Here is a 44,159-nt window from a genome sequence, read left to right on the forward strand (position 1 = left end):
ACATAAAACTGCCCATTTTCGGCCGGAGAAGGGCAGTTTTATGTCTGCTCGCGGGGAGAATTGCGGGGCGTGCCCGGGCTCCGGCGATTCGCAGCTTTTTGCCAGGTTGCACGAACGTTGCATGTGACGCACATTACGGTTTGCGTATGTCCGGTTATCGCGCCCTCTTCGACGCCAGCATCAACGACCCGGCCACCTTCTGGGCCGACGCCGCCAAGGCGGTGACCTGGACCCGCGAGCCGCAGCGGATCCTCGACGACTCCAACCCGCCGTTCTACCGCTGGTTCCCCGACGGCGAGCTCAACACCTGCGTCAACGCCCTCGACCGGCATGTCGACGACCGGGGTGAGCAGGCGGCCCTGATCTACGATTCGCCGGTCACCGGGACTCAGCGCAGCTACACCTACCGCGAGCTGCGCGACGCCACCGCCCGGTTCGCCGGGGCGTTGCGCGGGCTCGGGGTCGGCAAGGGCGATCTGGTGGTCATCTACCTGCCGATGGTCCCGGAGGCCGTCATCGCGATGCTGGCCTGCGCCCGGCTGGGCGCGGTCCATTCGGTGGTGTTCGGCGGGTTCGCCGCCCACGAGCTCGCCGCGCGCATCGACGACGCCCGTCCGGTCGTCGTGGTCAGCGCATCCTGCGGGGTCGAGCCGACCCGGGTCGTCGAATACAAACCGATGCTCGACACCGCGCTCGAGCTGGCCGAGCACAAGCCGCGGGCCTGCGTCATCCTGCAGCGTGAGCAGGGGCCGTGTGAGCTGATCGAGGGACGCGACCACGACTGGGCCGAGCTGGTGGCCGGTGCGGCGCCCGCCGACCCGGTGCCGGTCGCCGCGACCGACCCGCTGTATGTGCTCTACACCTCGGGCACCACCGGCAAACCGAAGGGCATCGTCCGCGACAACGGCGGGCATGCGGTGGCCCTGCTGTGGAGCATGCGCTACATCTACGACGTCGAACCCGGCGACGTGTACTGGGCCGCCTCCGACGTCGGATGGGTCGTCGGGCACTCCTACATCGTCTACGCACCGCTGTTGCTCGGTGCGACAACCATTCTCTACGAAGGCAAACCGATCGGCACACCCGACGCCGGGGCGTTCTGGCGGGTTGCCTCCGAGCACAAGGCCAAGGTGCTGTTCACCGCGCCCACCGCGATCCGGGCGATCAAGAAGGAGGATCCCGACGGCACCCACATCGGCCGCTACGACCTGTCCTCGCTCAAGTATCTGTTCCAGGCCGGCGAGCGGCTGGACCCCGACACTTATCACTGGGCGGCCGACCATGTCGGTGTCCCGGTCATCGACCACTGGTGGCAGACCGAGACCGGGTGGGCCATCGCCGCCGACCCGATGGGTGTGCAGGCCATGCCGGTCAAGCCAGGGTCGGCGACCGTGCCGATGCCCGGATACGACGTGCGGGTGCTGCGTCCGGACGGTTCGGTGTGCGATACCGGCGAGGAGGGCGCGATCTGCATCAAGCTGCCGCTGCCGCCGGGCACCCTGCCGACGCTGTGGGGTGCCGACGATCGCTATGTGGCGTCCTATCTTTCGGCGTTTCCGGGCCACTACCTGACCGGTGACGGCGGATACCTGGACTCCGACGGCTACCTGTTCGTGATGGGACGTACCGACGACGTCATCAATGTGGCCGGGCACCGGCTGTCCACCGGGTCCATCGAGGCGGTGCTGGCCGAGCACCCCGCGGTGGCCGAGTGCGCGGTGATCGGGGTCTCCGATGAGGTCAAGGGACAGGTGCCGCGCGGATTCGTGGTGCTCAAGTCCGGCGCGTCGCCCGACGGCCTGTCCGCCGAGCTGGTCGCCGCGGTGCGGGAGAACATCGGTGCGGTAGCGGTTTTCAAGACCGTCGACGTGGTGGCGGCCCTACCCAAGACCCGGTCCGGCAAGATCCTGCGCAAGACCATGCGCGGTATCGCCGACGGCCGTGAGGAGCCGGTGCCCTCCACGATCGAGGATCCGTCGGTGCTCGAGGCGCTCAAGTCCGTGCTGCAGCGCTGATTTCTTCTGCCGAGCAGACATAAAACTGCCCCTTTTCGCGTGAAATGGGTCAGGTTTGTGTCTGCTCGCGGAGAAAGATGCGGGCGCTACGGACGCGAGGCGCGGTGCCAGGCCCGGTTGCCCAGCAGCCGCAGACCGTTGAGCGCCACCAGGATGGTCGACCCCTCATGGCCGGCGACGCCCAGCGGTAATGGCAAGTGCCCGAACAGATCCCAGGCGGCCAGCACCGTGATGACGGTCGCCGCGATCACCAGGTTGGCGATGACCATCCGGCGGGCCCGCCGAGCCAGCGCGAGCACGGCAGGCACGGCGTCGAGCTCATCGCGGATGGTGACGACGTCGGCGGTCTGCACCGTCAGGTCGGCACCCGAGCGGCCCATCGCCACCGAGGTGTGCGCGGCCGCCATGGCCGGTGCGTCGTTGACGCCGTCGCCGACCATCAGCACCCGTCGACCCTCGTCCTCAAGTCCGCGCACCACGGCCGCTTTTCGGTCCGGCAGTAGCCCGGCCCGCACATCGCCGATGCCGATGTTGCGCCCGATCCGGTCGGCGGCGCGTTCGTTGTCACCGGTGAGCAGCACCGGCGGATGCGGGGTGAGTGCGGACAGCCGGGCCACCACCGGCCCGGCGGCGGGGCGGACCCGGTCGGTCAGGCCGAGCACCCCGACCGCCGCACCGGCCACCGTGACGACGACGGCGGTACCGCCGTCCTCTTCGATCTCACGCACGGCCGCGATGTCGGGCCCCCGGTAGGCGGACGGGCTGAGCACCTCGACGATCGCACCGGCCACCGTGGCCCGCACCCCGCGACCGGGCAAGGCGCTGAAGCCGGTGGCCTCCGGCACGGGTATCCCGCGCGCCCCAGCCTCGGCGACGATCGCCCGGCCCACCGGATGCTCACTGAAATACTCCGCCGCAGAGGCTGTTTCGAGTACGTCGCGACCGTCCAGCGGGACCACGCGGCAGACCTGCGGGATGCCCACGGTCAGCGTTCCGGTCTTGTCGAAGGCCACCACGGAGGTGTCGGCCAGCCGTTCCATGGCGACCGCGGACTTCACCAGGACGCCGTGGCGGCCGGCGTTGGCGACGGCCGACAGTAGCGGCGGCATGGTGGCCAGCACCACCGCGCACGGCGAGGCCACGATCATGAACGTCATCGCCCGCAGCAGGGTGGACCGCAGATCAGCGCCCGCCAGCATCGGCACCAGGAACAGCGTCAGGGTGGCCAGCACCACCAGCACCGAGTAGCGCTGTTCGACCTTTTCGATGAACAACTGGGTCGCGGCCTTGGTCGCCGACGCCCGTGCCACCAACGCGACGATGCGGGCGACCACGGTCTGCGACGGATCGCGGGTGACGGCGATCCGCAACGCCCCCGAGCCGTTGAGGGTGCCCGCGAACACCTCGACGCCGACCTGTTTGGCGGCGGGCAACGGTTCCCCGGTGATCGAGGACTGATCGACGTCGGATGCCCCGGCAGTGACGGTGCCGTCGGCCGGGATCCGCTCCCCCGGCCGGACCAGAATGTCGTCGCCAGGCCGCAGATCGGCAGCGGCGACGGCGTGTTCGGCGCCGTCGGCGCCGAGCCGGGTCGCCTCGGCCGGGGCCAGATCGAGCAGGCCGCGCACCGACCGTTCGGTGCGGGTGGTCGCGACGTCCTCCAGCGCGCCCGAGGTCGCGAAGATGACGATCAGCAGGGCCCCGTCGAACACCTGCCCGATGGCCGCGGCACCGATCGCCGCGACGATCATCAACAGATCCACGTCGAGGGTCCGCCCTCGCAGCGCCCGCAGCCCCGCCAACGCGGGTTCCCAGCCACCGACGGCGTAGCAGGCCAGGTACAGCGCCCAGCACACCGGTTCCGGAGCGCCCGCGAGTTGCCCGGTCAGCCCGAGGAGGAACAGCGCCAGCGCGGCGGCCGCCCAGCGTACCGAGCTCACCGACCACAACCAGGCGAGCCTGCGGCCCGATGGCCGCCCGGTGGCCGATGCGGCGACCGGTGAGCTGACCAAGGCGGTCATCGAGGGTCCCTTCGGGCTGCGAGATGTACGAACGCATATCTTTATACATGTAGAGATTGAAATGTATCAATCCCCACTTGCCTCCCATGTTTGAATGGACGGCATGGGTCACGGAGTGGATGGGCGCCCGCCGGCGGCATCCCTCGATGCCACCTCGGCGGCCAAGGTCGCCGAGACCCTGCAGGCCCTCGCCTCCCCCAACCGGTTGCTGATCCTTACCCGGCTGCGGGAATCGCCGTGCTCGGTGACCGACCTGTCCGCGGCCGTCGGAATGGAGCAACCCGCGGTGTCCAACCAGCTACGGTTATTGCGGGCGCTCGGCCTGGTGGCCGGTGACCGGTCCGGACGCAACATCGTCTACCGGCTCTACGACAACCACGTCGCACAACTCCTCGACGAGGCGGTCTACCATATCGAGCATCTCCGGCTCGGCGCCAGGGACACCCCGGCGTAATACCAGAAGCTGTGCTGGGCAAAGAGATTCACCCGTAGTTCACCGACCCGACAATCGTGGCCGACCGCACCGCGCCAATACCCCCACGATTGCCCAACGCCTTTATTTTCGGTGCGAGCCGAACTATTGTGAAATAGTCATATGTTGATATCTCGCCACGTCCGGCAATTTGCTACCGGGTCACCGGTGCCGTTCGGACAGCTAAGGAGTTGAACAACGATGCGCGTAACTCTCCCATTGAAGGGGTCCTGTACCTGCCACTGCAACGCATGCGACGGCGGCCACCATTGCGGTAACCCCCCGAACTGCAACGCACGGCGCTGACGCCGTAGGTGACCTGCCGCCGGGCAACCCGCGGCAGGTCACCATCCCAGACTCCCAGCCCATCGATCACACCGATCGATCGGGCTTTTTCGCGCTTGTCACCCGTATGCTCGGCCTGTGCTCGCTGCACTGTCATGGGGCCTGCTCGCCGCGTCCTCACTGGTTCTCGGCGCTGTCGCAGGCGTGCTGCGCGACTGGAACCGTCGATTCGTCGGCGTGGTTCTCGGTTTCGGCGCCGGTGCGCTGATCTCCAGCATCTCGTTCGAGTTGGCCGAGGAGGGATTCCGGGCCAGCGGTGCGCTGTCGGTGGCCCTCGGCCTGGCCGTCGGCGCCATCGCTTTCTACCTCGCCGATACCGCCGTCGACCGGATGGGTGGCGGGAACGGGGGACGCACGGCGGGCCTGCCACTGTTGCTCGGGGCGCTCCTCGACGGCATTCCCGAACAGGCGGTGCTGGGCATCGGCATCGCCGGCGGCGCCGGGGTGAGCGTGGCGCTGCTGGTGGCGATCTTCGTGTCCAACCTGCCGGAATCGATCGGGTCGGCCAGTGATATGCGGGCCGCCGGACATCCGGTGCGGCACATCCTCGCCGGCTGGACCGCGATCGCGGCGCTCTGCGCACTGGCCACCGTCGGCGGCTTCGCCCTGCAGCAGGTCGCGGGCACCGCGCTGCAGGGCGGCATCAACGGATTCGCCGCGGGCGCACTGCTGGTCATGCTGGTGGGCTCGATGATCCCCGAGGCCACCGACAAGGCCAGGGAGAACGCGGGGCTGGCCGCCGTACTGGGATTCGCCGTGGCGGCGGGGCTTTCGCTGGCCGGCTGAACCCGACGGTATCGATCGGGGCTCGGATGTTGTTGTCAAAGCGAGACCCGGTGAAGCTGGCGCGATGACGATCCGAGAGTCTACGGTCAATATACGTACGTAGTAACTACGTAGCTATGCCGTGGAGGTCAGCTGTGCGTCGCCGGGAAGTCATCCGCATCGGATGTGTCGTCATGACCCAACTGGCGATCGGCATCTCGGCCCCGACCGCGAACGCCGACCCCGATCAATGGGATCCGTTGCTGCCCCGCCGCCCCAGCGCCGGAGCCCCCGGCGATCCGTTGGCGGTCGCGGGCGCCTCACTCAATGCGACCAGGGTCGCCACCGAGACCACACTGGAACTTGGGCGCAAATTCCTTGGCGGCCTTGGCATCATCGACGATCCCTCGGCCAACGCCGGCGCGCTGCGCACGCGCCGGGTCTACGGCCCGCAGGCGATCGAATACGTCATCCGGCGGGCAGGCACCCAGATCGGCGTGCCGTACTCGTGGGGCGGCGGGAGTGTGACCGGGCCGAGCAAGGGCATCGATTCCGGGGCGGGCACCGTCGGCTTCGACTGTTCCGGGTTGACCCGCTTCGCATTCGCCGGCGCCGGGATCCTGCTCCCGCGATGGTCCGGCGACCAGTACAACGCGGGCAGGCATGTCGACCGGACCCGGGCCAGGAGAGGAGACCTGTTGTTCTGGGGTCCCGGCGGCAGCCAGCACGAGGCCATCTACCTCGGGAGCGGCCGGATGATCGAAGCCCAGCAGACCGGGGTACCGGTGAAGGTTTCCCCGGTACGCCTCTCGGGGATGACGCCCTATGTCACCCGGGTGATCGAGACCTGATCGCATCACGCCCCGGCGGCGCGCTACCGCAGCGCGCTGCCGGCCAGCCATTGCTCCCATGGCAGGCCCCAGTCGCCGTTCTGCCAGACCGGCAGCGGTGTGCCACCGGTGTTGCGGACCTCGAACACGTCCCCGGGGCGGGAGAATTCGTAGAACCATCGCCCGTTGTCGGCGTTGATGTTCAGACATCCGTGCGACGTGTTGGTCGTGCCCTGCGCCCAGACCGTGCTGTCGAGCTGGTCGACATAGATCCCGCTGCTGGTCAGGCGCACCGCGTTGCTGACCGTCAGCTTGTAGCCCAGCCGGGAATCGACCGGCAGCCCGTAGGTGGACGAATCCATCACGACCGGGTCGGCCTTGTCCATCACCGTGTAGACGCCAGGTTGAGTCCAGAACGAAATGTTTTTTCCGGCAACAGTTTCCGACCCACCCATACCCATGGAGGTCGGCATGGTCCGGACCAGCTCACCGTTGCGGTAGACGCGGATCTGCTTGGTGGCGTCGTCGGCGACGGATACGTGGGACTCGCCGATGCGGAACGACACCCGGCTGCCCGGGTCGGCGTCGGCGGTCGCGACGACCCTGGTGCCCGGACCGTAGTAGCTCTGCGGCCGCCAATGAGCATGCCGGTTGTCCATCCAATACCAGGAACCGTCAACGGGTGGAACGGTTTTGACCGAGAGCAGCCTTTCCGCGGCGGCCCGGTCGGCGACGGGTTCGCCGAAGCCGGCCACGATCACGGTGCCGACACCGTACGTCGCACCGTCGACGAGTTCGGCACCCGAAGTCGCGGTGAAGCTGACCCGGGGCCGCTCCTGAGTCGAGGTGGCCAGGGTGTAAGTGCGGCCGTGGCCGAGCAGGGCGCCGGCGGCAACGACGGCGACGAGCACCGGCCAGAGCACCGATTGAATTGGGGCCGAGTGTTTCTGGCGTGATCTCACCGATGTCACAGATGCCTCCAACCCTCCGGCGGCGCGGTGTGTTAGAACTGAATACGTACCTACGGCGTAGATACGTAGATCAGGCTAGCATGGAGGCGCACGGTGACCGGACGGCGAGAAAGCGTCAGCAAGGACCTCATCTTCATCGGGGGCCTTGTCGTCATCGCGGCCGCGCTCATCGCCTACCTGGTGACCCACCCCGACCACGACGCCGCCACCGCGGCCCCCGCCGCGGTGCCGTCGGCGGCGGCTCCGGCGCCCGACGGCACCGGTCCGGACCATGCCCGGGCGGAGCACCGACCGCCCGGCGACCCACTGGCGTTGGGTGACCCCGACGCACCCGTGACCCTGGTGGAGTTCTCCGATTACCGATGCCCGTTCTGCGGCAAGTTCAGCCGCGACACCGAGCACGAACTCGTCGAACGCTACGTCGAGGCGGGCCTGCTGCGCATCGAGTGGCGGGATTTCCCGATCTTCGGACCGCAGTCGATGGTGGCCGCCAGGGCCGGACGCGCGGCCGCCGAGCAGGGCAGATTCTGGGAGTTCAACCGCGCCGTGTACGCGGCCGCACCGGAGCGGTCGAAGGCGGAGCTGACCGAAACCGATCTGGTCGAATTCGCCAGGCAGGCCGGTGTCGCCGACATCGACCGATTCACCGCCGGGATGACGGGAACCACCTTCGATGCCGCGATCAATTCCGATCTGGCACAGGGCACCGGCCTCGGCGTGCCCAGCACCCCGGCATTCCTGATCGATGACGTGCCGATGCTCGGTGCGCAGCCGACCGACGAGTTCGTGCGCGCCATCGACCTGGCATTGGCCGGCCGGTGAGCGGCATCGGACTGTTCGGTGCCTTCCTCGGCGGATTGGCCTCGCTGCTCAGCCCGTGTTCGGCACTGCTGTTGCCGTCCTTCTTCGCCTACGCCTTCGACCGGGTCCAGCTCCTGGTCCGCCGCACCGTCGCGTTCTGGCTGGGCCTGTGCATCGTGCTGGTGCCGTTGGGCGCCGGCGTCGGGGCGCTGGGCAGCGTCATCACGCGGTACCGCGGTGAGGTCACCGTGATCGGCGGGCTGATCCTGATCGGCTTCGGCCTGATGACCTTGCTGGGCAAAGGATTCGGCGTGTCCGCCGCACAACGCGCGACGGCCGGGATCACCATCTCCGGCACGGTGTCGGTATTGGCGCTCGGAGCGGTGTACGGGCTTGCCGGGTTCTGCGCCGGGCCGCTGCTCGGCGCGGTCCTGACCATGTCGGCGATGGGGGCCGACCCGGTCTACGGCGGGCTGCTGATGGCGGTCTACGCCATGGGGATGGCCGCGCCACTGTTCCTGCTCGCCTGGCTGTGGGACCGCTTCAACCTCTCCGGGCGGACCTGGTTGCGGGGCAGACCGGTGCGTCTCGGCCCGCTGCAGACCCACACCACCTCGCTACTCACCGGGGCGGTCTTCATCGGCCTCGGCGCGGTCTTCCTGTTCACCGACGGCACCGCGGGCCTGGGCGGCCTGCTCACCGTCGACGCCCAGTACGACCTGCAGGTCTGGCTGGGCCGGCTGTCGTCGGGCATCGGCGACCCCACCGTGATCCTGGCCGTGGTGATCGCGCTGATCGGGTGGCGGTCGACCCGGTTGTGGCGTCGCCGCCGAAAGGAACAGAGAAGCTACTATCGCGCTACATAGGTTGGACTCACGGGATCGACACAACAGTGGATACGCACCTCGGCGGACGGTAACGGGCATGGGCATAAAAGGATTCGGCGATCTCGAAGCCGTGGTGATGGAGGTGCTGTGGTCGCGTTCGGAGCCCTCGACCGTGCGCAGCGTGCACGATGAGCTCGTCGCCAAGCGCCAGATCGCCTACACCACGGTGATGTCGACGATGGACAACCTGTTCCGCAAGGGCTGGCTGCAGCGGGAGAAGGTCGGGCTGGCCTACCACTACCGGCCGGTGATGAGCCGGGAGGAACACTCCGCTCAGCTCATGCGCACGGTGTTCGAATCCGGCGGTGACAGCGAGCTGATCCTCAACTTCTTCCTGGAGCAGATCGCCGACGACGACTCGGCGAAGCTCCGCCAAGCGCTCAACCGATTCACCGAGGGGCGGTCACGATGAACGCGGTCACCTTCCTGCTCGCCTACGCGGTGGCGCTGAGCTGGCTGGCGCCGGCACTGCTCACCGGCCCGATCTCGGCCGGCGTGGCGCCGAGGCTCTCGGTGGCCGGCTGGCTGGCGGCCGTGGCCACCGCGTCGTTCGCCTGGGTGGCGGCGTCGGTGATCCTGATCGTGGGGGCCGCGCACAGCCTGATCACCCACACCGCGTTGACGTTCTGCGTCGAAACGCTGGGGATCGCCGGCGCGGTGACGTTACCGCCGGCCGTCGCCACGGCCTTCGTCGCCGCGCTGCTCGTCCTCACCGCCACGGTGGCGATCCACACCGCCCACCGGGTCATCTCGGCACTTCGCAGCACCAGGGGCCGCAACCACGAACATGCCGAGGCGGTCCGGATCGTCGGCAGGCCCACCGGGCCCGACGGCGTCGTCACCATCACCGCCGATCGGCCTGCGGCATACTGTGTCGCCGGCCGCGGGCGCAGCGCCATCGTCGTCACCACCGGCGCCCTCGACCTGTTGAACCCGGCCGGATTGGCCGCCGTCCTGTCCCACGAACGGGCCCATCTGCGGGGCCGCCATCACCACATCGTCGCGACGCTGAACGCCATGTCGGCGGCCCTGCCGCGGCTGCCCCTGATGCGCGCCGCCGCGCGGTCGGTCCCGCCGCTGCTGGAGATGTGCGCCGACGACGCGGCCGCCCGCACGCACGGTCGTGGACCGCTGCTGGCCGGTCTCGTCACGCTGAGCACCGGGACGCGCCTGCCCGACGGGGCGCTCGCCGCGGCGGGCACCGCGGTGACCGACCGGGTGCTGCGACTCATGTGTCCCCCGCGCCGCGCCCGCTGGGCCCCGCGGGTACTGTCGCTGGCGGCCGTGGTCGTCGGGACTCCCACCGTGGCCGCCCTGGCGTTCACCCTGTGCACTCTGTGAGGGAGCACCACCGCGCAATGGCGTGATTTATGCCCTCTTGTTTCACAGGTTCCTCTTAAACTGCTAACTTCGCATGAAGTGGGCATCCCCACTGTCGGGGGCCTGCCGTCTATCGGACCACTCAGGAGTGAATGCCTTGAAGATCACGAACACCAGCACTGTGCTGGCCGCCGCGGCTGCAGCCGCGGCGGGAATCCTCGCCAGCGCGCCCGTCGCGCTCGGCGATGCGAGCGATGTCACGACGGCAACCGTCGGCAGCCAGGCACGGCTGGACAACGGCAGCTGGACGGTTGCCGACCTCAAGCCCAGCACCGACACCATCGACTACCCGGTGCGCGGCACGCTGTGGGAGCTCACCGCCACCAATGAGGCGATCGACGGTTCGGTCACCCCGGTCGTGTCCAACTTCAACGTCCGCGCGGCCGACGGCCAGAACTACCGGGCCCTGTTCCAGGTCCCCAGCCCGCACGGGGTCAACCCGGCCACCATCCCGCAGGGTGACAAGACCAGCGGCAAGATCTATTTCGATGTCACCGGCCCACAGCCGACGAACGTCGTCTACAACGCCGGCGGTCGCGACCTGCTGGTCTGGGACAAGCCGGCCGCCCCGGCCCCGGCCCCGGCCGGCAGCGGCCAGAGCCGTTCGGCGTCCCCGGCCGCCACGCAGCCGGTCGCCTCGGCCCCGGCCGCCACGACCCCGGCACCCGCCGCGGCCCCCGCAGGCGCGGCACCTGCCGGCACCGAGGCAGTTCCGGCCGCCACCCCGGCCGGTGCGGGTAGCCGCGCCACCGACCTGCCCGCCGCTACCGAGGGCACCCCGGCCGCCACCCCGGTCGGCACCGAGACCACCGAGGTCCCGCCGGCGGGCACCGAGGCCACCCCGGCCCCGGTCGCCCACGGCACCCCGATCGCCGAGGGTGTGCCTGCCGGTGCGCCCGCCGGTGCCGGTAGTGCCGCCACCGCGATCGCGCCCGCCGAGGGGGCACCGGTTCCGGCAGGCACCGAGGCCGTCCCGGCCGGTGCCCCGGCCCCGGCCGCACCAGCCCAGCCGGCCCCGGCCGCTCCGGTCCCGCCTGCTCCGGCAGCTCCGGCTCAGCCGGCCGAACCTGCGCTGATCCCGGCCGGAACCCAGCCGACCACCCCGGTGGTCCCGGCCCCTGCGGCGCCCACCACCGCTCCGGTCAGCAGCCACGGCCCGGCGAACTGACCCGAGACACCACGGCAACGGCCGAACGCGGACTTCCGCGTTCGGCCGTTGTCTTGTCCGTAGTCTCGCGGGCGATCAGTGCGACGCGACCGACAGCGCGATGCCGTCGAGAATGTCGTGTTCGCTGACCACCAGCTCGTCGATGCCGGCCCGCTCACCGAGCACCGCGGCCAGCTCCTCGACGATGATGGCACCACCGCCGATCACATCGGCCCGGCCATGATGCATCGGCCCGAGGGCCAGCCGCTGGGCCTTTGTCATCCCGATCAGCTCGTCACAGACCCGCAGTAGATCACCGAAACCTATGCGGGACAGGTGAATCGCCTCGGCATTGTATTCGGTCATGCCCTGCGCCAGCGCCGAGAGCGTGGTCATGGTGCCGGCCACCCCCACCCAGGTATGCGCCCCGTCCACCGGCACGGCCCGCAGCGCATCGGCGAGCCCGTCCCGGACCACCGCCCTGGCGTCGGCGATCTCGGCGGCGGTCGGCGGATCGGAGTGCAGACACCGTTCGGTCAACCGGACACAGCCGATATCGGCCGAGAAGCTGGCCTGCACACCGCCCGCCCCCAGCACCAGTTCGGTCGAGCCGCCACCCAGGTCGACGACCAGGAAAGGACCTGTGCCGGAGTCGAGTTCGCCAACGGCGCCACGGAAGGACAACTCGGCCTCCTCGGTGCCGGTGATCACCTCCGCCGCGGCCCCGTCACCCACCACCGTGCCCAGAATGCGCGACGTCATCGCGAAGAACTCGTCGCGGTTTCCGGCGTCCCGTGCGGCCGAGGTGGCCACCATCCGGACCGCGGACACCCCGTGCCCGATCATCATCTCCGCGTAGTCCGACAACGCGGATTCGGTGCGGGCCAACGCTTCCGGTGCGAACTCTCCGGTCGCGTCGACGCCCTGCCCGAGCCGGACGATCCGCATCTCGCGGTGCACATCGACCAGTCCGCCGTCGACCACGTCGGCGATCAGCAGCCGGATCGAGTTGGTGCCACAATCAATTGCCCCGACCCTGTTCACAACCACACCTCAGCTTCCAGGATTCCGGCCATCGCGGGTTCGCCGGCCAGGATTGCCAGCGCCTCATCTCCGAAAGGGTTGACCCCCGGGCCTTTTGCCAGCGAATGCGCCATCACCACGTGCAGGCATTTCACCCGGTCCGGCATGCCGCCGCCGCTGAACGTGGTGCCCAGCGACTCGATCGCATCGCGCTCGGCGAGGTAGGACTCGTGTGCGGCCCGATAAGCCGCGGCCAACTCCGGATCCTCCTGCAGCCGTTGCGTCATATCGCGCATCAGACCCGAGGACTCCAGCCGGCTCGCGGCCGCCGTCAGCACCGGATGGGTCAGGTAGTACAACGTGGGAAACGGTGTGCCGTCGGGCAATCGGGGCGCGGTACGCACCACACCGGGTTCACCGTTGGGGCAGCGGTAGGCGATCTCGAGCACCCCGCGCGGCTCACGGCCCAGCTGTCGCGCGACGGCCTCGATGTCGGCGGGGTCAACCACCGGGAGCGGGGGGCGGCGGGCCGCCGGTCGAACCGGGCGCGGGGGGCGGACCACCCGGGGCGGGCAGCGGTGGAATGGTCGGTGTCACCCCGTGCGGCTGATCGGCGATGGTGTGCCACAGCGAGGTGTACCAGGGCTGACCGGCGGGCACCGTCGAGCCGGGCAGGGGTGCGCCCGGATCGGCAGGCACCGCGGCGGTCGGCGGCAGCTGCACCTGATACGGCGTATCGCCGGGCATCACGAAGCCGAGCCGCTCCCTGGCCTGGGCCGCGACGAACACCGGGTCGGCCAGCTTGACCTTCTGCTGCTCGAGCTCGGCGATCTGGCCCCGCAGCAGCTGCTCGCTGGCCCGCAGCTGCTTCATCTCGGTGCGCTGCGCGAAGTAGGTGCGGACCGGCCCGGCGATGGTCAGCGTCAGCACACACACCACCGCGGCCAGGATGGCCGCGCGGCGCGCGGCCGAACCGAACCGCTGCTCGGAGGCCAGCTCGGCCTGTTGCTGGGCCTGGACCGCGATCGCCGTGGTGACGTCCTCGTCGGCGACCGGCTCGGCCTGCGCGGACCGGGCCTCGCTCAGCCGACGCCGCGCCTGCCCGGCCTTCGGCCGGTTCGTCCCGCCACCCTTACCCGGCCTACCGGGTCTGGAGGCCGGGGAACGCCGCTTCGGGTCGGGCATATCGGGTGGGCCGCCTGCCGGCTATTTGGCCTCGAGCCGAGGGAACGCGAGGTCACCGGCGTAGCGGGCGGCATCGCCGAGGGTCTCCTCGATCCGCAGCAGCTGGTTGTATTTGGCCACCCGTTCGCTGCGGGCCGGGGCACCGGTCTTGATCTGGCCGCTGCCCACCGCGACCGCGAGATCGGCGATCGTGGTGTCCTCGGTCTCGCCGCTGCGGTGGCTCATCATGGTGCGGTAGCCGCTGCTGTGCGCCAGCGACACGGCGTCCAGCGTCTCGGTGAGCGTGCCGATCTGGTTCACCTTGACCAGCAGCGCATTGGCGGCGCCCTTCTCGATACCGTCCTCGAGGCGTTCCGGGTTGGTGACGAACAGGTCGTCGCCGACGAGCTGGATCCGGTCGCCGATCGCGGTGGTCAACGCGACCCAGCCGTCCCAATCGTCCTCGGACAGCGGATCTTCGATCGACACCAGCGGGTAGGACTCGATCAGGCCGGCATAGAACTCGGCCATCTGCTCGGCGGTGCGGGTTTCCTTCTCGAAGGCGTAACCGGTGCCCTCGGTGTAGAACTCGGTGGCCGCCACGTCCAGCGCCAGCGCCACATCGGTACCCAACTTGAGACCGGTGGACTCGATGGCCGACGAGATCAGGTCCAGCGCGGCCTTGGTGCCGGCCACATCGGGAGCGAAGCCGCCCTCATCGCCGAGGCCGGTGGCCAGCCCCTGCTCCTTGAGGACCGATTTGAGCGCGTGGTAGACCTCGGCGCCCCAGCGCAGTGCCTCCTTGAACGACGGCGCACCGATCGGGGCGACCATGAACTCCTGCACGTCCACCCCGGTGTCGGCGTGGGCGCCGCCGTTGACGATGTTCATCATCGGCACCGGCAGGATGTGTGCGTTCGGCCCGCCCACATAGCGGAACAGCGGCAGCCCGGCCGATTCCGCGGCGGCCTTCGAAACGGCCAGCGAGACACCGAGGATGGCGTTGGCGCCCAACCGCGACTTGTCCGGTGTACCGTCCAGGTCCAGCAACGCCTGATCGACGAGACGCTGGTCGTCGGCGCTGAATCCGATCACGGTGGGTGCGATCTCGTCGAGCACGGCCTCCACGGCCTTCTGCACGCCCTTGCCGCCGTAGCGGGCACCGCCGTCACGCAGCTCGACCGCCTCATGCTCACCGGTCGACGCACCGGACGGCACCGCGGCCCTGGCGAACGTGCCGTCGGTCAGGGCCACCTCGACCTCGACCGTCGGATTGCCGCGCGAATCGAGGATCTCGCGGGCTCCAACCTGCTCGATGATGGACACTGGCTACTCCTTGTGGCGTTGTATACGACATCGGGCGTGCTTGGCGTTCCTGCATGAGCCTAGAGCCTGACCCTGGCGACGGCGTGTCAGAGGGGGTGGCCGGACGCGTACGCGGTCGCCCAGTCCCGCACCGCGCGCGCGTACTGCTCGGAGTTGTTATAGGCCTTGAGCGCCTTCATCCAGCCCCGCGGGCTGGACAGATCCTTGCCGTACCAGCACAGCAGGCCGGCCGCCGACAGCGCGGCATCGTCGAAATTGTCCGGGTCGACCTTGCCGTCGTTGTTGGCGTCGACCCCGAAATGACCCCAGGTCTCCGGGATGAACTGCATCGGCCCCATCGCGCGGTCCAGGTGGGCGTCCCCGTCCAGGCGGCCGCCGTCGGTATCGGGGATGTGCAGATTGCCCGACGTCCCGTCCAGCTGCACACCCCGGATGGGTGGGGTGACGTCGCCGTCCGGCGTCACCATGGCGCCCCGGTAGGTGCCGTGGTGGCTTTCGACCATCCCGATACCGGCCAGCGTCGGCCATCTGACCGCGCAGCTCGGGTTCTCCACCTCGGCGACCCGGGCGGCGTACGCGTAGGCCTCGAGGGCGTTGACGGGCATGTCCAGCGCGGGCGCCCGGGCCGCCGCCCATTCGTGGAGCTGATCGGCGGGCCTGCCCTTGGCGTAGGTGTCGATCGCGGGTATCTGATCGCCGGCCGGCGGCGGCACGCCCTCGGGAATCGGGGTGCCGAGCTGCCACGAACAGCTGGAAGCCATCAGCAGTGCTGTCGCTGCCACCACCGCGACAGCCCGCAGCCAACGACCTGGCGACACCGGACTCCCTCAACCCCACTCTGATTCGACGCCCATCGTCCCATGCGATCGGATCGTTGCGGCGCCCGACGGCCCCGGGGAGATCGTGACCTTTCGACGACCACCCCCCTGCTAAGGTGAGCCACGCCTTGCTATGGCTAGCCAAGGCTACGATTTTTACCCAGGTCTAGCGAGGACGCGTTGATGACAGCCATCGCAGACGTTCCGACCAGCACGCTGGCCGCATCCAACGTCACATCACAACTGTTCGGCAGCGGTTTGATCGGCCTCAGAGAAGGCCTGGAAGCTGCCATCGTGGTGTCGATTCTGGTCGCGTTCCTGGTCAAATCCGACCGCAGGGATGCGCTCAAATGGGTGTGGCTGGGAGTCGGCGCAGCAATCGCCATGACCGTCACCATCTTCCTGGTGATCCAGTTCGGGGAGAACACCATCAGCGGCCTCGGCGCCGAGGCCATCGCCGGGGTCGCCTCGCTGATCGCCGTCGTCATCGTCACCACCATGGTGCTGTGGATGCGCAAGGCCGCGGCGTCCATATCCGGGGCGCTGCGCAGCGATATGTCCCAGGCCCTGCAGACCGGTGGCCTCGCCGTCGCCCTGCTGGCCTTCCTGGCCGTCGGCCGTGAGGGCGTCGAGACCGCGCTGTTCATGGTCGGCTACGCCGAAGCCGAGACGCTGTGGCCGCTGACCGGGCTGATCATCGGCGTGTTGATCGCCGCCGCGATCGCCTACGGCATGTACGCCGGCGCGGTGCGGATCAACCTCGCGAAATTCTTCAAATACACCGGCATCTTCCTGATCGTGGTCGCGGCCGGGATCCTCGCCTACGGGATCAAGGCGCTGCAGACGGTCGGCTGGCTGCCCGGGCTGGGCACCGTCGCGTTCGATATGAGCGGCGCCTTCGACTGGTCGGCCTGGTACGGCGAGATCATCCAGGGCGTGTTCAACATCGACCCGACGCCGACGGTGCTGCAGTTCGTCGCGTGGCTGGCCTACATCGTCGTCGTGCTGGCGGTATTCCTGAAGCCGGTCCGCCCGGCGACCGACGCCACGCCCGGTGCGCGCGCTTCCTCCGAGCCGAGTGTCGACCCGGAGACCTCCACCGAATCCGAAAGGTCGACCAAGTGAAGATCACCCCTGCCGTGAAGACGGGAGTCGCGGCCACTGCCGCGCTGCTTGCCGGTTTCTCCCTGGCCGGCTGCCAGGCCAAGGAGTCCGCGCCGAGCGGCGATGGCGGCGGCGAGAAGGCCGGCCAGATCACCGTCGACGCCTCCGACAGCGAGTGCAAACTGTCCGGCACCGAGGCCGCGACCGGGCCAAGCACCTTCGTCGTCACCAACAGCGGCAACAAGGTCACCGAGTTCTACGTCTACGGCGAGGGCGAGCGGGTGATGGGCGAGGTGGAGAACATCTCCCCCGGTCTCAAGCGCCAACTCATCGTGCAGCTGACCGAACCCGGCACCTACCAGACCTCGTGCCGGCCCGGCATGGTCGGCGAGGGCATCCGCGGCGACTTCACCGTCACCGGTGAGGCCGTGCAGGTCGACACCGAGGGCAAGTTCAAGGAAGCCGCCGACAGCTACAAGCGGTACGTGAACAGCCAGACCGACGCACTGATCCCGTCCACCGAGGCGTTCGTCGCCGCCGTCAAGGCCAAGGACGTCGACAAGGCCAAATCGCTGTTCCCGACGACCCGCACCTACTACGAGCGCATCGAACCGGTCGCCGAATCGTTCCCCAATGACCTCGACCCGCGCATCGACCTGCGTGAGGCCGACCTGGAGCCGGGCCAGAAGTGGACCGGTTTCCACGCGCTAGAGAAGCAGCTGTGGGTCGGCGGCCTGCAGCCCGACGCCAACGCGCTCGCCGACCAGCTACTGGCCGACGTCAAGGAACTCGACGCGGGCGTGAAGGCACCCGACTGGACGATCGACTCCACCCAGATCGCCGGTGGCGCGCAGGGGCTGCTCGACGAGGTCTCGATCAGCAAGATCAGCGGCGAGGAGGACATCTTCAGCCACACCGACCTGTGGGATTTCAAGGCCAACGTCGAGGGCTCGCAGACCGCCGTGGCCTCGGTGCGCCCGATCCTCGACGAGCGTGACGCCGAGCTGGGCAAGCGCGTCGATCAGCGCTTCAGCGAGGTGGAGGCACTGCTGGAGAAGTATCGTGAAGGCGATGGTTTCGTGTCCTACGACAAGGTGACCGAACCGCAACGCCAGGAGCTCTCGCGGGCCATCGACGCATTGAGCAAAGAGGTGAGCCAGGTGCAGGGTGTCATCGCCCACCAGTGATCCCGCGTCTGATCCTGCGTCGGGTATCTCGCGGCGCAAGCTGTTCGGCGCGGCGGGGGTCACCGCGGCGGTAGTCGGTGCGGCCAGCGCGGGTGCGCTGGCCGGCCGCGCTTCCGCGGCCAGCACCGCGACCGGCCAGCTGCAGGGGCCGGTGCCGTTCCGAGGTGACCGGCAGGCCGGCATCATCACCGAGGCGCAGGACCGGATGCACTTCTGCGCGTTCGACATCACCACCGACAACCGCGAGGACGTCGTGGCCCTGCTCAAGCAGTGGACCGAGATGGCCGAGCGGATGACGCGGGGCGAGGAGACCGAGGACGGCGGTGCGGTGGACGGCAACCCGTACGCGCCGCCCTCGGACACCGGAGAGGCCCTGGGACTGCCCGCCTCACAGCTGACCCTGACCATCGGGTTCGGGCCGACGTTCTTCCTCAAGGACGGCAAGGACCGGTTCGGCGTCGCCGATCGCAAGCCCGCCGAACTGGCCCCGCTGCCCAAGTTTCCCAACGAGACGATGGATCCGGCGAAATGCGGCGGCGATATCTGCGTGCAGGCCTGCGCCAACGATCCCCAGGTCGCCGTGCACGCGATCCGCAACCTGGCCCGGGTCGGATTCGGCACCGTCGCGGTGCGCTACTCGCAGCTCGGGTTCGGCCGTACCTCCTCGACCACGCGGGATCAGGCCACGCCACGAAACCTGTTCGGATTCAAGGACGGGACCGCCAACATCAAGGCCGACGAGACCGACCTGCTCGACAAGAACGTGTGGGTGGCCGACGGCGACGGACCCGAATGGCTGACCGGCGGCAGCTATCTGCTGACCCGGCGCATCCGGATGCGCATCGAGAACTGGGACCGCACCACGCTGCTCGAGCAGGAGCGGGTGATCGGGCGGCAGAAGGGCAGCGGCGCGCCCAACGGCCTTGCGGACGAGTTCGAGGAGCTGAATTTCGACCTGGCCGACGACAAGGGCACTCCGCTGATCGACAAGGACGCCCACGTGCGGCTGGTGTCGCCGGAGAATCTCGGCGGTATCGAAATCCTGCGGCGCGGTTACAACTTCACCGACGGCTCGGACGGATTCGGCCACCTCGACGCGGGGCTGTTCTTCATCGCGTTCGTACGCAGCCCGGAGAAGCAGTTCATCCCGATGCTGGGCGAGATGTCGCGCAAGGATGCGATGAACGAGTACATCACCCATACCGGCACCGCGGTGTTCGCCTGCCCGCCCGGGCTGGCCGAAGGTGATACGTCGGCCTACTGGGGTTCGACGTTGTTCAACAAGAGCTGACTCAGCCTGGTGGTGGTCGCGACACCGTCGTCGTAGCCGCCTTCGCCGTTGAGCCCGTTCATGATCGCCAGGGTGTAGCGCTGCCGGGGCCCGGCGAAACCGACCGAGTTGACCACCCAGCCGCCCTGCTCCTGCGACCAGCCGTTCTTGTTGCCCGGCGCCATCGCCGGGCCGGCACCCCATACGCCCCACTGCTGATCGGGGCCGACCTTCTGCATCTCGGCGACGACGGCGGCGGCATCGGACGGATTCAGTTGGGTGAGAGCATGGTTCATCAGCCGGTCGAGGTCGTTGGTGCTGGACTTCTGGAAACCCCAGTACGGGAACACATCTCCGAATCCGGGCTGTGGGCGCAGGTCGGTCATGCCGTAGCGCGGGAAGTCCGCGTTGAAGGCCGTGTGGTCGGGTCCGCCGTAGCGCTCCCACAACGAATCTGCGGCGGCGTTGTCGGAGTCCCGCAGCATGTTCACCATGAGCTGACGGTCATTGCCCGACAGGCGCAGCGCACCGGCACGTTCGCGGGTCAGCAGATCGACGACCATGGCCAGTTTGATCGTCGACGCGGTCCAGATCATGGCACCGGCATTCGCATTCGCATAGCGCGCACCGGTCGCCCGGTCGCGCAGCACATAGCCGACGGTGCCGGGCCGCGACGCCAGATAGTCGTCGGCCGCGGCGATCCGCGACCGGATGTCGGCGCTGTCGGCGTTGGCCGGTGACGCACCGGTTCCCGCGGCGATGACGAGCAGCGCCGCGATCGCCAGCATCCGCAGGGCCTTCACGGGCACACGCCCTTTCACTCGTCTGATCGGCGTGCGCCACGTTAGGTGTGGGCGAGGGCATCGGGGTCATCCCCCGCGGCCGCAGACCGGACCGAAACCCGGACGAGACAGCCTCGTGATCACCAGCGCCGGTCTCCCAGGTCCGGTCCCGCGGGTCTGTAGTCACAGCAGTCACACCCGCACCCGCCTGGAACGGGGTGCCGACCTGCCCGGCTGTCAGCGACAATTCAGCGACAATCGCCACTTGCGCACTATGGGCCCCGTTCGTCACACGGCCGATCAATACTCACGTCACTGAGGCCTCATCGGCCTCGTACGTCACCGATTTCGGCTTGCCCGGCTATTAGCGACAGTGTCGCTGATAGCGCGGGCACACCCGTTGCCTCAATTGCGAATGCCCGCCTGGGGCATGTCGTTCTGCGATGAGGGCCGGGTTGGCTGCGGCCGGCTCATGTGGTGAGCGGCCTTGACGACGCGGTGTGCCCGGGTTGTCGGGATCGTGACGGTGATGCCGTTCCCGACCTCCACGGCTGCCACGTCGAGCAGAAGAACTGGACGGCCGCGCCGGTCATGCCCAGCCCTCAGCGACACTGTCGCTAATAGCCGGGCATCCCGAAATCTGTTGCGTACGAGGCGGATGAGGTGTCAGTGACGTGAGTAAAGACCGTAGCTGTGGCGAGCGGGGTTCACGGTGCGGATGTGGCGATTGTCGCTGAAAAGTCGCTAACAGCCGGGCAGGTCGGCACCCGTTCCGGTGCGGCTGTCAGTCAGGGGCCGGTTCGGTCGCTCAGGTCGGATCCGGGTTCGTCGGCAAGCTCGTCCTTGTCGGCATGCTCGTCCCCGTCGGTGGGGCCGGACTCGGCGTCCTCGGTGGGCTCGGCGTCATCAACCGGCTCGGGCTCCCCCGCCAGCTCCTCCCCCGGCCAGTACTCCCGCCACTCGTCCTCGGTGATGGTGCCCAGCGGGGCGACGTCGAGTTCCTCTGGCACATCTTCACCGCGCCGCCCGGCTGCCACATCGGACTCCACCCGGCGCACCGTATCCATGAACGCCAAAACGGCTGTGCGCAAATCATTCTCGGTATCGACCTCGGCCGACACGGTCACTTCGGTGAGGGCCGCGGGCACCAGATCCGACGGCAGACCGGCCTGACCGGCCCGGGCCAGAACCTTCTGCGCCAGTGCGAGCGCGGGCTGGCCGGTCGGCACATCATCCATCGACGACCCGCGAGACCGCACCTTGTGTTCCTGCGCCTTGCGCTCCTCCCACTGGGCCAGCTGCTCGTCCAGCGAAATCGACTCCCCGGCAAGGACCGCCGGCACCCGGTTACCCAGTTTGCGCACCAGCGCATCGGCCACATCGTCGATATTGAACGGATGCTGTGGGGCGTCCTCGGCGATCCGCGCGTGGAACAGCACCTGCAGCAGCACGTCCCCGAGCTCCTCGCGGAGTTCATCGGCGTTGCCGCCGCGCACCGCGTCGAACAGCTCGTAGGTCTCTTCCAGCAGATAGCGCCGCAGCGAATCGTGGGTCTGCTCGCTCTCCCACGGCCCGGCGGTACGCAGCTTGTCCATCATCGCCACGGCGTCGAGCAGCCGCTCACCGGACTGCGCCTCGGGTGCGGCGATCAACCGGGCTCCGGCGGCCAGTCGGGCCTTGACCGCCGGATGCTCCGGGTCCGAGGACAGCAGAACCGGAGCATCCTCCCCGTCATAGGCGGGCCGGGCGGCGGGCAGCGACCACGGCACCTTGACCGGCATCTCCTCGGTGTACTGCACATCACCGGTCAGATGTTCGATCGCATCGACGGGAATCAGGGACGGGCGGCGGGGGTCGACCAGGACGACGGTCATCGGGCTGCACCCCCTCCGCTATTCGACGAGACCGCTGATCTTGGTTATACCAACACATTGTCGGATTCACGGGATGGCCGCCCTGCCCGAGGGCAAGGCGGCCATCATGTCATGTTCCGTGGCTCAGGACTCCGGCGGGAACTCGCCCTCCGGAATCGTCCAGTGACCCGGCGTCTGCTCGTAGAACGGGTTGGCGATCCCGTTCACCTCGGCCTGCGTCTTCAGCTGGCCCGGCGGGATCCCGAAGAACGGGTTCTCGACCCCGTTGATGGATGCCTCAGTGGTCAGCTGCCCGGGCGGAATCTGCCCGACCGGCGTCTTGAAGTAGTTGTCTACCTCGGGGAACTGCACGCTGGGCAGGTCGACATCAGGAACGTTGACGCCCGGCACGTTCACGTCGGGAGCGTTCACCGCGGGCACGTTCACATCCGGAACGTTCACACTCGGCACATTCACATCGGGAACGTTCACACTCGGCACGTTCACGTCCGGGGCGTTCACCGCCGGCACGTTCACATCCGGAACGTTCACCGCAGGCACATCCACACCCGGGGTGGGCGGCGGCTGGGGCACGGTCGGATCGGCTTGTGCGAGGCCTGTGCCCAGGCCAAGCGCACCGAGGCCCACTGCACCGGCCATGGTTGTGGTTACTGCAAATTTCTTGAAGTCCATGTCACTCCTTCGCCTTGCGTCACCGCGACGACCTCCGGCCGGCCGGGGGAATGGACCGGCAAGTTCGACGGCAATCGCGTGATGTTCGGTTTGGGAATTGCATGACCGCCCCTATGGCCGGCGATCTTGCCGCCTCACCTCGACGACAACGCAAAACCTCGACCCCCGGCAGGTATGTCGGATCCCGCCCCCCGATGCGTTAACAAGATTTCGCGATTCGCCAGGAGTCTGCGCGCGAAAATGCCGACTACCAGGCGGTCAGGCCGAAAAATTGAGGTTGGCGGTTATGTCGATCTCGGCCGCCGATCTCCCGTTCAGCACCAGCACCAGCCCAGCCACCATCTGCACCAGCTCGAGGTCACGGATGCGCGGGGCGCCCACCCCGTTGCCGGCCCGCGGGATCGGTACCTGCACCGTCGAGGTGGTCGCCCGGTAGTGCCCACCCGGATACATCCGCTTGAGCCGCAGCTGCGCGGAATCGGGCAGGACCAGGGGCGACAGCTTCAGCGTCGACGCCGAAACCGCACCGATCTCGGTGATCCCGTACTCGCGGCACAGCAACCGCAACCGGGCCACCGCGACCAGCCGTTGCGCCTCGACCGGAAGCGGACCGTACCTGTCGACGAGCTCGTCGACCACCAGGTCCACGGCGCCACGATCGGCGGCCGCGGCCAGCCGCCGGTAGCCCTCCAGCCGCAACCGGTCACTGCCGATGTATTCGGGCGGCAGGTGTGCGTCGACCGGCAGGTCGACCCGCACCTCCTTCGGCTCCTCGGGCGCGGACACGGTCTTCCCGTCGGCGGCGGCCCGGTACGCCTCCACCGCCTCACCGACCAGCCGCACGTACAGGTCGAATCCAACACCGGCGACGTGCCCGGACTGCTCGGCGCCGAGCACGTTGCCGGCGCCGCGGATCTCCAGGTCCTTCATCGCCACGGCCATACCCGCGCCGAGCTCGTTGTTCTGCGCGATGGTGGCCAGCCGGTCATAGGCCGTCTCGGTCAGCGGCGCCTCGGGCGGGTACAGGAAATAGGCGTAGCCGCGTTCCCGCGAACGGCCCACCCGGCCGCGCAGCTGGTGCAGCTGCGACAGCCCGAACGTGTCGGCCCGCTCCACGATCAGCGTGTTGGCGTTGGAGATGTCCAGCCCGGTCTCGACGATCGTCGTGCAGACCAGGATGTCGTACTCGCGGTTCCAGAAGCCCTCGACGGTCTTCTCCAGCGTCTCCTCGTTCATCTGACCGTGCGCGACGACGACGCGCGCCTCCGGGACCAGTTGACGCACCCGCGCCGCGGCCTGGTCGATCGAACGCACCCGGTTGTGGATGTAGAACGCCTGCCCGTCGCGCAGCAACTCGCGCCGCAGCGCGGCCGCGACCTGCTTGTCGTCGTGCGGCCCGACATAGGTCAGCACCGGGTAGCGCTCCTCGGGCGGGGTGAGGATCGTCGACATCTCGCGGATCCCGGCCAGGCTCATCTCCAGCGTGCGCGGGATCGGGGTGGCACTCATGGTGAGCACGTCGACGTGGGTGCGCATCGACTTGATGTGCTCCTTGTGCTCGACGCCGAACCGCTGCTCCTCGTCGACGATGATCAGGCCAAGGTCCTTCCAGGTCACCCCGGTCTGCAGCAGCCGATGGGTGCCGATGACGACGTCGACCGAACCGTCCTTCATGCCCTCCATCACGGCGCGGGACTCGGCCGGATCGGTGAACCGGGACAGACCCTTGACCGTCACCGGGAAACCGGCCATCCGGGCGGTGAAAGTCTGCAGATGCTGATCGGCAAGCAGCGTCGTCGGGACCAGCACCGCGACCTGCTTACCGTCCTGCACAGCCTTGAACGCGGCCCGCACCGCGATCTCGGTCTTGCCGTAGCCGACATCGCCGCAGATCACCCGGTCCATCGGGACCGGCTTCTCCATATCGGACTTGACCTCGGTGATCGCGGTCATCTGGTCCATCGTCTCGGTGAACCCGAACGCATCCTCCATCTCGGCCTGCCACGGGGTGTCCGGACCGAACGGATGCCCCGGCGCGGACTGCCGTTTGGCGTACAACGCGACGAGCTCGCTGGCGATCTCGCGCACCGCGCGGCGCGCCTTGGTCTTGGTGTTGGCCCAGTCGCTGCCGCCGAGGCGCGACAGCGACGGCGCCTCGCCGCCGACATAGCGCGACAGCTGATCCAGCGAGTCCATCGGCACATACAGCCGGTCCGAGCCGCCGCCCCGCCGCGCGGTCGCGTACTCAAGCACCAGGTATTCGCGCCGGGCTCCGCCGACCACCCGCTCGGTCATCTCGACGAACTTGCCGATGCCGTGCTGATCGTGCACCACCAGGTCGCCCGCGGTCAGTGCCAGCGGATCGACCACGTTACGGCGTTTGGCCGCAAGCTTTTTGCCCTCCGATGCGGTGACCCGGTTACCGGTCAGGTCCGTCTCGGTGATGATGACCAGGTTCGCCCCCGGCAGGATCACCCCGTCGTGCAGCGGACCCTTCAGGACCCCGACCACACCGGCCTTCGGCGCCGCGCCCGCCTCCAACATCGTTGCGGGGGTGTCGGATTCAGCGAGCTGTTCGACGACGCGATGGGCCGTCCCGGTTCCAGGGGTGACGATGACGGCATACGCGCCGGCGTCTCCCCCCGTTGCCAAATGGGCCCGCAGCATCGCGAAGATCTCCTCGACATTATGCTGCTGACCCCGCGCCGACGGCGCCGGGCGCAGGTCGAGTTCGGTTGCGCTGCCGTCGGATAACTGGCTCAGCGTCCACCACGGATGGCCGCCGGTGCGGGCACCGTCGCGGGCCTCGTCGAACGGCACGAACCCGGACGCGCCCATGGACTCGATGTCGATCGGGACGTCGCCGCCGACCGCGGCCGTCGACCACGACGCCTCCAGGAATTCGCGGCCAGTCTTGATCAGATCGGCGGCGCGGGTGCGCACCTTCTCCGGATCGCAGACCAGCACCGGGGCCCCGTCGGGCAGATGGTGCGTCAGCGTCGTCGGCTCCACCGGATGCAGCAGCGGCAGCAGCGCCTCCATCCCGTCCACCGGGATGCCCTCGGCGAGCTTGGCTAGCATGTCGGGCACGCTGCCGGGCACGCTGTTCTCACTGACCGGATGCTCGGCGGCCAGCACCGCCGCCCGCTCCCGCACATCGGCGGTCATCAACAGCTCACGGCACGGCACCGCGACCACGGTCTCGACCGCGATCTCGGGGATGGAGCGCTGGTCGGCGATCGAGAACATCCGCATCTCCGAGACCTCGTCGCCCCAGAACTCGACCCGCACGGGATGCTCGGCGGTCGGCGGGAACAGGTCGAGGATGCCGCCGCGGACCGCGAACTCGCCGCGCTTGCCGACCATGTCGACGCGGGTGTAGGCGAGATCGACCAGCCGCACGATGACGTCCTCGAAGTCGGCCTCGGTGCCCAGCGACAGCCTGACCGGCTCGACGTTGATCACATCGGGTGACATCGGCTGCAGCAGCGAGCGGGCTGTGGTCACCACGATCCGCAGCGGCGGTCCCAGCGTCGCATCCCCGGGATGGGCCAGCCGGCGCAGCAGCAGCAACCGGGCACCGACGGTCTCGACGCCCGGTGAGAGCCGCTCGTGCGGCAGCGTCTCCCAGGACGGGAACAGCGCGACGGACTCGCCGAACACCCCGCGCAGTTCGGCGGTCAGATCGTCGGCCTCCCGGCCGGTGGCGGTGACCACCAGCAACGGTCCGGTCCGGGCCAGCGCGGAGGCCACCAGGACCCGCGCGCTGGCCGGGCCGACCAGCGTGAGGTCGGTCGGCCGGTCGCCGGCACGCCGGATGACGTCCTGCAGGGACGGATCGGCCAATGCCGATTCGATGAGACCCGCTATCGGGGTCTGGACAGAAGGGTGCCCCGGTGCGGTCATGATGTCCCCATTCTAAGGCGGCCGGACTTTCGTCAGAATCGGCCCCGGCGGCGTAAAGGGACCGTCAAGTCCGATGACGGCATCGGGTCCGCGGCGCACGGTGGGGACATGACACTCCTGGACATCCTGCCGTCCCTGCGCACCGCGACGGTTCCGCGCCTGGATCCGGCGCTCTGGCCGCTGACCACCGGGGTCGACGCCCAAGGCCGGATCACCGTGGGCCGGGTGGCGCTGACCGACATCGCCGACGAGTTCCGCACCCCGGCCTACGTCCTCGACGAGGCCGACTTCCGGTCCAGGGCGCGACGGTATCGCGAAACGCTGCGCGGGGCCGAGGTGGTCTACGCGGGCAAATCGCTGCTGAGCACCGCGGTGGCCCGATGGGCCGCCGAGGAAGGGCTCGGGGTGGACGTCTGCTCGCCCGCGGAGCTGGCGACGGCACTGGCAGGCGGGGTGGCTCCGGATCGAATCGTGCTGCACGGCAATGCCAAAACCTGCGACGAGCTCGGCGCCGCGATCGACGCCGGGGTCGGCCGGATCGTGGTGGACTGCTCGACGGAGATCGCCTACCTGGCCGGTATGGTGCAGCGGCGGCAACGCCTGCTGATCCGGGTGACACCCGATATCGACATCGCGGGCCACCGCGCCGTCACGACCGGGGTGCACGATCAGAAGTTCGGCTTCGCGTTGAGCGGTGGGCACGCCGCGCGGGCGGCGGCCCGGGTGCTGGCCGCGCCGCACCTCGACCTGGTCGGCCTGCACTGCCACCTCGGGTCCCAGATCACCGACCCGGCCCACTACGGGGTGGCGATCCACCGGCTCATCGCGGCGATGGCCGATATCCGGCGCGCCAGCGGCGTGGTGCTGACCGAACTGAACATCGGTGGCGGGCACGGTATCCCGTACACCTCGGGTGACACCGCGCTGGACCTGCCGACCCTGGCCGGGGTGATCGACGAGGCCATGGACGCGGCCTGCGGGGCCGAACGGTTCCCCCGGCCACGGCTCGTGGTCGAGCCCGGCCGGGCGATCGCCGGGCGGGCCGGGGTCACGCTGTACCGGGTGTGCGCGGTCAAGGCCCAGCCGGGTGGCCGCACCTTCGTCGCGGTTGACGGCGGCATGAGCGACAACCCGCGGGTCGCCCTCTACAACGCGAAATACACTGTGGCGCTCGCGAACCGGCACCCGCTCGGGCCGACCATCAAGGCCACGGTGGTGGGCAGGCACTGCGAGGCGGGCGACGAGATCATCCGCGACGCGGCGCTGCCCGCCGACATCCACCCGGGCGATCTGCTGGCCGTGCCGTGCACCGGCGCCTACCACCACAGCATGGCCTCGACCTACAACATGGTGGGCCGGCCGCCGCTGATCGCGGTGCGCGACGGCGCCGCCCGCGCCGTGGTGCACCGCGAAACCGTCGCCGATCTGCTGGCCCGCGATTGCGGCCGGTGAGCCGTCATTCGTCCTGCAGCATCGGGTCGGGCTCCAGATGCTTGAGCCCGTTCCAGGCCAGGTTCACCACGTGCGCCGCGACCACTTCCTTCTTGGGTTCGCGCACGTCGAGCCACCACTGCGCGGTCATCGACACCGATCCGACCAGCGCCTGCGCGTACAGCGGCGCGAGGTCGGGATCGAGCCCGCGACGGGAGAAGTCCCCCGCCAGGATCGAGGACACCTGATTGACCGCGTCGTTGAGCAGCGTCGCGTAGGTGCCCGAGGTGATGGCCGCGGGCGAATCACGGATCAGGATCCGGAACCCGTCGGTGTGTTCCTCGACGTAGGTCAGCAGCGCCAGCGCGACCCGTTCGACCCGCACCCTGGACCGGTTGTTGGTCAGCGACGACGTGATGCCGTCGAGCAACGCCGACATCTCACGGTCCACGACGACCGCGTAAAGCCCTTCCTTACCGCCGAAATGCTCGTACACGACCGGCTTGGACACGTTCGCCCGTTGCGCGATCTCCTCGATCGAGGTGCCCTCGTAGCCACGTTCGGCGAACAGCGACTTGGCGATCTCGATGAGCTGCTGGCGCCGCTCGCTGCCGGTCATCCTGGCGCGAGGCGCACGCACTTCCTTGTCGGGCGCTGCCACGCGTATCAGGCTAGCCGCTTCGACTAGAGTCTCACCCGGACATTCCGTCGTGGTGTAATCGGCAGCACCTCTGATTTTGGTTCAGATAGTTCAGGTTCGAGTCCTGGCGACGGAACAACTGGTCGCGACGAACGTGCACAAAATGCCGACGTGGGACGGTGCGCTGAGCAACAGACACGCACGCTCACGGAGAAAGGGGACCAAGTGCCTACCGAAGCTGCGGTCGTGGTGCTGGCGGCGGGCGCCGGCACCCGGATGCGCTCCGACACCCCCAAGGTGCTGCACACGCTGGCCGGGCGCAGCATGATCGCGCACGTCGTACACACCGCGGCCGAGGTCGCCACCCGGCACCTCGTGGTCGTCCTCGGCCACGACCGCGAACGCGTCGCACCCGCCGTCGAGGCGCTCGCCGACCGCCTGGGCCGCACCATCGACATCGCCATCCAGGATCAGCAACGGGGCACCGGCCACGCCGTGGGCTGTGGTCTGAGCGCGCTGCCCGAGGATTTCACCGGCACCGTCGTCGTCACCTCCGGCGACGTACCGCTGCTGGACGCGGGCACCCTCGCCGACGTGATCACCGGCCACAGCGGCCAGACCGCCGCGGCCACCGTGCTCACCACGACGGTCGCCGATCCGACCGGATACGGCCGCGTCCTGCGGACCCAGGACGACGAGGTCATCGGCATCGTCGAACAGGCCGACGCCACCGAATCGCAACGCTCGATCCGCGAGATCAACGCCGGGGTGTACGCATTCGACATCGCCGCCCTGCGCTCGGCGCTGAGCCGGCTGCGTTCCGACAACGCCCAGCAGGAGCTGTACCTGACCGACGTGGTGGCGATCCTGCGCCAAGACGGCCGCACCGTGCGGGCCCGCCACGTCGACGACAGCGCCCTGGTCGCGGGGATCAACGACCGGGTGCAGCTGTCCGATCTCAGCGCCGAGCTGAATCGCCGCATCGTGGCCGACCATCAGCGGGCCGGCGTCACGGTCGTCGACCCGGCCAGCACCTGGATCGACGTCGACGTCACCATCGGTCGCGACACCGTCATCCGGCCCGGCACCCAGCTGCTCGGTACCACCGAGATCGGCGCGGGCTGTGAGATCGGCCCGGACACCACCCTGACCGACGTCGAGGTGGGTGACGACGCGTCGGTGGTGCGCACGCACGGCCAGCTCGCGGTCATCGGCCCCGGCGCCACCGTGGGCCCGTTCACCTATCTGCGGCCCGGCACCCAGCTCGGCGCCGACGGCAAGCTCGGCGCATTCGTCGAAACCAAGAACTCGACGATCGGCGCGGGCACCAAGGTGCCGCACCTGACCTACGTCGGCGACGCCGATATCGGCGAGAACAGCAACATCGGCGCATCGAGCGTGTTCGTCAACTACGACGGCGAGAACAAGAACCGCACCACCGTGGGCTCGCATGTGAAAACCGGGTCGGACAACATGTTCGTGGCGCCGGTCACCGTCGGCGACGGGGCCTACACCGGCGCCGGAACCGTGGTGCGCGAGGACGTGCCGCCCGGTGCGCTGGCCGTGTCGGCGGGGCGGCAACGCAATATCGAGGGCTGGGTGGCCGAGAAACGCCCGGGCTCCGCGGCCGATCAGGCCGCCCGCAAAGCGCAGGGCGAACACGATTGACCCGACGCTTTCTGTTGGCAATCTGGTAACCCGGCTACGAGCATCAGGAAACGCTACGTACGATTGCCCCGTATCGATCCCCGACCGCGAAGGCAGCACACTGTGGCCACGGACTGGACCGACAACCGCAAAAGCCTGATGCTGTTCTCCGGACGAGCTCATCCGGAGTTGGCCGATCAGGTCGCCAAGGAGCTCGACGTCCACGTGACGGCGCAGACCGCGCGCGATTTCGCCAACGGCGAGATCTTCGTGCGGTTCGACGAGTCGGTGCGCGGCAGCGACGCCTTCGTCCTGCAGAGCCATCCGGCGCCGCTCAACCAGTGGCTGATGGAACAGCTGATCATGATCGACGCGCTCAAGCGCGGCAGCGCCAAGCGGATCACCGCGATCCTGCCGTTCTATCCGTACGCGCGTCAGGACAAGAAGCACCGCGGCCGCGAGCCCATCTCGGCCCGCCTGGTCGCCGACCTGCTCAAGACCGCCGGTGCCGACCGGATCGTCTCGGTCGACCTGCACACCGATCAGATCCAGGGCTTCTTCGACGGCCCGGTCGACCATATGCGCGGGCAGTCGCTGCTGTGCGGCTACATCGCCGACCACTACTCGGGTCGCGACATGGTCGTGGTGTCCCCCGATTCCGGCCGGGTCCGGGTCGCCGAGAAATGGGCCGACGCGCTGGGCGGCGTTCCGCTGGCCTTCATCCACAAGACCCGCGACCCGCTGGTACCCAACCAGGTGAAGTCGAACCGGGTGGTCGGCGACGTCAAGGGCAAGACCTGCATCCTGACCGACGACATGATCGACACCGGCGGGACCATCGCGGGCGCGGTCAAGCTGCTGCACGAGGACGGCGCCAAGGATGTGGTGATCGCCGCGACGCACGGTGTGCTGAGCGATCCGGCCCCGCAGCGGCTGGCCGAATGCGGTGCCCGCGAGGTGATCGTCACCAACACCCTGCCGATCACCGAGGACAAGGTGTTCCCGCAGCTGACGGTGTTGTCGATCGCGCCGCTGCTGGCCTCGACCATCCGTGCGGTGTTCGAGAATGGTTCGGTGACCGGGCTGTTCGACGGGTCCGCCTAGATGGCCGCCGACGAGCGCTTGCGCGAGGAACCATGAGCAGTGTCATCTACCACAACCCGCGCTGCTCGACCTCTCGCAAGACCTTGGAGCTGCTGCGGAAGAGCGGGATCGAACCCGAGGTCGTGCAGTATCTCAAGACGCCGCCGACCCGTGCGGAGTTGAAGAAGATGATCGCCGACGCCGGTATCGATGTGCGGACAGCGGTGCGCAAACGCGAATCACTGTACGGTGAGCTGGGTTTGGCCGATGCCACCGATGAGCAGCTGCTCGACGCGATGGCCGAGCACCCGATCCTGATCGAGCGGCCGTTCGTCGTCACCGCCAAGGGCACCCGGCTGGCCCGGCCGATCGAGTCGGTGCACGAGATTCTGTGAAACGTCTGCCGGTCGTCGCGGGCGCGCTGTTCGCCGTGACGATGCTGCTCGCCGGGTGCGGCGCGAAAACCCCTGACTACCAGTCGGTTTGGACAACGAGTTCAACCCCGGCCAGCACCACCGGCGCGCCGCCGGTACCGATGTGGCAGTACCTGGAGAACGCGGGCGTCGTCGGCGAGACCATCGCGCCGGAGCAGGTGCAGGACCTGACCGTCTCGATGCCCACGCCGCCGGGCTGGCACGAGTACTCCAATCCCAACCTGGCCCCCGGCACCCGGATGATCGCCAGGGGGGACACCTACCCGACCGCGATGCTGCTGGCCTTCAAACTGCACGGCGACTTCGACGTGGCCAAGGCGCTCAAGGACAGTGGCTACGCCGACGCTCAGCTGTCGGAGAACTTCAAGCAGCTCAACGCATCCACCGAGGATTGGCGCGGCTACCCGTCGGCGATGATCGAGGGCAGCTACGACCTCAACGGCAGGCGCATGCAGAGCTACAACCGCATCGTCATCCCGACCACCGGCCCGGCCCCGCCGCAGCGGTACCTGATCCAGCTGACCATCACCACCTACGCCGACCAGGCCGAGGCCCAGGGCAAGGACATCGAGGCGATCATCTCGGGGTTCACCGTCGCCAAGAAGTGAGCCGTAAGGTGACGGGCATGGACTGGACCGCCGCCGATCTGCCCGATTTCACCGGCCGCAGCGTCATCGTCACCGGCGCCAACAGCGGGCTGGGTCTGATCACCGCACGCGAACTGGCCAGGGTGGGTGCCACCGTGATCGTGGCCGTCCGCAACCTGGACAAGGGCACCGCGGCCGCGGCCACCATGCCCGGCACCGTCGAGGTACGCGAGCTCGACCTGCAGAGCCTGGACTCGGTGCGCCGGTTCGCCTCCGGTATCGACACCGTCGACGTGCTGGTGAACAACGCGGGCATCATGGCGGTGCCGCTGTCGCGGACCGCCGAGGGGTTCGAAAGCCAGATCGGCACCAACCACCTCGGCCACTTCGCGCTCACCAACCTGCTGCTGCCCAGGATCTCCGATCGGGTGGTCACGGTGTCGTCGGGCATGCACCTGATCGGGGCGATCAGCCTGCGGGACCTGAACTGGAAGGCCCGGCCGTACTCGGCGTGGCTGGCCTACGGGCAGTCCAAACTGGCCAACCTGCTGTTCACCTCCGAGTTGCAGCGCCGGCTGACGGCGTCGGGTTCCGCGGTGCGCGCCGTGGCCGCCCACCCCGGCTACTCGGCCACCAACCTGCAGGGACACGCGGCCGGCGGGATCAGCAACGCGCTGATGAGGCAGGGCAACAAGCTCGCCACCTCCGCGGACTTCGGGGCCCGCCAGACCCTGTATGCGGCGTCGCAGGACCTACCAGGCGACAGCTTCATCGGCCCGCGGTTCGGGATGCGCGGCCCCACCGGGCCGAGCCCGCGCAGCCCGCTGGCCCGCCGCACCGACACCCAGCGGGCCCTCTGGGAGCTGTCCGAGCAGCTCACCCACACCGGGTACCCGCTGTAGCCGGAGGCATCGATTTTTGGCCTGCGCCGGTTTTTGCTACCCTGACCAGGCGTCACGGCGAGGGTGGTCCCGATGGGCCACCGTTATCGGCGGGAACCTCTTCTAGATGTTGCGCCTCTGGCCGTGCTGACGATCCGATCGCCGGACCCGAAAGAGGAGCAACAATGGCCAAGCATTCGGCCCCCAACAAGCTGACCGCATCGGTGCGGACCCGCACCGGCAAGGGCGCATCGCGCCAGGCCCGCCGCGACGGCAGGGTCCCCACCGTTCTCTACGGCCACGGCGCCGACCCGCAGCATCTGGAGATCAACGCACACGAGTTCGCCGCGGTGCTGCGTAACTCCGGCACCAACGCGGTGCTGACCCTCGACATCGAGGGCACCGAGCAGCTCGCGCTGACCAAGTCCCTGGACATCCACCCGATCCGGCGCAACATCCAGCACGCCGACCTGCTCGTGGTGCGTCGCGGCGAGAAGGTGAACGTCGAGGTCAGCGTCCTCATCGAGGGCGACGCGGCGCCCGGCACGCTGGTCACCCAGGACGCCAACGCCATCGAGATCGAGGCCGAGGCCCTGTCCATCCCCGAGCAACTGACCGTGTCGGTCGAGGGCGCCGAGGCGGGCACCCAGTTCACCGCGGGCCAGATCGAGCTGCCCAAGGGCGTCAGCCTGGTCTCGGATCCCGAACTGCTGGTCGTCAACGTCGTCGAGGCCCCCTCCGAAGAGGACCTCGAGGCCGAGGGTGGCGGCGAGGCCGGCGCGGCCGAGGGTGGCGCCGAGGAGGGTGGCGCCGACGAGGCCGCCGCAGAGTCCGCCGAGTAATCGGCGGTGGCCGAGCCGCTGCTGGTGGTGGGCCTGGGAAATCCCGGGCCCGGCTACGCCAAGACCCGGCACAACGTCGGTTTCATGGTGGCCGACCTGCTGGCCGCCAGGATCGGCTCGGCCTTCAAGCTGCACAAGAAATCCGGCGCCGACGTGGTGACCGGCCGGCTGGCCGGGGCACCCGTGGTGCTGGCCAAACCGCGCTGCTACATGAACGAGTCGGGCCGCCAGGTCGGACCGCTGGCCAAGTTCTATTCGGTGCCCGCCGAGCGGCTGGTGCTGATCCACGACGAGTTGGACATCGAGTTCGGCCGGATCCGGCTCAAACGCGGCGGCGGTGAGGGCGGCCACAACGGCCTGCGTTCGGTCGCCTCGGCGTTGGGCACCAAGGATTTTCAGCGGGTGCGGATCGGCGTCGGGCGCCCGCCGGGCCGCAAGGATCCGGCCGCGTTCGTGCTGGAGCCGTTCAACTCGGTCGAACGGCCGGAGGTTCCGACCATCTGCGAGCAGGCCGCCGACGCCACCGAGCTGCTGATCGCCCAGGGTCTCGAGCCGGCCCAGAACACCGTGCACGCCTGGTAGCTCTCTCCCGTTCTCCCGCGAGCAGACGCGCGGGTACCCCTTTTCGCTCATTTTCGGGTACCCACGTGTCTGTTCGCGGGATTGGCGGCCCGCCGGGAAGGCGGCGCGCGCCGGGAATAGCGCCGCACGCTTAACTGGTTGACACGTCACGTAAACACTTGCGTGACAGATCACGTAATGCGGCAAGCGACGAGGAGTTCCCATGTCCGACATCCCAGCCCTGATGAACGCCAACCTGTTCGAGGTGTTCAACCAACGCGATGCCGGCCTGCGCCGCACCGCCGTCGAGCGCACCTATGCCCACGATGTCCGATGGACCGACGCCGAGGGCGCCGTCGACGGGCGGGCCGCCCTCGACGTCAAAGCCGCTGCGCTACAAGCGACATTGGGCCCGCTGCAGTTCGTCGCGGCCGGCCCGGCCCGTCATGTTCCCGGACTCGGGTTCCTGGCCTGGCATCTGGTCGCACCCGGCGACGAGACGCCGAAGGCATCGGGATTCGATGTGGCGATCATCCGCGACGACGTGATCGCCGAGCTCTACACCGTGCTCACCTGACCCCGCGAGCAGACGCCGCGGTACCCGGGAATGCGCATTCCGGGGTACCGCCGCGTCTGCTCGGCGAAGAACAGTCAGCGGCCGCGCACGCCGCTGTCGACCACCTTGACCGTCTTGTGGGGATACCGTTTCTCGGCGTGCGCCTTGGCGGCCGAGTTGGGCAGCACGTAGAGCGTTTCGCGCTTCTGCTGCAGGGGTTTGAGCACGGTGTCCATGAACGCCTTACGGTCATCGAGGTAGGGCTCGATCACGTCCTCCCCTGCCGGGCACACCGCCAGACAGTAGGCGGCCTTGTAGTTGGGCTTGAACGACAGGCTCTGCCACATCGACGCATTCTCCGAATCGCTGACCCTGGAACGGAAATCGGCCGCGTCGGAGCTGTCGGCGACGGTCTGCACCCAATCGGTGAAGCCGCCCATGAACTCGCGGTAGTTGTGCACCGAGCAGGCCTGGAAGTCGAACTCGCCGTCCTTGCCGATCGCCCCGACCGGGCAGGCCGCCACACACAGCTTGCACTCCAGGCACGGCGAATAGTCCAGCGGCTCACCGTAACTGCTTATCGGTGCCGCGACAAGGACGGTGGCCAGCAGGATGAAGTTGCCGAACCGCGGGTGGATCACGTTGCGGTGGATGCCCATGACGCCGAGCCCTGATGCCACCGCGACCGGCTTGTGCGCCACCACCCAGATCCGCCCGGGGTAATCGTCCATCTCCATCGGGAAGGTCGCCGACGGGTTCACCGCGCGCACGCCGGCATCCTCCAGTGCCCGGGTGACACGATGCGCGGCCTCGTTGATGATCTCACCGGTGCGGTGGAACTCCTGGTTGGCGACGCTGCGCTTGGTGGAGCGGACGTTGTCGCGGTTCATCTTCACCACCAGCGAGATGTAGCTGCACACCCCCGGCAGGGCGGTGTCGGCGTACTCGCGTTCGGCGGCCAGATCCGGGTTGTCGACGGCGGCGAATGCGACGTCGTCCACTCCCGCGTCCAGACACAGTTGCCGCAGCCGGTCCGCGTCGAGCACCTCGGGCGGGGTGGGTGCGTGGCGGGCACGCACCGCCCGCACGGTCGGATGGTCGTCGAGTCGGATCTTGGCCGTCATTCGTCTGAGTATATCTATCTATACTCAGACCGACAAGATCGGTCGTCGCCGCGTAAAGAATTCGTTCGGGACGGTGTTCAGCGCGTTCCCACGCGGGTACACCGGAGTTATGGACACCGACCACCGCGCGCACCTGAGCCCGTTGCGCCGCTGCGGGGAGCGGATGCTCGACGGTCCGCACTCATGGGGATCGGTCGAGGTGCGCCCCGGCAGGTTCGGCATCGTCCACCACCGGTTCGTGGTCTACCCGCCCGGCCTCAGCCGGGCCGAACGACGCTGGGTGCGCCTGGCCAGGGGCTGGCCGGCGTGGGGTGGGCTGGCGTGGCTGCTGTGCCAGATCTGGCTCAACGGCACCATGCCGCACTGGGCGGCCCTCGGATGTGCGACGGCCGTGCTGCTCGGCACCGGTGCGGTCACCCTGGCCCTCGCCGGGGAGGCCCGCACCCGCGTCCGCAGCCTCACCGTGACCACCATGGTCGGCTACGACGACGCCGCGGTGCAGGCCGCGGTCGACCGGCTCGCCACCCTGTCGGCCGTGCTGATCGACGCCGACGACCGGCTGGCCCGTGGCCAGATCACCGTCGTCGACCACGAGCTGATCTGGTGGCGGGTCTACGAGCGCCTGCAGGACTCCGCGACACCCTCGGATCGCGCCGCCTGAGATCCCTGCTGCGCGCCGGTTCACAATGGTCGGGTGGGCAAGGCGACGAATTTGCGCGATTTCCTGACGTCGCGTCGCGCCGCGATCGACCCATCTGAAGCCGGGTTGGTCCGCACGTCGGCAGCCCGGCGCAAGCCGGGCCTCAGCCGCGAAGAGGTCGCGGTGCTGGCGGGCGTGAGCGTGTACTACTACGCCCGGTTGGAGCAGGGGCGCGTCGGCAACATCTCCAATCAGGTGCTGACGGCGATCGAGGATGCCTTGCGACTCGATGAGCTGGAGCGCAACCACCTGCGGACATTGATCGCGCCCCATCAGGGCGAGGCGCCGCGTCCGCGGCCCGACAAACTCAAAGCCCGCCCGGCGTTACGGCTCCTGCTCGACGCGATCGATCCGGTGGCCGCGATTCTGCAGGGACCGCGATTGGAGGTACTGGCCACCAACCGTGCCGCCAGGGTGCTGCTCGCCGACTTCGACGCCATGCCGCCTGCCCAGCGCAACATTGCCAGGTGGATCTTCCTGGATCCGGCCGCCCGGGTGGTCTATCCGGAATGGGAGCAGGTGGCCGCTCCGGTCGCGGCCACCTTGCGGGCCAATCTCAAGCCCCACACCCATGATGCCGAGCTCGAGCAACTGGTGGTCGAGCTGTCCGCTGCGTCTGAGGACTTCGCCAGATTCTGGGCCGACTACCGGCTGTATGAACACGGGCACGGAACGAAGCAGTTCTTCCACGAAGCCGTCGGCACCATGACGCTGAACTACGAGACCCTCAACGTCCCCGGCGGTGACGGTGTGTTCATCTCGACTTACACCGCCGATGTGGGCTCGCCGTCGGATGAGAAACTGCGACACTTGCTCACGGCTGATCGGTCGGACGAATGACGATCTCGTTGACCGCCACCCGACGCGGGCTGCAGACGATATAGGCGACGGCGGCAGCGATGTCCTCGGCGTGCAGCGGCTCGACATCGCCGAACGCATCGATGAAACCTTGTTCCTGGCCCGCCTTCTGGTCGAACAGTTCGCTTTCGGTCCGTCCCGGTTCGATCACCGAGAACCGCAGATTACGTTGGGTGAACTCCTGCCGCCAGGCCTCGGTCGCCCCGGTCACCGCGAATTTCGTCGCGTTGTAGAGCGCGGCCCCCGCGGCGGCGAACCGGCCCGCCACCGACGAGATATTGACGACGTCGGCTACCGACCGTGGGCTGTCGGCGGCCGCCTTGAGCAGATGCGGCAGGGCCGCCTTGGTGGTGTACATCAGCCCGCGCACGTTGATGTCCACCATGCGATCCCATTCCTGCAGCGGCGAATCGGCGGACGGGCCGTTGAGCATCACGCCGGCCGCGTTGACCAAGATGTCGAGCCGCCCCAGCTCCTCGACGGTCGTGCCGATGGCGTCCCCCGCGGCGTCGGCGTCGGTCAGGTCCGCAGCGATCGGCACGGCCACGCCGCCGGATCGGTTGATCTCGCCCGCCAACGCCTGAAGCCGATCGGCGCGCCGAGCCACTAGCGCGACGGCTGAGCCCCGCTCGGCCAGGTGCCTGGCGGTGGCCTGTCCGATGCCACTCGACGCACCGCTGATCAGCGCCACCGTGCCATCCAGATCCTGCTGCGCCATAGCGTGTCTCCCTGTCTGTCGGTCCAGTTGGTTCCGATCAGAAGAACATGTTCCGGCGCCGAGGATTCCCGGCCCGACGGGCACGCTGTTACCGAGCACTGGCAGTGCCCGGTAACCGTGAGCGTGCGCAAAATGCCGCCCAACACCGGCGTGGCGGGGAACAGACGCGCACGCTCGCGGTGAAAGGTGAGGGCCTACCCGCTACCCCGCTGTCACCTCGTCCGGGCGCTGCTCCATGTACCGAGTGAAGGCGTCCCGGCACGCGACGACGGCGGGGCGACGTTCGGCTCCGGCTCGACAGACCAGAGAGATGTTCCGAAAGTATTGCGTGTCAAGCAAAGTCGTCGGGATCAACTCCGCCTGCGCATCGCGGATCAACAGGTCGGGCAGAAACGCCGCGGCCAGCCCGGCCTGGACCATCCGCAGGTGAAACAGCAGGTCCGCCGATTCGTAGGCGACGTCGGGTTCCACGCCCTGACGCTGACACAAGCTACGCGCCCACGCGTGCGCTTCGGTGCCTGCCGGCTCCAGCACCCATCGCATCCGACACAGCGCGTCGTGGTCGTCAACCGCCGATCCCGGCGGCAGATACACCCGGATCGGGTCTCGGGCCAGCAGATCGGTATGCAGGTCGCCCGGCACCGCGTCCGATATGTCCGGGCGGTCGGAGACACCCGGATAACTGTCCACCACCAACACGTCGATGCGGCGCGAGGCCACCAGACGCAGGCCCATCTCCGGCTGGACCTGCCGATACCGGATGTCCAGGCGCGGGTGTCGGCTCTCCAGGGTGCGGATCACCTGTGGGACAACGGTCCGGCTGATCGTCGTGAATGCGGCCAGCCGCAACTTTCCGCGCACTTCGGTGTTGCTGGCGGCCAAATCGCTCTCGGCCCGGTCCAGGATCGCCAGAATGTCGTCGGCGTGGCGGGCCAGATCCTCGCCGGCGGGCGTCAGCCTGACTCCGCGCCCGACCTTCTCCAGCAGCGGAACCCCGGCTTCCCGCTCGAGCAGCGCCAGCTGCTGGGAGACGGCCGAGTGCGAGTAGGACAACGAGCGCGCCGCCGCGGTGATACTGCCCCGCAACTGCACTTCACGCAGTAGGGCCATCCGGTGCACATCTAGCAACGAAACTCCAAACATATAAGCAGATCCATCGGATTATAGTCAGCAAATGTCGCTTTTTTTGAAGCATTGTTCTTCGTAGCGTGATGCCAGTCGCCCGCGCACGGCGACCGATTCTCGGTTCCAGCATCATCGGCTGACCGCACGCACTCTCCCGTGAAGGACTCCCCACACATGTCGGCAGAAAGCACTGTCCTCGAGGCACCCGCACTGTGGTCGGCTCAGGCACACATTCCGTCCGTACTCGGACGACAGCTGGTCATCGACCGCGGCGAAGGCTGCTATATCCACACCTCCGACGGACGCCGGTTGTTCGACGGCACCGCCGGGCTCTGGCACGCCAACGTCGGCCACGCCCATCCCGAGCTGGCGGCGGCGGCGCACGCCCAGATGCTCAAGCTGGAGACCTATCACATCTTCGGCAGGTTCGTGAACGACCAAGCCCTGAGCCTGGCGTCGCGGCTGGCCGACCTGTCGCCCGTCGACGATCCGAAGATCATCCTCAACTCCGGCGGCTCGGACGCGATCGACGTCGCATGCAAGCTGGCCCGGCGGCACTGGCAACGGACCGGGCAGACCACCAAGACCGTGATCATCAGCCGTGAGCACGCTTACCACGGCCTGCACGCCTACGGCACGAGCATCGCCGGCCTGGACTTCAACCGCGAGGGCTACGGGACCGAGTCGCTCGTTCCGGAGACCCGCCGGGTCCCCGTCCACGACATCGATGCGCTCAAGTTCATGATCGCCGAGGTCGGCGCCGAGAACATCGCCGCGGTGATCACCGAGCCGATCCAGGGCACGGGTGGCGTCAACCCGCCGGCCCCCGGCTACCTCGACGGCCTGCAGGATCTCTGCCGCTCCAACGACATTCTGTTCATCCTCGACGAGGTCATCACCGGGTTCGGGCGCACCGGCGCCATGTTCGCGGCGGACCGGTTCGGGCTGCAGCCCGATCTCATCACGTTCGCCAAGGGAGTCACGTCCGGCTACGCACCGCTGGGCGGCGTGATCGTCGCACCGGCCATCTGGGAACCGTTCTTCGTCGACGACGAGGCCACGCCCATCTTCCGGCACGGAGCCACCTACGCGGGCCACGCCACCGCATGTGCCGTGGCCATGGCCAACCTGGACATCCTCGACCGCGACCACCTGGTGGACCGCACGGCCGACCTTGAGCAGCTGCTCCGCGGCCATCTCGATATGCTTGCCGCGCAACGCACTTCGGTCACCGACGTTCGGGTGGCGGGCTTCCTCGGCGGTGTGACGCTACACGAGGACATCCGTGCGGAGTCGGTCGCCGACAGACTCATCGACGTCGGGTTCATCTCACGCCCGCTGCGCGGCAACACCCTTCAGATCAGCCCGCCCTTCATCACCACCGATGACGAACTTGCCCGGTTCGTCTCCGCAATCGACCACGTCCTGTCCGAGGAGGAAACCAAATGAGCATCGACCTGGCGCCCACCCCGCTGCTGACGGCCGATCCGAAGCGGGCCGCGGAAGCCGATGCCGTCGTCAACGCACTCGCACTGCCCGAGAGCGCCCGCCGGGCCGACGTCACCAACCCCGCCACGGGTCTCACGATCGCCGCGGTTCCCGACAACGATCCCGCCGACGCACTCGGCGCCCTGGCCACCGCCGACGCCGCGGGACGCGAGTGGGCGGCACGCAGCCCCCGCCACCGCGCCGACATTCTGCGCCGGTGGTACGACCTGATCGTCGAACACACCGAGCGCATCGCCCTGCTCATCACGCGTGAGATGGGCAAGCCGCTCGCCGAGGCACGCGCCGAGGTCGGCTACGGCGGCGACTTCGTGCGTTGGTACGCCGAGGAGGCCGTTCGCCCGGGCGGCAGCATGCGCGACGCACCCGCCGGCGGCGCGACCCTGCTCACCCGCCGCGGCCCGGTGGGACTTTCGGTGCTGATCACCCCGTGGAATTTCCCGCTGGCGATGGCAACCCGCAAAATCGCGCCCGCGCTGGCCGCGGGATGCCCGGTCGTGATCAAACCCGCCACCCTGACGCCGCTGACGACCTTCTATGCCGTCAGCCTCGCGCAGCAGGCCGGTGTGCCGGAAGGTCTCGTCAACGTGATCACGACGACGGACGCGGCGGCGTTCAGCGACGCCGTGCTGGCCGACCCACGGGTCCGGAAGGTGTCCTTCACCGGGTCCACGTCGGTCGGGAAGATACTATTGGGTCACGCAACCCATAATGTGTTGCGGTCCTCGATGGAACTCGGCGGCGACGCGCCGCTGATCGTTTTCGACGACGCGGACCTCGAACGAGCGGTAGAAGGCGCCTATGCAGCGAAAATGCGCAACAGCGGACAGTCCTGCATCGCCGCCAACCGCATCTACGTCCAGGACGGAATCGCCGATGCCTTCCTCGAAGGACTCGTCGAGAAGATGGCCGCGACCCCGGCCGGCGACGGCCTGGCCGACGGCGCAGCGCTCGGGCCGCTCATCGACGAGCGAGCCGTGGCCGGCATGCAGGACCTCGTTGACGATGCGGTCCGGCACGGGGCGAATGTGCGTACCGGAGGACGCGCCATCGCCGGCGCGGGCCACTTCTTCGAAGCCACCGTCATGGACGGCCTGCGCACCGAGGCGAAGATCACCCACACCGAGATCTTCGGCCCCATCGCGGCGGTGCAGCGCTTCACCTCAGAAGCCGAAGCCGTCCAACGCGCCAACGCCACCGAATACGGGCTGGCCGGCTACGTGTTCACCGAGAACCTCGACCGGGCGCTCAACGTCGCCGATGCACTGCAGACCGGTATCGTCGGCATCAATCAAGGCGTTCCGTCAAACGTCGCAGCACCATTCGGAGGCGTCAAAGAATCCGGGTTGGGCCGTGAGGGCAGCTCCGAGGGCCTCGAAGAATATCAGGAAGTCCGCTACTACAACATCGCCCGTCGCGCTTCCAACTGAGCGCTGACCGAAGGACCAAACTCACTTGCGCACTTCCTCTTCCGCTCAGTCCAGCACGTACTCAGACACATCGAAATCGGTCCTGCGCCGGGCCATCGGTGCATCCGCCATCGGCAATATGGCCGAATGGTACGACTACGGTGCGTACGCCTACGTCGCCACCGAGATCGGACAACACTTCTTTCCCGGCGAGCACCAGACCCTGTTCACCATGCTGGTGTTCGCGGTGTCGTTCGTGCTGCGACCGCTGGGCGGGATCATCTGGGGTCTCATCGGGGACCGCCGGGGCCGGCGGTTCTCGTTGACCGTCACGATCCTGCTCATCTCGGCGGCGACGTTCTGTATGGGCCTGCTCCCGACCTACGAGTCCGTCGGCATGCTGGCGCCGACCCTGTTGATCGGACTGCGCGTCATCCAAGGGCTTTCCACCGGAGGCGAATACGGCGGGGCGGCCACGTTCATGGCCGAGTACGCACCCGACAAGCGCCGAGGGTTCTACGGCAGCTTCCTCGAGGTGGGCACCATCTCGGGGTTCACCCTGGCGGTACTGGTCATCGCCGGCACCGAACGTGTCATCGGCGCGGACGCCATGAGCGACTGGGGCTGGCGGGTACCATTTCTCGTCGGCGGTCCACTGGGATTGATCGGCTTCTATCTCCGGAACCGGCTCGAGGACACCCCGGTGTTCCGCGAACTGGCACACGCGGAGGGCACCGAGCGCCGGGCCACCGCGATCGGTCGTGAACTCATCACGGTCTACCGCCGCCAGCTGCTGGCGTTGGCCGGCCTGACCATCGCGCTCAACGTGGCGAACTACACCCTGGTGGCCTATTTGCCCACCTATCTGCAGATGTCCATCGGATTGACCTCCGGGCAGACCGATACCCTGATCGTCACCGGCCAGGCGATCATGATCTTCTTCCTGCCGGTGGCCGGCCTGTTGTCCGACCGCATCGGACGAAAGCCGGTCTGGTGGATCTCACTGATCGGCCTGTTCATCCTGGTGACACCGATGTACCTGCTGATGACCGTCGGTTTCGGCTGGGCCGTACTGGCTTTCGCTATTCTGGCGTCGGTGTACCTGTTGCAGCTGGGAACCGTATCGGCGATGTTCCCGGCGATCTTCCCGGCTCATGTCCGCTACGCGGGGTTCGCCATCTCCTACAACGTGGCCACCGCGCTGTTCGGCGGAACCGCCCCCGCGGTCAACGACTGGCTGATCGGTTCGACGCAGAACGCGATGGCTCCGGCCTTCTACATGATGTGGTGCCTTCGT

General features: G+C 68.3%; 41 protein-coding genes and 1 tRNA gene. 27 read left to right on the forward strand and 15 right to left on the reverse strand.

Annotation, left to right across the window (positions count from 1 at the left end):
* Nucleotides 1–146: 146 nt before the first annotated feature.
* Nucleotides 147–2,015 (forward strand): propionyl-CoA synthetase, encoded by a 1,869-nt coding sequence (locus tag ACWDTP_RS12805; RefSeq protein WP_450020133.1) that lies wholly within the window; start codon nucleotides 147–149, stop codon nucleotides 2,013–2,015.
* 86 nt (nucleotides 2,016–2,101) lie between these two features.
* On the opposite strand, the gene ACWDTP_RS12810 is transcribed toward ACWDTP_RS12805, so the two are convergent.
* Nucleotides 2,102–4,036 carry a heavy metal translocating P-type ATPase gene (locus tag ACWDTP_RS12810; RefSeq protein WP_450020135.1) on the reverse strand — a complete coding sequence of 645 codons (1,935 nt, stop codon included), beginning with the start codon at nucleotides 4,034–4,036 and terminating at the stop codon, nucleotides 2,102–2,104.
* Nucleotides 4,037–4,139: 103 nt separating this feature from the next.
* On the opposite strand from ACWDTP_RS12810, the gene ACWDTP_RS12815 reads away from it, so the two are divergent.
* The 3 genes from ACWDTP_RS12815 to ripB all read left to right on the forward strand — a co-directional run bounded on the left by ACWDTP_RS12815 (nucleotide 4,140) and on the right by ripB (nucleotide 6,469).
* On the forward strand, nucleotides 4,140–4,490 hold the full coding sequence (locus tag ACWDTP_RS12815; protein ID WP_450020137.1) for an ArsR/SmtB family transcription factor: 351 nt from the start codon (nucleotides 4,140–4,142) through the stop codon (nucleotides 4,488–4,490).
* Nucleotides 4,491–4,931: 441 nt separating this feature from the next.
* The gene (locus ACWDTP_RS12820; protein WP_450020139.1) at nucleotides 4,932–5,639 is read left to right on the forward strand and encodes a ZIP family metal transporter; all 708 of its coding nucleotides are present in this window, start codon (nucleotides 4,932–4,934) and stop codon (nucleotides 5,637–5,639) included.
* A 116-nt stretch (nucleotides 5,640–5,755) separates the two neighbouring features.
* The gene (gene ripB / locus ACWDTP_RS12825) at nucleotides 5,756–6,469 is read left to right on the forward strand and encodes an NlpC/P60 family peptidoglycan endopeptidase RipB (protein WP_450020141.1); all 714 of its coding nucleotides are present in this window, start codon (nucleotides 5,756–5,758) and stop codon (nucleotides 6,467–6,469) included.
* Between the two features lie 23 nt (nucleotides 6,470–6,492).
* On the opposite strand, the gene ACWDTP_RS12830 is transcribed toward ripB, so the two are convergent.
* Nucleotides 6,493–7,380: a L,D-transpeptidase gene (locus tag ACWDTP_RS12830; RefSeq protein ID WP_450020205.1), complete on the reverse strand. Its 888-nt coding sequence runs from the start codon at nucleotides 7,378–7,380 to the stop codon at nucleotides 6,493–6,495.
* Between the two features lie 132 nt (nucleotides 7,381–7,512).
* Between ACWDTP_RS12830 and ACWDTP_RS12835 the strand changes: the two genes are divergently transcribed.
* The 5 genes from ACWDTP_RS12835 to ACWDTP_RS12855 all read left to right on the forward strand — a co-directional run bounded on the left by ACWDTP_RS12835 (nucleotide 7,513) and on the right by ACWDTP_RS12855 (nucleotide 11,655).
* Nucleotides 7,513–8,241 carry a DsbA family protein gene (locus ACWDTP_RS12835; RefSeq protein WP_450020143.1) on the forward strand — a complete coding sequence of 243 codons (729 nt, stop codon included), beginning with the start codon at nucleotides 7,513–7,515 and terminating at the stop codon, nucleotides 8,239–8,241.
* Nucleotides 8,238–9,086, forward strand: coding sequence for a cytochrome c biogenesis CcdA family protein (locus ACWDTP_RS12840; protein ID WP_450020144.1), 849 nt, complete (start codon nucleotides 8,238–8,240; stop codon nucleotides 9,084–9,086). The genes ACWDTP_RS12835 and ACWDTP_RS12840 overlap by 4 nt, the downstream gene beginning before the upstream one ends.
* A gap of 58 nt (nucleotides 9,087–9,144) precedes the next feature.
* Nucleotides 9,145–9,519, forward strand: a complete 375-nt coding sequence (locus ACWDTP_RS12845) for a BlaI/MecI/CopY family transcriptional regulator (protein WP_450020146.1) — start codon at nucleotides 9,145–9,147, stop codon at nucleotides 9,517–9,519.
* Nucleotides 9,516–10,448, forward strand: coding sequence for a M56 family metallopeptidase (locus ACWDTP_RS12850; RefSeq protein ID WP_450020148.1), 933 nt, complete (start codon nucleotides 9,516–9,518; stop codon nucleotides 10,446–10,448). The genes ACWDTP_RS12845 and ACWDTP_RS12850 overlap by 4 nt, the downstream gene beginning before the upstream one ends.
* Before the next feature lie 136 nt (nucleotides 10,449–10,584).
* Nucleotides 10,585–11,655, forward strand: coding sequence for a DUF1942 domain-containing protein (locus ACWDTP_RS12855; RefSeq protein ID WP_450020150.1), 1,071 nt, complete (start codon nucleotides 10,585–10,587; stop codon nucleotides 11,653–11,655).
* Between the two features lie 75 nt (nucleotides 11,656–11,730).
* Here ACWDTP_RS12855 and ACWDTP_RS12860 read toward each other — a convergent pair whose 3' ends face one another.
* From ACWDTP_RS12860 to ACWDTP_RS12880, 5 genes are all read right to left on the reverse strand, one after another.
* The gene (locus ACWDTP_RS12860) at nucleotides 11,731–12,678 is read right to left on the reverse strand and encodes a Ppx/GppA phosphatase family protein (protein ID WP_450020152.1); all 948 of its coding nucleotides are present in this window, start codon (nucleotides 12,676–12,678) and stop codon (nucleotides 11,731–11,733) included.
* Nucleotides 12,675–13,166: a DUF501 domain-containing protein gene (locus ACWDTP_RS12865; RefSeq protein ID WP_450020154.1), complete on the reverse strand. Its 492-nt coding sequence runs from the start codon at nucleotides 13,164–13,166 to the stop codon at nucleotides 12,675–12,677. Before ACWDTP_RS12865 ends, ACWDTP_RS12860 begins: the two co-directional genes overlap by 4 nt.
* Nucleotides 13,159–13,842, reverse strand: a complete 684-nt coding sequence (locus ACWDTP_RS12870) for an FtsB family cell division protein (RefSeq protein WP_450020156.1) — start codon at nucleotides 13,840–13,842, stop codon at nucleotides 13,159–13,161. The genes ACWDTP_RS12865 and ACWDTP_RS12870 overlap by 8 nt, the downstream gene beginning before the upstream one ends.
* Nucleotides 13,843–13,863: 21 nt before the next feature.
* Nucleotides 13,864–15,147, reverse strand: coding sequence for a phosphopyruvate hydratase (gene eno, locus ACWDTP_RS12875; protein WP_450020158.1), 1,284 nt, complete (start codon nucleotides 15,145–15,147; stop codon nucleotides 13,864–13,866).
* Between the two features lie 86 nt (nucleotides 15,148–15,233).
* The gene (locus tag ACWDTP_RS12880) at nucleotides 15,234–15,965 is read right to left on the reverse strand and encodes a lytic transglycosylase domain-containing protein (protein ID WP_450020160.1); all 732 of its coding nucleotides are present in this window, start codon (nucleotides 15,963–15,965) and stop codon (nucleotides 15,234–15,236) included.
* Between the two features lie 183 nt (nucleotides 15,966–16,148).
* Here ACWDTP_RS12880 and efeU point away from each other — a divergent pair, with 183 nt between their 5' ends.
* From efeU to efeB, 3 genes are read left to right on the forward strand one after another with little or no spacing between them, the layout of a single operon-like run.
* The gene (gene efeU, locus ACWDTP_RS12885; RefSeq protein ID WP_450020162.1) at nucleotides 16,149–17,090 is read left to right on the forward strand and encodes an iron uptake transporter permease EfeU; all 942 of its coding nucleotides are present in this window, start codon (nucleotides 16,149–16,151) and stop codon (nucleotides 17,088–17,090) included.
* Complete coding sequence (gene efeO, locus ACWDTP_RS12890) at nucleotides 17,087–18,256, forward strand: iron uptake system protein EfeO (RefSeq protein WP_450020164.1); 1,170 nt, start codon at nucleotides 17,087–17,089, stop codon at nucleotides 18,254–18,256. The genes efeU and efeO overlap by 4 nt, the downstream gene beginning before the upstream one ends.
* Nucleotides 18,237–19,547 (forward strand): iron uptake transporter deferrochelatase/peroxidase subunit, encoded by a 1,311-nt coding sequence (efeB, locus tag ACWDTP_RS12895; RefSeq protein WP_450020166.1) that lies wholly within the window; start codon nucleotides 18,237–18,239, stop codon nucleotides 19,545–19,547. The genes efeO and efeB overlap by 20 nt, the downstream gene beginning before the upstream one ends.
* On the opposite strand, the gene ACWDTP_RS12900 is transcribed toward efeB, so the two are convergent.
* The 4 genes from ACWDTP_RS12900 to mfd all read right to left on the reverse strand — a co-directional run bounded on the left by ACWDTP_RS12900 (nucleotide 19,514) and on the right by mfd (nucleotide 26,760).
* Complete coding sequence (locus ACWDTP_RS12900; RefSeq protein ID WP_450020206.1) at nucleotides 19,514–20,314, reverse strand: serine hydrolase; 801 nt, start codon at nucleotides 20,312–20,314, stop codon at nucleotides 19,514–19,516. The two genes, efeB and ACWDTP_RS12900, sit on opposite strands and share 34 nt — an antisense overlap.
* 782 nt (nucleotides 20,315–21,096) lie before the next feature.
* Nucleotides 21,097–22,182 (reverse strand): nucleoside triphosphate pyrophosphohydrolase, encoded by a 1,086-nt coding sequence (locus ACWDTP_RS12905; RefSeq protein ID WP_450020168.1) that lies wholly within the window; start codon nucleotides 22,180–22,182, stop codon nucleotides 21,097–21,099.
* Between the two features lie 123 nt (nucleotides 22,183–22,305).
* Nucleotides 22,306–22,854 carry a hypothetical protein gene (locus ACWDTP_RS12910; RefSeq protein WP_450020170.1) on the reverse strand — a complete coding sequence of 183 codons (549 nt, stop codon included), beginning with the start codon at nucleotides 22,852–22,854 and terminating at the stop codon, nucleotides 22,306–22,308.
* A gap of 258 nt (nucleotides 22,855–23,112) precedes the next feature.
* Nucleotides 23,113–26,760, reverse strand: coding sequence for a transcription-repair coupling factor (mfd, locus tag ACWDTP_RS12915; RefSeq protein WP_450020172.1), 3,648 nt, complete (start codon nucleotides 26,758–26,760; stop codon nucleotides 23,113–23,115).
* 108 nt (nucleotides 26,761–26,868) lie between these two features.
* On the opposite strand from mfd, the gene lysA reads away from it, so the two are divergent.
* The gene (lysA, locus tag ACWDTP_RS12920) at nucleotides 26,869–28,212 is read left to right on the forward strand and encodes a diaminopimelate decarboxylase (RefSeq protein WP_450020174.1); all 1,344 of its coding nucleotides are present in this window, start codon (nucleotides 26,869–26,871) and stop codon (nucleotides 28,210–28,212) included.
* 4 nt (nucleotides 28,213–28,216) lie between these two features.
* Here lysA and ACWDTP_RS12925 read toward each other — a convergent pair whose 3' ends face one another.
* Entirely contained in the window at nucleotides 28,217–28,810 is a 594-nt protein-coding gene (locus ACWDTP_RS12925) for a TetR/AcrR family transcriptional regulator (RefSeq protein WP_450020208.1), read from the reverse strand.
* Between the two features lie 85 nt (nucleotides 28,811–28,895).
* Between ACWDTP_RS12925 and ACWDTP_RS12930 the strand changes: the two genes are divergently transcribed.
* The 9 genes from ACWDTP_RS12930 (at nucleotide 28,896) to ACWDTP_RS12970 (ending at nucleotide 35,443) form a co-directional block, all read left to right on the forward strand.
* Nucleotides 28,896–28,967 (forward strand) — tRNA-Gln (locus ACWDTP_RS12930).
* Nucleotides 28,968–29,056: 89 nt separating this feature from the next.
* Nucleotides 29,057–30,499: a bifunctional UDP-N-acetylglucosamine diphosphorylase/glucosamine-1-phosphate N-acetyltransferase GlmU gene (glmU, locus tag ACWDTP_RS12935; protein ID WP_450020176.1), complete on the forward strand. Its 1,443-nt coding sequence runs from the start codon at nucleotides 29,057–29,059 to the stop codon at nucleotides 30,497–30,499.
* A 102-nt stretch (nucleotides 30,500–30,601) separates the two neighbouring features.
* Nucleotides 30,602–31,582, forward strand: a complete 981-nt coding sequence (locus ACWDTP_RS12940; RefSeq protein WP_450020178.1) for a ribose-phosphate diphosphokinase — start codon at nucleotides 30,602–30,604, stop codon at nucleotides 31,580–31,582.
* A 32-nt stretch (nucleotides 31,583–31,614) separates the two neighbouring features.
* Nucleotides 31,615–31,956 (forward strand): arsenate reductase (glutaredoxin), encoded by a 342-nt coding sequence (arsC, locus tag ACWDTP_RS12945; RefSeq protein ID WP_450020180.1) that lies wholly within the window; start codon nucleotides 31,615–31,617, stop codon nucleotides 31,954–31,956.
* A 41-nt stretch (nucleotides 31,957–31,997) separates the two neighbouring features.
* Nucleotides 31,998–32,603: an LpqN/LpqT family lipoprotein gene (locus ACWDTP_RS12950; RefSeq protein WP_450020210.1), complete on the forward strand. Its 606-nt coding sequence runs from the start codon at nucleotides 31,998–32,000 to the stop codon at nucleotides 32,601–32,603.
* A gap of 17 nt (nucleotides 32,604–32,620) precedes the next feature.
* Nucleotides 32,621–33,484 (forward strand): oxidoreductase, encoded by an 864-nt coding sequence (locus ACWDTP_RS12955; RefSeq protein ID WP_450020182.1) that lies wholly within the window; start codon nucleotides 32,621–32,623, stop codon nucleotides 33,482–33,484.
* Nucleotides 33,485–33,648: 164 nt separating this feature from the next.
* Entirely contained in the window at nucleotides 33,649–34,305 is a 657-nt protein-coding gene (locus ACWDTP_RS12960) for a 50S ribosomal protein L25/general stress protein Ctc (protein ID WP_450020184.1), read from the forward strand.
* Nucleotides 34,306–34,311: 6 nt separating this feature from the next.
* Nucleotides 34,312–34,887, forward strand: coding sequence for an aminoacyl-tRNA hydrolase (gene pth, locus ACWDTP_RS12965; RefSeq protein ID WP_450020186.1), 576 nt, complete (start codon nucleotides 34,312–34,314; stop codon nucleotides 34,885–34,887).
* 202 nt (nucleotides 34,888–35,089) lie between these two features.
* Nucleotides 35,090–35,443, forward strand: a complete 354-nt coding sequence (locus ACWDTP_RS12970; RefSeq protein WP_450020188.1) for a nuclear transport factor 2 family protein — start codon at nucleotides 35,090–35,092, stop codon at nucleotides 35,441–35,443.
* Nucleotides 35,444–35,517: 74 nt separating this feature from the next.
* Here the strand turns inward: ACWDTP_RS12970 and ACWDTP_RS12975 are convergent, their stop codons facing one another.
* On the reverse strand, nucleotides 35,518–36,546 hold the full coding sequence (locus tag ACWDTP_RS12975) for a 4Fe-4S binding protein (RefSeq protein WP_450020190.1): 1,029 nt from the start codon (nucleotides 36,544–36,546) through the stop codon (nucleotides 35,518–35,520).
* 109 nt (nucleotides 36,547–36,655) lie between these two features.
* Here ACWDTP_RS12975 and ACWDTP_RS12980 point away from each other — a divergent pair, with 109 nt between their 5' ends.
* Both ACWDTP_RS12980 and ACWDTP_RS12985 read left to right on the forward strand, forming a co-directional pair.
* Nucleotides 36,656–37,207, forward strand: coding sequence for a DUF6611 family protein (locus ACWDTP_RS12980; protein ID WP_450020192.1), 552 nt, complete (start codon nucleotides 36,656–36,658; stop codon nucleotides 37,205–37,207).
* Nucleotides 37,208–37,240: 33 nt separating this feature from the next.
* Nucleotides 37,241–38,086, forward strand: coding sequence for a helix-turn-helix transcriptional regulator (locus ACWDTP_RS12985; protein WP_450020194.1), 846 nt, complete (start codon nucleotides 37,241–37,243; stop codon nucleotides 38,084–38,086).
* Here ACWDTP_RS12985 and ACWDTP_RS12990 read toward each other — a convergent pair.
* Complete coding sequence (locus ACWDTP_RS12990; RefSeq protein ID WP_450020196.1) at nucleotides 38,061–38,822, reverse strand: SDR family NAD(P)-dependent oxidoreductase; 762 nt, start codon at nucleotides 38,820–38,822, stop codon at nucleotides 38,061–38,063. The genes ACWDTP_RS12985 and ACWDTP_RS12990 overlap by 26 nt on opposite strands.
* 201 nt (nucleotides 38,823–39,023) lie before the next feature.
* Nucleotides 39,024–39,932 carry a LysR family transcriptional regulator gene (locus ACWDTP_RS12995; RefSeq protein WP_450020198.1) on the reverse strand — a complete coding sequence of 303 codons (909 nt, stop codon included), beginning with the start codon at nucleotides 39,930–39,932 and terminating at the stop codon, nucleotides 39,024–39,026.
* 189 nt (nucleotides 39,933–40,121) lie between these two features.
* On the opposite strand from ACWDTP_RS12995, the gene ACWDTP_RS13000 reads away from it, so the two are divergent.
* From ACWDTP_RS13000 to ACWDTP_RS13010, 3 genes are all read left to right on the forward strand, one after another.
* The gene (locus tag ACWDTP_RS13000; protein ID WP_450020200.1) at nucleotides 40,122–41,396 is read left to right on the forward strand and encodes an aminotransferase family protein; all 1,275 of its coding nucleotides are present in this window, start codon (nucleotides 40,122–40,124) and stop codon (nucleotides 41,394–41,396) included.
* Nucleotides 41,393–42,883 carry an NAD-dependent succinate-semialdehyde dehydrogenase gene (locus ACWDTP_RS13005; RefSeq protein WP_450020202.1) on the forward strand — a complete coding sequence of 497 codons (1,491 nt, stop codon included), beginning with the start codon at nucleotides 41,393–41,395 and terminating at the stop codon, nucleotides 42,881–42,883. Before ACWDTP_RS13000 ends, ACWDTP_RS13005 begins: the two co-directional genes overlap by 4 nt.
* 118 nt (nucleotides 42,884–43,001) lie before the next feature.
* The coding region (locus ACWDTP_RS13010; RefSeq protein ID WP_450020204.1) for an MFS transporter at nucleotides 43,002–44,159 on the forward strand (1,158 nt) is incomplete at its 3' end.

The organism is Mycobacterium sp. NPDC003449 (genome assembly GCF_053588415.1).

What these genes read in the sequence shown, in the direction of transcription:
- ACWDTP_RS12805 (WP_450020133.1), top strand. Translation starts at nt 147, where the DNA reads ATGTCCGGTTATCGCGCCCTCTTCGACGCCAGCATCAACGACCCGGCC.
- ACWDTP_RS12810 (WP_450020135.1), bottom strand. Translation starts at nt 4,036, where the DNA reads ATGACCGCCTTGGTCAGCTCACCGGTCGCCGCATCGGCCACCGGGCGG.
- ACWDTP_RS12815 (WP_450020137.1), top strand. Translation starts at nt 4,140, where the DNA reads ATGGGTCACGGAGTGGATGGGCGCCCGCCGGCGGCATCCCTCGATGCC.
- ripB (WP_450020141.1), top strand. Translation starts at nt 5,756, where the DNA reads ATGCCGTGGAGGTCAGCTGTGCGTCGCCGGGAAGTCATCCGCATCGGA.
- ACWDTP_RS12845 (WP_450020146.1), top strand. Translation starts at nt 9,145, where the DNA reads ATGGGCATAAAAGGATTCGGCGATCTCGAAGCCGTGGTGATGGAGGTG.
- ACWDTP_RS12850 (WP_450020148.1), top strand. Translation starts at nt 9,516, where the DNA reads ATGAACGCGGTCACCTTCCTGCTCGCCTACGCGGTGGCGCTGAGCTGG.
- ACWDTP_RS12870 (WP_450020156.1), bottom strand. Translation starts at nt 13,842, where the DNA reads ATGCCCGACCCGAAGCGGCGTTCCCCGGCCTCCAGACCCGGTAGGCCG.
- efeU (WP_450020162.1), top strand. Translation starts at nt 16,149, where the DNA reads ATGACAGCCATCGCAGACGTTCCGACCAGCACGCTGGCCGCATCCAAC.
- ACWDTP_RS12900 (WP_450020206.1), bottom strand. Translation starts at nt 20,314, where the DNA reads ATGCTGGCGATCGCGGCGCTGCTCGTCATCGCCGCGGGAACCGGTGCG.
- ACWDTP_RS12905 (WP_450020168.1), bottom strand. Translation starts at nt 22,182, where the DNA reads ATGACCGTCGTCCTGGTCGACCCCCGCCGCCCGTCCCTGATTCCCGTC.
- ACWDTP_RS12910 (WP_450020170.1), bottom strand. Translation starts at nt 22,854, where the DNA reads ATGGACTTCAAGAAATTTGCAGTAACCACAACCATGGCCGGTGCAGTG.
- mfd (WP_450020172.1), bottom strand. Translation starts at nt 26,760, where the DNA reads ATGACCGCACCGGGGCACCCTTCTGTCCAGACCCCGATAGCGGGTCTC.
- lysA (WP_450020174.1), top strand. Translation starts at nt 26,869, where the DNA reads ATGACACTCCTGGACATCCTGCCGTCCCTGCGCACCGCGACGGTTCCG.
- ACWDTP_RS12925 (WP_450020208.1), bottom strand. Translation starts at nt 28,810, where the DNA reads ATGACCGGCAGCGAGCGGCGCCAGCAGCTCATCGAGATCGCCAAGTCG.
- arsC (WP_450020180.1), top strand. Translation starts at nt 31,615, where the DNA reads ATGAGCAGTGTCATCTACCACAACCCGCGCTGCTCGACCTCTCGCAAG.
- ACWDTP_RS12950 (WP_450020210.1), top strand. Translation starts at nt 31,998, where the DNA reads ATGCTGCTCGCCGGGTGCGGCGCGAAAACCCCTGACTACCAGTCGGTT.
- ACWDTP_RS12955 (WP_450020182.1), top strand. Translation starts at nt 32,621, where the DNA reads ATGGACTGGACCGCCGCCGATCTGCCCGATTTCACCGGCCGCAGCGTC.
- ACWDTP_RS12960 (WP_450020184.1), top strand. Translation starts at nt 33,649, where the DNA reads ATGGCCAAGCATTCGGCCCCCAACAAGCTGACCGCATCGGTGCGGACC.
- ACWDTP_RS12970 (WP_450020188.1), top strand. Translation starts at nt 35,090, where the DNA reads ATGTCCGACATCCCAGCCCTGATGAACGCCAACCTGTTCGAGGTGTTC.
- ACWDTP_RS12975 (WP_450020190.1), bottom strand. Translation starts at nt 36,546, where the DNA reads ATGACGGCCAAGATCCGACTCGACGACCATCCGACCGTGCGGGCGGTG.
- ACWDTP_RS12980 (WP_450020192.1), top strand. Translation starts at nt 36,656, where the DNA reads ATGGACACCGACCACCGCGCGCACCTGAGCCCGTTGCGCCGCTGCGGG.
- ACWDTP_RS12990 (WP_450020196.1), bottom strand. Translation starts at nt 38,822, where the DNA reads ATGGCGCAGCAGGATCTGGATGGCACGGTGGCGCTGATCAGCGGTGCG.
- ACWDTP_RS12995 (WP_450020198.1), bottom strand. Translation starts at nt 39,932, where the DNA reads ATGGCCCTACTGCGTGAAGTGCAGTTGCGGGGCAGTATCACCGCGGCG.
- ACWDTP_RS13000 (WP_450020200.1), top strand. Translation starts at nt 40,122, where the DNA reads ATGTCGGCAGAAAGCACTGTCCTCGAGGCACCCGCACTGTGGTCGGCT.
- ACWDTP_RS13005 (WP_450020202.1), top strand. Translation starts at nt 41,393, where the DNA reads ATGAGCATCGACCTGGCGCCCACCCCGCTGCTGACGGCCGATCCGAAG.